Genomic DNA, 57,671 nt, shown 5'->3' on the forward strand with positions numbered 1-57,671 from the left:
TGACCAATTCCGTCGTGGATTTCTTTGGCGATTCTGTTTTGTTCGTTTTCTTGATTTTCAACGATTTTACTTGAAATAATCTTCTGTTGATTGATTTTTTCAGTTGTGTTTTCAAGATTCAAACGTTCGACTTCGCGTTGCGCTTTTTTACGTTCAGTGATGTTGAAGCAAACAATCAAAAGTTCCAGTTCGTCTTTTTTAATCATTACGGGAACCATTGACAAATCGAGCCAAATTTCTTTTTCGTCTTTATTTACAATTTTGATTTCGCCCTGCCAGCCACTTCTTTGTTTTTCGAAAATAAGACGATCAAAATTAACTTGTTCTTTTTCATCTTCAGTTAAAACTTCAGAGAATTTTTTGTTGGATGAAAACTTGGTGTAATTTAAAAGTTTGGCAAATTTTTCTCCAATATGAATGATCGAACCGTCTGGTGAAATTCGGCAATACAGTAACGTATTTTCCATCGCGTAATTGAGCGATTTTAATTCTTTTACAGAGTTTTCTTTGATTTCGGAGATGATTTCGGTGTTGTATGCCAGTTTTAAAGCTTTCTTTTCAGAAGATAAAAGCTTGGCAATTAACCTTTCGATTTTCTTGTTGGTTGGTTTGAAAATGAAAAAGAATTCCAAAAGCAGAACCAGTAATGTAAAACCGAAAATCCAATATTCGATTCGGCGTTGTTCGGTTACTTTTTCGTGCGCTTCAAGATCATATTGTGTAACAATCTGATTCATTTTCGAAAGGAAGATGCCTTCGTTTTCTAAAATAGTTTGAACCAGTTTTTGATTTTCTGAGATTGATTTTTTTTGTTGTAAATTCAGCAGAAAAGAATTCGTTGTTTCTGCAATTTTACTGAAAATCGGGTTGATTTCCAGATACAATTTATTTAGCGTTTCGCTTTTTTCTTTTGGAAAAGCCAAACTATCGTTTCCGTTTTCTAATGCGTTTTGGTTTTTCTTCCAAAGTTCTAAAACTTCTTTTAAGTGCGAAGTTTTGTTGGCTGTAGCCGAATCAGAAACGTAATGTAAAATCAGAACTTCTTTGACGATTTTCTGACTCAACATTCTCTGTTTTCCAGAAAAATTGATAATCTTAGAATCACTTAACTGCTGATTCAGATTGTATTGAACCAGAAACTGACTAACAATTATGGTTAAGGCAATAGTAAGAAGCGCAAAAAAATACAGTCGTCGTAAATTTTTGAAAGTGATTTTTTCTGCAGCTTCCTGATTGCTTTTCTTCATATCTTTTTACAATCCTAAAGAAGCTTTTATTAGATTTAAGTTCTCTTCAGAATATTTGATTTTTAAAGCTTCCTGATGTCCTTTGTCTGACATTTTATCCCAAGTTTTCTTGATGATGTTTTTCAGTTTTTCTTCATCATGTTTTTCAACGAAAGGTTCTAAGTAATATTCTAAAAACACCAAACAAATTACATCTTCAAGTAATTGCGTTTCAGCATCTTTTTTAAGCAGTTTTTTTTCGATTAAGAAAGAAACACGATCTATGAAAGTTTGGTCGTATCCCGCTTTTTCTAATATTCCAGCGGTAGTTTTTGCGTGGAATTTTTTAAGTTCTTCTCTCCATTTTAAATAACCCACACGATCCATTGGATAGGATTCGCGAGCGACTTTCCATCTGCAAATGTGCTGAGCTTTGGAAGCAATCTGAACTTGTTCTGAAGCATTTGGCTCAAACTGCATCAGTCTTTTATACATCCTGTTTGAATACAATAATTCTTTTGGATATTCTTTGTTTTGGTCTAATTCGATATTTGGATCTTGAGCGTTTTCGGCATCTATCCATTCGCTTGCTTTTTGAAAAGGTGTACTCATTTTTTGGTTGGATAATAGATTTCAAAGATACGGAATTAAAGTTTTTTTCTGCCACGAATTCAATAATGATTGTTTGTTTTTGCGACAGATTAAAGTTTTTTCCGCCACGAATTCACGAATTAAAACGAATTAGATTGGTGAAATTAATGACACAAATTTGAACACAATCATTCGTGAATTCGCGACGAAAAAAATATTTATCTAATCAATCAATAAACCCTACAAAAACTTCATCTTCAACAATCTTAACGGGATACGTGGCAATGCTGTAATCTTCGCCGTTTAAATTCGAACCATCAACAAGTGAAAAGGTTTTTTTATGCATCGGGCAAGCAATTTTCGGAATATCATCGGCAGAACCTGTCATTCCTCTTGAAAGAACCATTTCCATTTTATGCGGACATGCATTTTGGCAAGCGTACCATGCGTCACGGCGTGCGAAATTAAAAATCGCAATTTGTTTGTTTTTGTATTTGATACAGCCTCCTCGGTTGGTTGGAAAATCTTCTACTTTACCAGCTTTGAACCAAATTGTTGCGTCGCTTGCGTGAACTGTTTCGTATTGATTTAAGATTTCTTCCATTTTGATTAAGTTTTTTGTTCCTGTTTCTTAGCCCTCTTTTTACAATCAAGAGAGTTTTGATGGCGCAGTAAAAAAGAGGGTAAGAAGGACAGCAAACGTTTAATGATTTTTTTCTTTTTTTGGAGCTTAATTTTTTAAACACATAGAAACATAGGTTTTTTGTTTTTGTTTGAGAAAAAGAAAACCAAAAGAAACTAGTTTCTAACACATAGCTATGTGTATTAATGCAAGTGAAACGCCTTTTTTAAGTTCAGTTAATTCTATGATTCTATGTGTTTAAATTATTTTTATGACCAAGCTTTTGGCATTTTTTGATCTCTTAACGGAACAAACGCGATATTGTCATCTTTCTCATCAGAGTTCACGAAATGGTTGAAACGTTTCAATAATCTTGGTTTTTCTAGAACTTGTTTCCATTCGCATTCGAAAGTGTTTACCAAAGTCTGCATTTCAGCTTCAAGCGTTTCGCAGATTCCTAAACTGTCTTCAATAATGACTTGTTTTAGATACTCTAAACCTCCGTCTAATTTTTCAAGCCAAGTTGAAGTTCTAATAAGCGGGCCAGCAGTGCGGATGTAATACATTAAGAAACGATCCATGTATTTGATTACCGTTTCTTTGTCGATTTTTTCAGCCAATAAAACTGCATGTTTTGGATTCGCGCCTCCATTTCCTGCAATGTATAAATTCCATCCACCTTCAACAGCGATTAATCCGAAATCTTTTCCACGTGCTTCCGCGCATTCGCGAATACAAGCTGAAACACCACCTTTTAATTTATGAGGAGAACGAATTCCTTTGTATCTGTTTTCTAGTTCAATCGCAAATCCGGCGCTGTCGTCCATTCCATAGCGGCACCAAGCATTTCCAACACAGCTTTTTACAGCACGAAGCGATTTTCCGTAAGCGTGACCACTTTCAAAACCATTTTCTATTAAGATTTTCCAGATTTTTGGTAAGTCACTTAAATGTGCTCCGAATAAATCAACTCTTTGTGCTCCAGTAATTTTAGTATACAAATCGAATTGTTTTGCGACTTCGCCAATTACGATTAGTTTTTCAGCTGTAATTTCTCCTCCGGCAACTCTCGGAACAACAGAATAGGTTCCATTTCGCTGAATGTTTGCCAAAAATCTATCGTTTGTATCTTGAGTTGTGATGTGTTTGTTGGCCGTATCATTGTAAATACTTGAGAAAATAGAAGCGACAACTGGTTTACAAACTTCGCATCCGTCACCTTTTCCGTGATGATCCAGAACGTCATAGAAATTCTCGTATTTGTTGATTTTTACCAAATCGAATAATTCTTGACGCGTATAGCCGAAATGCTCGCAAATAACTTCTTTTACTTCTTTTCCTAAAGATTTTTGAGTTGCTTTTACCAAATCAGAGACCATTGGTTTACAGCCTCCACAACCAGAAGTTGCTTTAGTTGCTTTTATTACATCTGAAAAAGTAGCACAAGATTCATCTAAAATTTTACAACAAATTGAACCTTTAGTCACATTTTCGCAAGAACAAATAACCGCTGTATCTGGCAAATCCATAACACTTCCTAAAGAAGAACCTTCAGAACCATCGCGAGAACCTAAAATCAAATCTTCCGGATTTTTAGGCAATGCCATTTCGTTAATGTAAATCTGGAAAAGTGAACCGTAATCGCTTGAATCTCCAACTAAAATTCCGCCTAAAAGCTTTTTAGAATCTTTTGTAACGTTGATTCTTTTGTAAACGCCACTTAATTTATTTTCGTAAATAATAGCGGTAACGTCACTATTTTCAATAAAAGGATCACCAAAACTTGCCACTTCTACACCAATCAATTTCAATTGTGTTGACATATCGATGGTTTCTCTCATGGTTTTGTCACCATTTAAGATTTGCTCAGCGGCTACATCAGCCATTTCGTAACCTGGAGCAACAAGTCCGTAGATGTTTTGGTTGTAAAGTGCTGCTTCGCCAATCGCAAAAATAGAAGGATCTGATGTTCGCATTTGATTGTTTACCACAATTCCACCTCTAACGCCAACTTCAAGCCCTGAAACTCTTGCCAGTTCGTCACGAGGTTTAATTCCGGCAGAAATAACCAACATGTCTACTTTTAACAATTCGTCGTTTGCAAACATCATTCCTGTTATACTTTCCTTTCCGTCAATATATTGCGTTGCTTTGTTAAGATGAATTCCGATATTTAATTCCTCTATTTTAGATTGAAGCATATCGCTCGCGCCTTGATCCAATTGTCTCGGCATCAAACGAGGAGCAAATTCCACCACATGAGGATTCAAACCTAAATCACGAACCGCTTTTGCAGCTTCTAATCCTAATAATCCACCACCTAAAACAGCCGCTTCAGTAGCACCTTTTTGTTTTATTTTTCTAGCGTACGCCATAATAGCGTCTAGATCTTCGATGGTCCTGTAAACGAAAACACCTTCTTTTTCTACCCCTTCAATTGGTGGAACAAAAGGTGATGAACCTGTAGCCAAAACTAAGTAGTCGTACGTATGTGTTTTGCCTAAGTGTGTCTGTATGGTTTTTACATCACGATTAATATCTGTAATTAACTCAGATGTGTTTAGAATAATATTGTTTTGTTCATACCATTCAGTTGTTGACAGTGATAAGTCATCTGCCGTTTTTCCTCCAAAGTACTCGCTTAAGTGAACGCGATCGTAAGCGCGTCTTGGTTCTTCACCAAATACTGTGATTTGATACTTTTCTTGTCCTGATTTTGCAACAAACTTTTCGCAAAATTTATAACCAACCATGCCGTTTCCAACTACTATTACTCTAATCATGATTTCTTTAATTAAGTATTACTATGCAAATATAAGTATTTATACTTATAAAAATACGTAAGTTATTATTTTTTAAGTTGTAAATATGTTTTTGTAACTACGTATTTTGTGTTAATCTTCTACGTAGTGCGGGATTTGATTGATTTTTTAGTTACTTAGTTTTTTTAAATTTGAAAGGATTCTAAATAAACGTTTCAAAAAAAATCGTAAATTCATAAGAATTTTATAGCTATTTTACAAAAAGAGCATTTTAAACTTAAATCTCATGAAAAAAGTACTTTCAATATTGCTGTTATCATTCTTAGTCTTGGGATGCAAAACGGCAGCAAACAAAGATTCTGTTGCAACTTCGACAACAAGTTCTACAGAAGAAGATTTAAAATATTATTTTAAAGGAACCGGAAATGAACCTTTTTTGGGAATCAAAATAGGGAATGAAGAAATTGTTTTTACATCATTAATTCCAGGGAAAGAAAAAATCTCTTTTCCATCTGTTGAAGCTATTAGGACAATGGATGCTAATGTGAAAATGTATAAGGTAAGTAACGAAACCACTTCGGCAACTATTACAATACAGCAGTTAGATTGTCAGGATTCTATGTCTGGTGCGATTTCACCGTATAGTGTAAAAGTAGAAATCAAAAATAATTCGGAATTAGAAGCGAAAAAATTAAGCGGTTGTGGAAAATATCTAACAGATTATCGATTGCACGATATTTGGGTTTTGGAAGAACTTAATGGTTATAAGGTTTTTGCAACCGATTTTCAAAAGGAATTCCCAAGAATGGAGATTAATTCAACAGAAAATCAGTTTATGGGATATGGCGGTTGTAATTCAATAACGGGACAAATCTTTTTTGAAAAAGATCTCCTTCGTTTTACAAAAGTAGTTTCCAACTTAATGGCTTGTCCGCAAGGAAATAAAGAGAGCGAATTTTTGAAAGCTTTACAAAGCACAACAACGTATTCTATTGAAAATAACCAATTGACTTTGTCGAATCCTTCTGGGAAATTGATTGTTTTTAAGAAAGTTGATTAAAGGTTTTGTTTCACGTTTAAAGTTTCAAGTTGCTGTTGTCATTTCGACTGAAAGGAGAAATCGCACAAGAAAATCTACAAAGAAAATCGCTAATCTTTGTCGACAAACTAGTGTGATTTCTCCTTTCAGTCGAAATGACAAACTAAAACGTTGTTTGTTGAGTATAATTAATAGAAACATAGCCCATGGTTTCAACCGTGGGAACTTGTTGATGTGATTTATTCAAACAATTCTTTTGGATCGTCGTTTTCTGAATCTTCTTCAATAAAATCCAATTCCAAAGCTCGTACACTTTGAACTGCATTTCCAGCAATACCGCGAATCGAACCGTACATTCCTAAAGTATTATGAACTACTTTTTCGATTTGTTTTTCTCTTTGTTTCCAAATTCTCTGCATGGCTCTTTTTTCAGAATCCAGATCGCTTTGCATTTGGGTGAAACCTTCTACAATTCCCTCAATCTGCAAACGGAATTCGTTGCTCGTTAAGAAATCATACAACATCGACATTTTGTCGCCTTTGTTTTCTTGCGCTTGAACCGCTTGATTAATTTGAATTAAAGACTGACGCAAAACCGCACTTAAACCTTTAAATTCTTCGTATGTACAAATCCAAATTCCGTCTCGCATTCCCATTCGGTCCATTCCCGAAGGCATTACTTCGGTAACCAAAACTCCAATATTGGCTCTTTTGGTTCGAATATCGTTTTTGAATTTCTCAATCCAAGATGGCTGAAACGCTTTGGTTCTTTTACTTTCGTAATAAATAGAACCGCAATTTTGATGTTCTCTTGTATTAACCACTTGAAGACAGTCGGCACCGTTGGCTCCTTTTTTAACTTCGTCAATACTGTCAAGCGGGAAATTGTTGGCCAGCCATTCTTCAATTGCTAATTCCATTACTTCGCCTTGCAATTGCATCGAACCTTGTTCTTGTTTGCGTTTCATTTCTTCAGTCAGCTTTTTTTGTTCTTCCAGCTGTTTCTGAAGTTCTTTGAATTTCAGTTCGTTTTTATCGTCTTCCTGTTTTCTGATTTTTTCACGTTCCAAAGCCAATTGAGCGTTTAACTGCTTTTCGGCTTCGGCCTGAATGGCTTCTTTCATTTCCAGTTTTTCGCGCTGTAATTTTGCGATTTCACCTTCCATTTTATTCAATTCCCTAATTTTTTCAGACTTTTCAGAGAGTTCCTTTTCCATGAGTAGTAAACGATCTCTGTTTTCTTCTTCCAATTTGGCTTTTAATTTTTCTGAAATTTCTTTTTCAGCTGTCTTTTTCTCGCGCTCCAAACGTTCAGCAAAAAGTTCGTTTTCCTGTTTTTTCTTCGCTTCAAATTCGGATTTGGCTTTTTCCAATTGTTCGTTTTTAAGCTCCAATTCACGGTTTTGAATATTTGCTTTTTGTTGAAATTCTTTACGGATGCTATCTTCCAATTGATGCTTTAAAACATCATTGACATCGATAGGAGTTCCGCAGTTTGGACACTGAATTGAAGATTGTTCAGCCATTTTGTATTGATTTTTATGGAATGGAATTATAATTTGCTAAGGTATTTAAAAGTTCTCTTTTTCTGATGTGGATTTCTGTACTAAATTGTAACGAATTTTTGTTATAGATAGCCACGAATTCCGAATTTATTTTGAAAACTTTGCGCATAGATTTTAAAAAAATAAATTCGTGAATTCGTGGCTATTTTTCCGCTAACAAAAAGGCAACAGCAGATTGCGTGATTTCAGAATGATCGTCTTTTGAAGTTATTATGGATACATTTGTATATAAATTAACTTTTTTCAATTCGATAAAAGCAATTTCTGAATCCTGATTGTTTTTCGCAATGTTTGACGGAACAATCGAAATTCCCAATCCATTTTTGACCAATTGCACTATTGAATTGATATTATTGGCTTCGTGAATAATCTTCGGCGTAAAGCCATAAAAAGCGCAAAGTTCCAGTAAAACTTCATGATAATGCGGCGCGTAATCCTTATTGAAAAAAACAAACGTTTCATCTTTTAATTTTAAAATATCATTTTCCGATTTTATCTGAAAAGCGTTTTTATTATAAACCAATGAAAATCCGTCTTTAAACCATAAATGTGATTTTATTTTTGGCGAATGAATGGGCGATCTAATAATTCCCATTTCGATTTTTCCTTGTTCTAAAGCGTCGATTTGTTTGGTGGTGGAAATTTCGAAAAGTTTGAAATTGACGTAAGGAAATTGCGCTTTCAGATGTTTTATTAAATCGGAAATAATAGAAGAATAAATCGAACTGATATAAGCAATTCTGAATTCGCCCGAAACGTTCTCTGCAATCTTTTTTGTTTTGGATGAAATGCGATCTAGATTCTGAAAAAGTGCCGTAACTTCTTCTTTAAAATACTTTCCTGCTTCGGTAAGTTCTACTTTTTTATTGTTTCTGATGAAAAGTTTGGCGTTAAGTTCTTCTTCTAATTCCGCTATTTGTCGGCTTAACGGCGGCTGCGAAATAAAGAGTTTTTTGAAGCTTTGGTAAAATTCAGTTCTTCAGCTACAGCTAAGAAATATTTTAGATGACGTAATTCCATGATACTTTTAAAGTATTATTAATTGATAAAAATAGTATTTTTAAAGTATTTATGAAAGGAGTAGTTTTGAAAAAATAAAATATTTCTCTCGCAGATTTAAACAGATTTAGCAGATTATTAATTTTTAGATAAATCATCTTAATCATAATAATACCCGATCATATAATAGCAAAAAGATTCGCCCAATCTGCTTGATCTGCGGGAGATTAAAAAAGAAAAAAATAAGTTTCTCGCAGATTTAACAAATTTAAGCTGATCAAATCAGATTTTTTTTTATTTGAATCGTAAAGAATAAAAAAGAGAATCATTTTAAATCTGCGTGAAAATTTTAAAAAAAATAAAAGGCCATGAAAAAATCAACCATCGAAGAAATCAAAGAACGATTTGACAATGATGTCGAACGATTTTCAAATTTAGAAACAGGACAGGTGGCTACAATCGACGCTACTATTTCTTTAGAATTAATAACGGAAGCTTCAAAACGAATTGTTCCGAATGCCAAAAACGTTTTGGATGTGGGCTGTGGAGCAGGAAATTACACTTTGATGATGTTGTCTAAAGTGCCGAATTTAAACTGCACTTTGGTCGATTTGAGTTTGCCAATGTTGGATCGTGCTTTTGAACGGGTTTCGGCAGTAACAAATGGAAAAGTAGAAATAAAACAAGGTGATATTCGTGAGGTAGCTTTAGAAGAAGAAAGTTTTGATATTATTTTGGCGGGTGCTGTTTTACATCATTTACGTGATGATAACGATTGGGAAACGACTTTCACTAAATTATTTAAATTATTGAAACCAGGCGGCTGTTTGATGATTTCAGATTTAATCACACAAGATACTGATTTGTTGAATGAATATACATGGCAGCGTTATGGCGAATATTTGGAAGGAATAGGAGGGGCAGAGTATCGCCAAAAGGTTTTGGATTACATTGAAAAAGAAGATTCTCCGAGATCGATGAATTACCAGTTAGATTTGATGAAAAAAGTAGGTTTTTCAAAAGTCGAAATTTTACACAAAAACATGTGTTTCGGAGCTTTTGGAGGAATTAAGTAGTTTTTATAGCCACGAATTCACGAATTTATTTTTTTACAATCTTTGCGTAAAGATTTTAAATTAATTCGTGAATTCGTGGCGGAAAAATCTACGCTTCAATCGGCATCGGATATTTGTTTCTTAGATCGAAAACTAATTCTGAAGGGCCATTTTTCTGTAGGTAATCTAATTTTTCTACAGCCTCTTCCATGGTTGGAATTTGACCTTTTGGAATCCACCACATGGCTGTATGTGCTTTTCCGAATTTATGAAACCATTCTTTTCGGCGTCTTAAAAATTCGCTGTGAAACGTTTTGTACATATAATGTTCTAAAGTTTCGATGCTTTCCCAAACCGATACATTGATGATAATCTGCTCATCGTTGTACGGATTCAGACTTGTGGCATTGTAACTGTTGGTATCGTCTTTTAATCTCCAGACAAAACCTTCGCTTTCTTCTGCTAAAGTGTTTACAGCATCTAAATTATCTACAAATTCTTTCATTATTGGGTCGTTAATATCGACTCCTTTCATTTTGGCAACATTAATTTCATCAAGATGATAATGACTCATATTTTATTTTTGTGAATGAGAGGCAATTTAGCTTTTTTCTGAATATTATGTAGGATTTTTTTTCTGCAACGAATTCACGAATTATTTTTTTAAAATCTATGCGTAAAGTATTTAAAATTAATTCGTGAATTCGTGGCGGAAAAACTTTACAGAATCTGAGCGGTTTTATATACTTGAATTGGTGTTGAAACCAATGTTTCGGTTTGTTTGATGAAATCTTGCAGGTAAGACTGGCTGTTATGTAAATCTAAACCGGGTTGGTCTTTCCATTCTTCCCAAAGAATAAAAACATTTTCTGAAGTGTGTAAATCGTAACGAATGCATGCGGCTTCTTTTCTAGTTTCGGTTACTAGATGTGTCAGCATGTTTTGAACTTCAATTAAATGCTCTGGTTTGCTTTTTAAAATTGCGGTAATTGAGATCATAATTATAAGTTTTTGAAAGTTTCTTCTAAATGTTTTGTGTAATTCTCTTTAAAGATAACGATATTTTCTGGTGTTGCGCCTTTTTCAACATCATGGAAATGAAATCCGTTTATGCGTTCCATTCCTGTGAATTTGTTCATTTTATGAAAACCAAACATTACGCCATCATCAACAGAAGTTTCGTCGAAGAATTCTTCTGGAAGGGTAAAAGCCGTAGCAGGCGCGTTCCAGCTTGTGGTAAGCATGTACTTACGTCCGTGTAGAAGTCCGCCAGTTCCGTAGTTGATATCAGGATTTACACGGCTTCTTCCGTCGCTTTTGTAGATTCCGTTGTTGTGTCCTTGGGTAAAAACATCGTCTATGTATTTCTTGAAAAGGTTTGGTAATTGAAACCACCAAACTGGTGTATGATAGATAATTAAATCTGCCCAAACGAATTTTTCTACTTCTTTTTGAAGGTCAATTTCGTCTTCTACATGAGTGGTTTTGATTTCGTAATTGTTGTTTTTAGATAGAAATTCTACTGTCCAGTCCTGAACGGTTTTGTTGAATTTTCCTCCTGAATGTGCGAATTTTTGTCCGCCGTTAATTATAAATATCTTTTTCATTTTAATTGTTCTTATGAAAACGGATGTGTGAGGGATAGAGGCGGTATCCTTTTGCGAAATGAAATGGAGCAAAAGATATAGCCGAAAGCCCGGTTCGCCGCGGCGAACACACCCAAATTATTTTTATGTTTTAAGTTTTTGAGATTGTTTTAACACATAGAAACATAGGTTTTTCTTTCTGGAAGGGAATTGAAAGAAACTAGTTTCTAACACATATTCTATGTGTGATTATTTAAGTGAAACGCCTTTGTAGACAAAGGAAATCTATGTTTCTATGTGTTTAAATATTTATTTTAGTTTAGAAATTGCCTGATTGATGAATTCCAATTCTGAAGCTGATAAATCAAAATCCATTGTTTTGGCGTTTGAAATGGCTTGTTCTGCGTTTCTTGCTCCTGCTAAAACTATTGCAATTCCTTTTTGTAAAGAGGTCCAGCGTAAAACTAATTGTGATAAACTTGCTTCTTTGGCATGTGCTAAAGACGTTAATTCTTCGACTAAAGTTTTTACTTTTTGAAGATCGAATTGACCGAAATAACCGTTTCTATGGTCGTTTTCTTTTAGTTTGCTGTCTGTGAAATATTTTCCGGTTAATAAACCTCTTTCCATTGGACTGTAAGCTATGATTCCGATGTTTTTTGCTACGGTGAAAGGAATTAGTTCGTCTTCAATTTTGCGGTTCAGCATGCTGTATGCCACTTGATTTGAAGCGATTTGAATTGTTTTTTGCGCTTCTTGAATTTGTGCAACGTTGTAATTACTTACTCCGAAAGCTCTAATTTTTCCTTGCTGAATTAAACTTTCTGCTGCTTCCATTGTTTCAGAAATCGGAGTAGTAGAATCTGGCCAGTGAATTTGAAGTAAATCAATGTAATCGGTTTGAAGACGTTTTAGGCTTTCCTCAACTTCTTTAATTACATTTGCTTTTGATGAATATTTGTAAATCGGAACTTTTTTACCGTTGTCATCAGCATCAAAAAAGAAATCGCCTTTTCCGTTGTTGCTTCCGTCCCAAACCAAACCAAATTTGGTAAGCAATTGAATTTTAGAGCGATCTTGACTTTTAATGGCTTCTCCAATCATTTCTTCGCTTAAACCAAATCCGTAAAAAGGAGCAGTGTCAATTGTAGTTACGCCGTGGTCAATTGAAGCATGGATGGAGTCGATTGAATCCTTCTTTTCTGTTCCACCCCACATAGTTCCACCAATCGCAAAAGCACCGTAAGTAATGGTTGATAATTCCAATTCTGAGCTGCCTAATTTTCTATATTCCATGATAGTGATTTTTTCTGTTTAAAATTGATGAGGCAAAATTATACTGTTTTTAAGATTCTTATTTGGTATATATTTGTCTTTTTTAGGTATATTTGCATCTTCAAATAAATAGGATTATGAAAAAAGAAAACTTATATGAGCCGTTTACAGTTTCTTTTGAAACGCTTAGTGAATATCCAGATGTGGGAGATCGTCATAATTTTTTTGAATTAGTTTATATTCTGGAAGGAACAGGAAGACAGTGTATTAACAAAAATATTTTTGAATATGATCCGGGGCATTTGTTTTTATTGACGCCTGAGGATTGTCATAATTTTACGATTGAAACCGAAACGAAATTCTTCTTTTTAAGGTTCAATGATATTTATTTGAAAAATTCGAGTTTGCAGAATGAAAATATTCAGCGCTTGGAATATATTCTTCAAAATGCCAATCATCAGCCGGGTTGTATCTTGAAAAATGATCCTGATAAATGTTTGGTAAAAGTGATGATTGAAGCGATTTGTCGTGAACATCAGGATAAAGATGTGTATAATCAGGAATTGATTCAGCAGTTGGTCAATACGCTGATTATTATTGTGGCGAGAAATATTGCGAAATATCTTCCGGAACAAGTAACGATAAATACGGAAGCTAAAGCAATGGATATTCTGCAGTATATTCAGAATAATATTTATTATCCAGAAAAGATTAAGGCGGAATCTATAAGTGATTATTTCGGAATTTCGAATACGTATTTAGGTCGCTATTTCAAAAAACATGCAAGCGAAACGATGCAACAATACATCAGCAATTATAAAACAAAACTGATTGAACATCGTTTGCAATTCAGTGATAAGCGTATTAATGAAATTGCTTATGAGTTTGGTTTTACGGATGAAAGCCACTTTAATAAATTCTTTAAAAAACAAAAAGGAAATAGTCCGTCTGAATTTAGAAAGACAATTCGATTGAGCGCTTAGTTTTTTTTTAGCCACGAATTCACGAATTTATTTGTACACAATAAGAGTAGTAAATGATTAATTTCACGAATAGTTAGCTATATTATTTAAGCGGATTTTAAATAGATTAAAAAGAGAAAAAATAAATCTGCTAAATCTACGAGCGAAAAAAATAAAAAATCGGTAAAAAATTCGCGTTTTCGCAAAGCGAATCTGTTTTATCCGCCTGCTTTTTTTAGATAATCTTTTTAATTACCCGAAGTTTGTGAGTGTGTTTGTTTAATTCGGGATTGTAAATTCCGGTGTGGTCCAAACGGTCAATGCGGACTTTTCCACTTGCGTGAATGATGTAATTATTGTCCATAATGATGCCTACGTGGGTAATATTTCCTTCATCATTATCAAAGAAAGCCAAATCGCCTGGTTCACATTCTTCAATAAAACTTAACGGATCTCCTTCAAGTGCCTGCTGTGATGCATCGCGATGAATTTTATAACCGTTTAACTTATAAACCATTTGGGTGAAACCAGAACAATCAATACCAAAAGGTGTTTTTCCACCCCATAAGTAAGGAGCATTCAAATACATAAAAGCCGTTTTGATTAAGCCACTCTTCGGTTTTATACCGCTGGTTTTGGTGCCTTCGAAATCAAAGTTTGAAATATTAATTTCGTTATTGTTTAAAAACGATAAGGAAGCTCCAAGCGGAATTGGAAGTAATAAATTATTAGGAGCTGTGATATAATCGATTAAGTCGGCATTTAAAATAATTGCTTCTTTGCTTAAAAGATTAAACTGCTCTTTGGTAATTTCCTGAATTTGTTTAGAATCAATCCAGCCTTCGTAATCATCAAATTGAATTCTGATTTTAGCCCATTGATTATGGCGTTCTAATATTTCAACATGTTCGCCAAATAAAAGCTGTGTGACAATTTCACTTCTATCGCTGGCTTCGGCTCGAACGGGTACTATGGCTAAATTGCAAATTCCAAACATCTAAGGAAATTTATTAGTTGAAAATCAGGAGTTATAGGTATAACTCCTGATTTTTTAAGATATTGTTTTAAGCTCTTTCGATAACAATTGCTGATGCACCACCACCGCCATTGCAAATGGCAGCAGCTCCGGTTTTTGCATTGTTTTGTTCTAAAACATTCAGTAAAGTTACGATAATACGTGCTCCAGAAGCTCCAAGAGGATGTCCTAAAGAAACTGCGCCACCATTTACGTTTACTTTATCGTTATCAAGGTTTAGTATTTTTGAATTGGCTAATCCAACAACAGAGAAAGCTTCATTGAATTCGAAGAAATCAACATCTGAAATTGAAATTCCTGCTTTGTCTAACGCTTTTGGTAACGCTTTTGCTGGACTTGTTGTAAACCATTTTGGTTCCTGTGCAGCATCTGCATAGCCTTTTATGTAAGCTAGAGGTTTTAGCCCTAAAGCGCTTGCTTTTTCTTCAGACATTAAAACTAAAGCAGCAGCTCCGTCATTGATTGTTGAAGCGTTTGCAGCAGTTACGGTTCCGTCTTTTGTAAAAACAGGACTTAAAGACGGAATTTTATCTAATTTTACATTAGTGTATTCTTCGTCTTTAGAAAAAATGATTGGTTCACCACGTCTTTGCGGCACTTCAACAGGAACCACTTCGTTGTCGAATTTTCCAGCGTCCCAAGCTTTTGCACTTCTTTCATACGATTGAATGGCGAAAGCGTCTTGTTCTTCACGGCTGATTTTGTATTCAGATGCACATAAGTCAGCGCAAACTCCCATTGCGTTGTTGTCGTAAGCATCTGTCAAACCATCTTTCTGCATTCCGTCAAGCATAGTTGCTGGACCAAATTTGTTTCCGGCACGCATTTGTACGTAGTGAGGAATCAAGCTCATGCTTTCCATTCCGCCCGCTATTACAATTTCAGCGTCGCCGCATGCGATTGCTTGTGCAGCGAACATTACAGCTTTCATTCCAGAGGCACAGACTTTGTTTACTGTTGTGGCAGCAACTTCTTCTGATAATCCGGCGAATAATGCAGCTTGGCGTGCTGGTGCTTGTCCAACTCCGGCCTGAATTACATTCCCCATGAAAACTTCATCCACTAATTTTGGGTCTAGGTTAATTTTTGAAAGGGCTCCTTTTATAGCAGCAGCGCCTAATTTTGGTGCAGGTACAGTAGATAACCCGCCCATGAAACTTCCGATAGGTGTTCTAACGGCAGAAACGATAACAACTCTTTTGTTCATTTTCTGTTTAATAATAGTTAGTAAGCAAATTTACTGTTTATTTGAATAAATTCAAATTTTGTGTTGAATAGGGTAGATTTTAAATTTAAGGTGAAATTTTTGTTAATTCTATTCGTTTGATTGTGAAGCGTTTTAAAAAAAAGATGCAAAAAAGTTTAAAAAAAGCGCAAAAATAGTTGTGAGAAATAGAATGTTGTTATACATTTGCAACCGCAAAACGGGAAGCAATTCCTTGAGCAAGGAGAGGTGCCAGAGCGGTAATGGAGCAGATTGCTAATCTGTCGACGGGTAACCGTCGCCAGGGTTCGAGTCCCTGTCTCTCCGCTTAAATTTTGCCTCGGGGTGTAGCGTAGCCCGGTTATCGCGCCTGCTTTGGGAGCAGGAGGCCGCAGGTTCGAATCCTGCCACCCCGACTACACTAAAATAATGGTCGCATAGCTCAGCTGGATAGAGCACCTGCCTTCTAAGCAGGCGGTCGAAGGTTCGAATCCTTCTGCGATCACAAAAAGCCACTCAAATCGAGTGGCTTTTTTGTTTTTACGCGATCTAGCTCTTTTTTATTATTTAATTGAGTTTAGAATTGTATTTTTATAGTAACTTTTCTAATACCACAAATCAATGGAATCTCTTATATTAAAATATAAATGTTTAGGAATTACTGATGTATTGCATTACGAGAAATTCAATTTGATTTCTATAAGCCACCATTCGACAAAAATTGAAGGGTCTACTTTAACAGAATTGGAAACCCAAATTCTGTTAGATAATGGTTTAACTCCCAAAGGAAAACCTATTAATGATACTTTGATGGTGACAGATCATTTTAAAGCACTTCATTTTATTATTGATAAAGCTAAAAACCAAGTTTCTATTACTACAGATTTGGTTAAAGAAATTAATTCTTACGTCATGAAAAGTACAGGAGGTATTTACAATACTATTTTAAGAGAAGTAGATGCCAGTAAAGGAATGTTTAGAAAAGGAAATGTTACCGCAGGAGTTTCTTATTTTCCCAATTATGATAAGGTTGAGAGATTAACTAATGAATTGACTAAATTTATCAATGCTAAAATGAGTGATAATTTGACAATTGATGAAAAATTGTATTTATCATTTGATGCACATTTTAATCTAGTAAGTATTCATCCATTTTATGATGGTAATGGAAGAACGTCAAGATTACTTATGAATTATATTCAAGCTTTTTACGATCTGCCACTCGCCATTGTGAACAGTGAAGATAAACAAGAATATATCCAAGCGTTAATTGATACTCGAAAAGAAGATAATATTCAGATTTTTAGAGATTTTATGAGAAATCAATATGAGCGATACCTTTTAAACGAAATCAAAAAGTTTGAAGATGGTTTTTCATCAAATTCAAATAAAGGATTTAGTTTTCTTTTTTGAGGGACTTTTCTAATTTAGTTTTTAAACAACTTCATCTTTTTGCTGCTGCCCAGAAAATAGAATTTCGAAGCAGAGTAGTGTAAACTTCATTTTCAAACAATTCGGGAGCGTGTCCCATAAAAATATAGACATTTTTGGAGGCAAAATGATCATTTGTCCACACTACAGGATGATCGCCCATTTTTATCTTTGAATCCGGTTCATAAGTCGATTCATCTACTGAAGCCAAAACCTGAACATTCTCTCGCGGACTTTTGTCATAGGTATACCATTCTTCTTTTTGAACCAGAAAATCTGCGGGAATACCTTTCATAACAGGGTGAAGTTTATCTTCTACATGAACTTTCCCACTTGCAAAATCCGGAATGTAATTGACAAATCGAATACCGCCCATAAAATCAGAAAACCATTTCCACATTGGATACCCATCAAATTCTCCCAATAAAGTGGCATGATGCAATCCAACCCAGCCGCCTTTTCCGCTGTTTATATAATTTTGAAAAGCCTGCATCGATTCTTCGCTCCAAGTATAAGGAGGATAATCGAGTTGTATAAAAACCTGATATTGCTTTAAAAGTTTTTCATTTATAGTTTTAGTATTTTCAATGTAATCAATTGTAAAACTGCTGTCGGTAGCGAGTTTGTTCAGCCACGGTTTTGCCGCTTTCGTAAAAGCTAAATGGTGTCCGCCATTTTCGTATAAAACTAAAGCTTTAAAACGTGATTTTTTTGTTTTTTGAGCCAGACAATCTACCTGCAAAAAGCAATTTAAAAACAGTAAAGAAACTAGCAGTATTAAATTTTTCATGTAATTGTTTTTTAAATATTTCAAATTACGGTTCGACAGTTGCTGTAATGGCTTGTAAAAACCAAGCCGAATGCGGAATCCATTGTTCTGTCCAGCGCCATTCATCATTTCCTTCTACATCCATCTTAAAATCAATTCCAGAGCCGTCTGGATTTCCTTCTTTTCCAGTAACTCCATTTGAAATACCACCTTTTTCGGAGCCATGTCCGTAATTAGAATGCATGTAAGGAACGTTTTTTTCTCCAAATTCATACATAAAACACACCGAATACGGATTACAGCCTAAAATCCAAGAAAGCTGCTGCGAAGCAAATAGGTCTAATGATTTTTTGGTGCTGTCGTTCTTTTTGAAAGATAAAACTTTTGCACCTTCAACGGCTGCCGTCGAAAGAGAAGCTAATCGGGCATTTTCGCCCTGCCACCACCAGCCGGTTTCATTTTCATGCGGAATAAAAAATCCATCTTTAATTTTGCCTTGAAATAAAAAGCTTTGTCTCGCATATCCAAACGGATTGCTGACATTGTTTGTAACGGCTAAATTATAATCTAAAGCTTTTTTGATAACCATTGTAGCGGCGTTTCTTTCTTTGGTGTCCGTTTCTTTTTTCAAGTAACGGGTTAAAGTCACTACAGGTAAACCGGCATCTGCAGCATGCCAAAACGGACGATTGCCATCATTGCTTTTAAACCAGCCTTTATCAGTCATTCTGTTTTCGAGTTTGTGCGCCCATTTTCGAGATTCTTCTTTGTAGAAATTATCATTCGTGGCGATCCATAATTCGGTTGCTCCCATTAAGGCACAATATTCATCGATGATGTTTTCTTTTCCGTCATCGTCATATTTGGTGTTGTATTTTAAAAGATGGGCATAAGCACGTTTGGCTCCGTCGAGATATTGCTGAGAGGTAAATTCGCCGTTTTTCTTCCATTGTGAAATTCGGGCGAGAGCCGCAATTGCCATTCCTGCGCCTTCGCGAAAAGCACTCTGATATTCATCTGTAGTTACGCTGTTGGCATGTAGTCCCACAATTCTTCTAGCTGCAGGATTTTTATCAAAATAGCTGAAAACTATCATATAAAAATAATCTTCATCAGATAAACATCTCATCATGTAATCAGCGCCCCAAAGCGCTTCGTTATCTAATGAATCTTTTATGTTCCATTGTACGAGTTTTTTTGAAATGGTTTCAGAAGTATTAATAAGCGACCAAGTTACCAAAGGGGTCTGCTGCGGCGATACAAAATTGGCATATGCGAGATGCGAAAAGTATTTGCTTACATCACCAGATGCATCGCACCATCCGCCACGTACATCGACTTTTTTTGTGCTTCCGTACAAAAGAATGTTTTTATCAGCTTCAAGTTCTTCTGGTGTGTTGGCTCTTTGTTTGTTGTAATAATGTACAATCGAAGAAATAGTTCGTTTTGCCAATATATTTTCTTCAATAGAAAAAGTGGCTGAACTATAAGTTTGATTGGCAATTTTTATCTTGATTTTGTAATTTCCGGGTGTTTGGAAAGATGAAAAATCGGCTTTGAAAAATAATTTTCCAGGCTTCCATTCGTCTATACTTTCGGGAGAACCAACGGCAGCGTTAAAAACAGCTTTTTGAGATGAAATATCAATAATATCAAAAGTTGTATTTGGCAGTTTGCTATCATATTCTATTAAAGCAATTTTGGGACTTTTGGGATCGAAACCAATTTGATTGACATAAATAGAAGGCTGACTATACGCAAATACAGAAATTAAAAAAACTACTGCCAGAAATTTTAATGGTGTACCGGTTTTTACCATAGTTTGTTTTTTAGAAATAAGAGAATGAAATAATGGTTTTTAAAAAGCAAATTACAAAAAAGTAAAAGTTTAGATCGTTTTATAAATCAAACTAAAAATGAAAGTGATTATAGAAAAGACTTGTTTTTGCTGAGGTTTGATGAAAATAAACGATCAAAATGATGTGTATTTGATGGGATTTTAGGACCTAAAAATGTACTAGAAAAGTGCTCGGAAATTTTTTAAAAATTGAGTAAAATAGTGTAACTTAGTGTAAATACTAAAATTTTAATACCAATTTAATCCATAAAAATGCGCTCTAGATACCTTATACTCTTTATTGTTTTTTTTTCAATTAAAGTAAATTCCCAAATTATAGAAGAAAAGAAAAACTTCCGCGCGGCAGATTCATTATTAAAAGAAAACAGCTTTTCGGTTCATCGAGACAATTACTTTTTAACAGGAGTTCCAATAAATACTGATATTACCCGAAATACTGCCGATGTAAAATACCAAGTTAGTTTTAAACTTCGACTGACTTCAAAACCTTTGTTTGGCAGTTTTTTCCCTTATTTGTTATACACACAAAAAGCGTTTTGGGATATTTATGCCAGTTCAAAACCTTTTTCGGAAATTAATTTTAATCCCGGTGCTGCTATTGTTCGTCCGTTTTATTTAAAAGGAGGAAGGCTTACGTATGCTGCGATTTCATTTGAACACGAATCAAACGGAAGAGATTCTATTTATTCCAGAACTTGGAATATGCTGGCGTTTTCATTAAAATCTCAGGTTTCGCCAAGATGGACTGTGGGTATAAGAGGATGGGTGCCGCTGGTTGATAAAGATGATAATCCCGGATTGACGCAATACGTTGGTTATGGAGAAGCCAGCGCGAGTTATTTGATACAACCCGGACGCTGGAGCGCCGATGTACTTTTTAGAAAAGGAAGCGGACTTATTAATTACGGATCGCTGCAGACACAGCTAAACTGGCGACCGTATCGAAATGAGAATTATTATGTCACGCTTCAATGGTTTGTGGGCTACACTGAAAGTTTAATTGACTATAAAGAACATAAAAGCATGATCCGGTTAGGATTTACAATCAAGCCTGAAAATATGGGGATTTTTTAAAAGCTGTTAATAAGCGGTAATAAATTTTCTCTCGTTCCATTTTTTAAATGGATGACATCGAATTTTTTGGTCGATGAAAATGAGCCAATATCACTATCGCTATTAATTAAAACTGCACCAACAAGAATAATGTATCGGCAGTTGTATTGGGTTGCCGATACTAATTCTTCGATTCTTTTATCAATGGATTCATAAATAATTTCAGTGGTTTCATAAAGGGGAATTTCTGCATTCAGGATTTTATCTTTCTGATGGTAAAGAATCTGTTCGATGGTGTTCATCTGGTAATCCATTTCGGTAATATGACCAGGCAGAATGTCGTTATTCTGAAGTTTACTTAAAGCGCCATGAGCTGCACCGCAACAGCTTGAAGCGTGCATTTGCCCAAAACGGTTGATTTCTCCAATTTTGCCTTCTTTCGAAATACCAATGTGTGGACCATAATAAATGAAAACTGCGCCATCATCTGGAACATGACTTGCAAATGCCTGCATTCCGGTTAATCCAGTAAATGGAAATCCATCTAAACCGCCCATTTTAAAAGGGCCGAGAAATTCATTTGCTCTTACCGGATATTGTATGCTGTTTACATCGTCGCTGCAAATACTGTCTGCATACATAATTTGTCCGGGTTCGAGATCTAGGTTTTCTTCAACGTAATCGATTATTTTATTAATGAAGTCAATAGTAGTTAAAGCATTAGGATAGTATTTTCTAATGATTTCTAGTTTTTCTCTTTTTTTCATTTTAAGAAATTTGAATTTTCCGTTTCAGGCAGATGGTAGATTTTACGGAATAGTAAAGTTATGAAATTCTGATATTTTATTTTAAAGAATAAGTGTTTATCTCAAAACAGGGATTTGTTTATCATTTTTAATGGTTATAGTTTTACTTCTAATGGTTTGCGTATGTGAGTTTTAACTTTTTTTTATTAAATTTGATAGTACAATTTCTAGCCAATACGATTATGGAAAAATTAAAACGCCCGGTTTATTCCAAAGCTGGTTCAGATGATTTTTTTAAGAAGATGCGCACAGAAGTCAACGAAACTGTTTTGCAAAACGAATCACTCTATCGTTTAAACGTTGTAAAATCCATAGGTCTATTGGTTTTGTATTTTGCGTTTTATGGCTGTATTTTATTTTTCGGCAATACTAATTCTCTTTTGTATTTGTTTTATGTTTTGTGTGGTTTTACCATGATTGTGCTTTTTATAAATGCCTTTCATGATGCGGCTCACGGAGCATTGTTTAAGAAAGCAAAGCATAACGAATGGTTTTTGTATGTGCTGGAGCTTTTTGGAAGCAATCACTGGCTTTGGATGCGCCGTCATATTAATCTGCATCACGCGTACCCAAATGTACAAGACTGGGATATCGATATTAAACAAAGCAATATCATTCGTATTTTTCCTAACAGTCCGTTATTTAGTTATCATAAATACCAGCATATTTATATGTGGTTTATTTATCCGCTTTACAGCTTGAACTGGATTTATATTCGGGATTTTAAGGATTTCTTCGGAACTAAAAATAATTATGTGAAGAAGGTTGTCGATACAATTCCGAAGAGGCAAATTTTTCTATTATTCACAGCTAAAATTATCAATCTTTTTTATATCCTTTTTATCCCAATGTTTTTTCTCAATCAGCCTTGGTATATTGTTTTAGGAGGCTGGTTTGCGATGCACCTATGCGGAAGTGTTCTTGGAGTTGTAGCTTTGGTATCTACTCACGTTGATGAAGATGCTCAATTTCCGGGAACGGATGAAGAAGGAAATCTTTCAGCGACTTGGGCCGTGCATCAAATGATTGTGACCAAAGATTTTAGCACCAATAGTAAATTGGCGAATTTTTTATATGGAGGTTTTACGCATCATGTGGCACATCATCTTTTTCCGGGAGTAGGACATACGTATTATCCGTACATAACACCGATTATAATGCGTTATGCTGAAGAATATGATCTTCCGTATACTTCTTATCCTTTTTATCATGCCGTACGTTCCCATTTTAGAATGCTGAAAGGTAAAGGGGTTAAAGAAAATATTTTGATGACGGGTGAAATTTGAGGTTCAAATCCCTCCATGGTCATAAGATATTTTTTATTTCCCTCTTTCAAATAGTAATGACGAAAATGTCCTAACTCCAGTTCTAATGCATTCTTCATCGACTTCAAAATTTGGAGCATGATTCATAGCGATGATTCCTTTCTGGAAATTAGAACCTCCAAGGAGAAAATAAACGCCAGGGATTTTTTGCTGAAAATAAGCGAAATCATCATTAAAATAAGGAACTTGTCCGTAATCTGGAACAACAAATCCTTTTCCGAAGATTTTATCTAAAATATTTATAGAAGTCTTTGTTAAGTTTGGATGGTTTAAAACAGTTGGATTTTCTTTTATAAATGAAACAGAAAGCAATTTTGAACCATAATTATTGTCTGCAATTACTTTTTCAACAGTTGGAATAATATTTTTCAATCGTGTCGCATCGGTTTCATAGATTTCTGCATTTACACGAAAAGTATCATTTTTAGAATAACTTCTGAAATTTTCTTCACTAATTAAATAGTCTTTAAATATGGTGTTTGGATTCGTTAATCCAATTTTAGGATCTAAAATAGATTGAATTTCCCAAGGTTTACTATCATTAATAGTTCTAACCAAAGACTTGCGGATTTTGGCAGAAAGATCTTTTACTTCTTCGTTCGATAATGCAGTTTTAAATTGTATTCCTATTTCTTTTTGGTAAGCAAACATTTCGTTTGGTTTTACCATTATTTGTCCAGTAGGTAAAGCCGTTACATGAAGCGCAAAAATCTCATCGATTTTAAATTTTGAAAAAATCTCATTTTCGACCATTTTTTTAGCTCCAATAAAGGTCTCTTCTTCTGGTTGAAAAATAAAGTAAACCGTACCATGAAGTGACTTTTTATTTTTTACTAAAACTTCTGCAATTCCTAACGCAATTGTCATGTGCACATCGTGTCCACAACCGTGCTGAACGCCTTTTGTTTTGAATTTAAAACTAGATTTATCAGGAAAATCATTTGGGAGAGCGTCCATATCGGCTCTCCAAGCTATTCTTTTTCCTTTTTTGGCACCTTCCAAAATACCTACAACGCCATAACCATAAATATCGGTTTCAACCTTAAGACCTAAATCAATTAATTGCTTTTTTATGATTTCCTGCGTTCTTTTTTCTTTTCCGGCAAGTTCTGGGTTCTCATGAAAATCTCTTCTAATTTGAACCAATTTTTCGAAAATTTTATCTGTTTCAAGCTGAATTGATTTTTGAGTTTCGATTTTACTTTTGTTGTTCTGTGCGACTATACTCGACATGAAAAGTGAATTAAGAAAAAGTAACGCTAATATGGTTTGTTTGTTCATTTTATATTTTGTTAAAAAACAGATAGGTAAATTATTTTAGAACCGGAATTTTTATAAAGCTGTCGTTGTACCACTGAATTTTTAAAGGTTCTTTGGCATCGCGTATAGTTTCGTCGCTAACGTCTTTTCCAGTTCCGTAATTTAATTGTGAAAAAGGATTTTTATTAACGGTCAAACCAATCAAAAGTCGGCTTCCTTTACTTAATTTTTTGCTCACAAAATGGGTATTTGAAAAAGAAACTGTTTCTATTGTATTCGGTTCTAAAAGCTGTCTTTTTTCAATATCTTTTGCATAACTGGCACGGCCAATGTAGTAAGAAAGATGGAAATATTCTCCGTTTGGTGTGACTTCATAAACTGTGATGCCTACATCCAAATCTTTTTTGTTGATGCTTAGTTTAATTTCTCCCAGAAAAGAACCGTTTACTATTAAAGATTCAGTCAAAGGTTCGCTGATAAAAAAGTAACCATCATTTTTGTTGACTTCTTTCTGAATAATTGGACTCGGATAGTAATTGTTATTGCTGATTTCTCTATTGGCAAAATCAACTTCTTGTGTTAGAAATTCTTTCTTTTTTGGTTTTTTAAAATCTGCTAAACGAAAATCTTGTGATGGAGCAGAAGTCAAATAAAAAGTCAGATATTCATTGTGCATTTTTTCGAATGAAGAAGCGCTTTTCCATTCATTGGCACCCATGACTTCATAATTGATTTTATCTTTCAGAATTTCTGGTTTGGCTCCATTTTTCAAAATATAATCAAACCATTGATAGGTAATTTTTTTAATATCAATTAAAGAAACAGGATCGACTTTGTAATCGTTTAAAACGGCTTCACCACCAATCTGGGTTCCAAAATGTCCATAAGGACCAATTACCAGATAAAAAGGCGTTTTCGGACTGTATTTTTGAAGTTCTTTTAAATAGTACAAACCCGAGTTTTGCGAATCATTGTAATAACCGTCAAAAGCTAAAACAGGAATATTGATCTTAGCAAAATCGGTTTTATAAGGCGCCATTTTCTGCCAGTAGGAATCAAATGAAGGATGCTTTATCCATTTTTGAAACCATCTGTTTGGCTCGCCGTCTATGCTGTCTAATGTTTTGTACGCCGTTCCAGATTCCCACCATCTAAATTTTAAACCTCTAAAACGAGGTCGGTTATTATTGGTTACAGTATCAAGGTATTTGTTGTTTCCCACATAAAATGCCCATTCATAGTTTGGATTTATAAAAACATTGTTTTCCATAGGAAGTCCCATTCCGGGTCTGTTTGCTACAGCAGGAACGATTGTTTTAAGTGCGGGATGCATTTTTTTGCAGGCTGCCCATTGGGTAAATCCGTTATAACTGCCTCCGTACATGGCGACTTTTCCGTTGCACCATTTTTGTTTACTAATCCAATCTATAGCATCATAAACATCATTGGCTTCGTCTTCGTACGGATTAATTTCATTAGGACTAAAGCGTTTTCCTCTTGAATATACGATAATTCCAGTATAACCTTTATCTACAGATTCTTTAATGGATTTAAGATCTCTGCCTTTATCGCGAACATAAATGGTGTACTGCAAAATTACAGGTTGTGGTTGGGCATCGTTCTTTTTTCGGGCGATCATAGCAGATAATATGGCTCCGTCACGGGTTTTAATCGACACGCTGTCTTGAATGTCATACGTGTTTTCTTGATCTGCTGCTTTTGCAGTTTTGGTTTGCTGTGCAGAAACAGAAATCACCGCAAAAAATAAATTCAGAAATAATAATAGCGCTTTATGAATCATAATTACTAGTTTTTTGGGTTAAAGGAAGTTAATTATTATTTCTATATTTACATAAAAGACGTCAATTATAACTTTATGTTACATTTTATTAAAACTTTATCTTTATCATTTTTTCTTTTGGGAACGATTTCGGTCTGCGCACAGCATGAAGCTTATGAAGTTCCAACAGAACAACAAATTGCTGATACTACTTTTGTAAACTTAAAAGATTATAGCACTGATTTTGTGTATGATATGAAATATGCTACTGAAGATAATTTCTTGAAAGCCAAAGTATATGACTGTGCCGAATGTTTGCTGCGTTTAAAAACAGTGAAAGCATTGGTTGCTGCCAATAAAGATTTTATTAAAAAAGGATATAAAATAAAGCTCTATGATTGTTATCGTCCGTTGTCGATTCAGAAGAAAATGTGGGCAATCGTATCGAATCCCAATTATGTGGCAGATCCAAAAAAAGGCTCCATCCACAATAGAGGAGGAGCCGTTGATATTTCGTTAGTTGATGCTGACGGAAAAGAACTTGATATGGGAACTTCTTTTGACTTTTTTGGTCCCGAAGCCGGTCACAACTATACTAAGTTTTCTAAAAATATTTTATCAAACCGAAAGTTTTTGAAAAAAATAATGATTCAAAACGGATTCAATTCATTTGATTCTGAATGGTGGCATTATAATTTAAAAACAGGTTTGAAAGATGCTGTTTCCAACCAAAAATGGAATTGTAATTAATTACTCGACACATTTAATGTTTTCCATGAAATAAGTGTTTGGCTGATACGTTTTGCCATTCAGCTCCGAAACTAATTCACGCTTAACAATATAATCTTCTACATTCGTTAAGTATTTTACTCTCATAATTAAAATTGGAGATTTTTTCAGTTCTTCAAAATTGTCTTTCATAAACATAAAAATCCCTGTGTTAACGCGGTTGTCAAAACCTTTATCGTCACGGATAAGCGTTCCGCAGCTTTCTTGGTCAATGTGCATTAAAGTCACAATTTTACCATTTTCTAACTGAAGAAAGATTTTGGAATTTTTGTCAAAACAATTCGCTTTGATGAAATCTTTACTTTTTTGAATCAATTGTAAATTTAATGTTGGAAGTCCGTCTGTTTGTGCCAGAGAAAAGAAAACATAACTGAAAGTTCCTCCAAAGTTTTTCTCGCTTATTAAATATTCGTTGGTTACTTTATAAGAGCCAATAGAGTCATTTACGTTTACGCTGTACTCACATGGTTTTTGGGCAAATGCGGTAAAGGTTAATAAAAAAAGAGTGAATGTAATTAGTTGTTTCATTGCTAAGTAATTTTTGTGCAAATTAAAACTATTTTGTTATCATTTTTATCAGTTGTAAAAAAACAATATGTATTTCCTCCATTTTTTATTTTCCACTTTTTGCGGATGTTTTCTACCGTTTCCGGAAAGTTGCGTGTGGTAACGTTTGCCTGCTGGTTTAAAAGTTCTTTTTTCATTTCATTTTTATGGTACGAAATGACTTTTTCGATAGCAAAACTTCTTCCGGGAAAATCGATTAAATTTTCCGAAGTATATAAATGCGAATGTTTATGCAGTTTGTTTATTTGAAAAAACGCGCTGACTTCATCAAATCCGCCAGATTTCATAATGGCCGAATTGGGTTCATAAAGATATTGCTGCGGCAGATTATAAGATGAAAACTGATTTTGAGCATCTAGAATAAATTCAAATGTTTCTACTTTATCTTTTAGAATATTGGCTGTTTTTAAAGTGATTTCGCCTTTATAATTTTTATGAATTTCGAAAAGAAGTTCTTTTACTTCATTTTCTAAAGCAATAATATGAATGTTTTTTACAAATTTCAATTCTGATAAACCGGCTGAAATATCCAATAATGGAGCTGTTTTAATTAAAATAGAATCGGCTTTTTCAAAATAAAAATCTAAATTTTCGGGAACATTCGGTAAACAGTCCTTCAGCATAAAAACTTTGCCTTTTGCATCATTTCTTCTGGAAGGATCAATGTAAATCCAATCCCATTTTTTGTTTAAATTATTTAAAACATTCGAAGAATCATCGGCATAAAAAGTACAGTTGGTAACCTTTAACTGCTCATAATTATGTTTTACAATTTCAGATAAATCCGGATTGATTTCGCAATGTGCAATGGTTTCAAATTTCTTCGAAAAATAATAATCATCCACTCCAAAACCTCCTGTAAGATCGATTATTGATTTACCGTTTATTAAGGAAGCTTTGTAAGCAGCTGTTTTTTCTGATGAGGTTTGTTCAACCGAAATTTTACTCGGATAAATAATGTTTTCAGCACTAAACCAAGTAGGCAGTTTTTCTTTTGCTTTAGCTTTGGCTTCAATCTGATTTAAAATCAAAATCCAATCCGTTTCCGGAAATGGATTTTTCTGAAGCGCTAATTTTTTAATATCTGCACCGCTGTTTCGGGTTATAAATTCCTGAATGTCGGGATGCAAAATAGAGGTATTCAATGCTAAATTCTTTCGGTTAATACGGACACAATTTTATTGTCAGGAAAAAATTCTTTTAAAATTACTTTAATCATGGTAAAAGCAGGAACGGCAATGATCATTCCGACAATTCCAAACGTGATACCGCTGATTAAGATAATTAAGAATATTTCTAACGGGTGCGAATTTACACTTTTTGATGAAATTATAGGCTGGCTGATATTATTGTCGATTGCTTGAACTATCAAAAAGCCTATTACGACATAAATAGTTTTGGGCAGAATTTCTGATTGAAAATCCATTCCAATCATGCTAATCATGGTTAAGATTGCCGCCAAAGTAGTTCCAATGATTGGTCCTAAATACGGAATAATGTTTAGGATGGCGCATAAAAAAGCAATTACAAAAGCATTTTTATTTCCAAATATCAGCAATACAATCAGATAAAGAACAAATACAACGATTAACTGCAGTAATAAACCAATAAAATATCGGGTTAGTAAATGATTGATTTTTGTAATCGAATTCAGAATTTTATCTTCATTAGAATCAGGAAGAATTCTTCTGGCTTGATCTTTAAAAATAGTCTGGTCTTTTATAAAGAAGAAAGTAATAAAAAATACCGATACCAATCCCATTCCCATGTCGGCCATAAAATTGATAATTGAATTAATAAATCCAGTAAAATAACTAAAATCTAATACCGAAGTCAATTTAGAATCTTTTATAACTTTATTTAAATCAATATGCTGAATATTAAAGTATTCTTCAAGATGCTTTTCGGTTTCCATAAATTTAGTCTGCAGATGAGCCGTATCTAATAAGGCTAAATTGTTTGCCTGGGAAATAATTAAAGGAACAAACAGTAAAATAAAGCCCACAATTAGAAAGATAAAAAAGACAATGGTAGTGGTGGCAGCCATTGAATTACTGAATTTTAATTTATTTTTTAAAAACAGTACTAAAGGATTTGCAATTAGGCAGAGTAGTAACGAAACACACAAGTAAACGATTACAGTTTGTATTGAGTATAAGAAGTATAAAACGATACCAATTATTAAGATGGTTGCTAAAGCTCGTAAGATCCCGTTAGAGATAGTTTTTGACGTTATCATATTTAAATTTTAAGATTATAAATATAGGAAAAAGCTTTTATATTTCTAATGTTTTGGGCGTTCTAAATAATGAGCAAAAAAAAAAGGCGAGATGATTTCATCTCGCCTTTAATTAGATTTTTTTTATTAAGGTTGTGCAAAAGAAGCTCTCGCTCCACCGCTTGTAAATATGGCAGCAATTCTGTTTTTCTGTCCAGTTGAGAACATGTACATTGCAGCATCATCAACATAATCCATGTAGTTCATTGTCATTTCTACAGGAGTACCAGAACAAGTACTGTAGTGAGGATATGCAGGAACACCATAGTTAGCAGTATTGTGAGTTGGTGTATCTGATACTAAGTCGCTTCCGCAAGTTGCATCTCCCCAAATGTGACGTAAATTCATCCAGTGGCCTACTTCGTGAGTAGCAGTTCTTCCTAAGTTAAATGGCGCGTTAGCAGAACCAGATAAACCGAAATATTTTGGATCAATTACAACTCCATCTGTAGAAGAAGCTCCTCCAGGGAATTGTGCATATCCTAAAATCCCTCCTCCAATTGTACAAGACCACATATTAAGTTTTGTAGTTGGTGAAGTAGGAGCAATTCCTCCCTGAGCTGTTTTTTTCATGGCATCGTTAGTTCCCCATGAAGTTTTAGTAGTAGATTTTCTAATTACCTGATCTAAAACAAATGAAATTCCAATGTTTGCTTTTACACCTGCGAATAATGCTGGTACATTATTGTAATCAGAGTTTAAAGCGTTGAAATCTTTGTTTAAAACATCAATTTGAGATTGAATTTGAGTGTTGGAAATATTCTCTGCAGTTGTTCTGTACAAAACGTTTACCACAACAGGAATTTCAATTTTACCATTTACAAGACGGCCTTGGAATTTTTTGTCACCATGCTGGATTGTAAATTCTTCGATTTCATTCATTGTGATGGCAAGAGCCGGATTAGCTTTCAATTGAGCTTCTAATACGTCCTGGGTGGCACAGGCACGACGGCTTGCAACTGCTGCTTCAGGAGCTGAAGATTCAGTTTGGTCATTTTGACAAGAAAACAGCACTAATGCTGTAATTGCAGAAATAATAACTTTTTTCATAATAATCGGGGTTTTTTGTTATAAAATATTAGTTTTGGTTAACCAGATCGCAATTTTATAACAAATTCATTTTGTAGCCAAATTTTTATAATGATTTATTTGTGAGAATTTTACAAAGCCTTGTAAATTCTGGTTCTTACAAAAATGTTAAATTTATTTTTATGATGTAATTTCTTATTATTGAATGTTTTAACACCTAAAAAAGTTCTTAAACCATCTTAAAAATACTTTACCAGAAGTTTGTTTAACTTAATTTTAAGATTTATTCCCAATCTGTATACACTAATTGGATAAAGAAATCAGTAAAGACCGTCTTTTTACGTAGGAAGATATTTTATAAAGAAGTAATCTCGTATAAAGCAATACTTGCTGCCTGAACTACATTCATGCTGCTGTTTTTTCCAAACATATTGATGTGGACAATTTGATGTGAAATTTCTAAAAGATCTTCTGAAATGCCACTGATTTCGTTGCCTATTAAAAGTGCAGTTTTTTTATTTTGAGGTATAACAACTTCTTTCAACGGTTTGCTGTTACTTGCGATTTCTAAGGCAATAATTTCGAAATCATTTTTCTGCAGATATTCAATTAATGCTGCGTTTTCTTCAATAATCTGATGCGGTACATGAAGATGTGTGCTTCGGGAAGTTTTGTTGATTTTTCTTGGCGTAAGCGGAATATCTTTTCCTAAAAAGATGATATTTTCTACGCCAAAAGCTTCTGAAATTCTAAAAAGTGAACCAATATTCTGCTGAAAATAAATATGATCGCAGACTAAAGTTATCGGAAAAGTTTTTCGTTCAAACTGGTTTTCTTCGTGGGTAAGCTGCACTTTTTAAATGTTAATTGGTAAAAATATAATTAATGATATTCGCACCCATCTTTAAGGCTTTTTCGCGAACATTTGCGGGATCGTTGTGTACTTCGGCATCTTCCCAGCCGTCTCCTAAATCACATTCGTAAGTATATAGTAAAACCAGTTTATTTTCTACAAAAACTCCAAATGCCTGCGGACGTGTTCCGTCGTGTTCGTGTATTTTCGGAAGTCCGTTTGGGAAAGAAAACGGCTTTTGAAAAATAGCGTGGTTGGCTGGAATTTCAACTAAATCATTATTAGGAAATATTTTTTTAATTTCTTTTCGAATGTATTGATCCATTCCATAATTATCGTCGATGTGAAGAAATCCGCCTCCGTTTAAATAATTTCTCAGATTCGTAATATCAGAATCGCTGAAAACCACATTTCCGTGTCCAGTCATGTGTACAAATGGGTAGGACAATAAATCAGGATTGCTTAGTTCTACTGTTGAAGGTTTTGTTTTTATACGTGTATTGATATTCGAATTGCAAAAACGAATCAAATTTGGCAGCGAAGTCGGATTGGCGTACCAGTCACCGCCGCCGCTGTATTTTAATAAAGCGATTTCCTGAGAAAAGGATGGAAGAGAAACTAATAAAAATAAAAGCAGTAGTTTTTTCATAGTTTATGCAACAATAATTTAGTTTGAGGTTTCATTAAAAAATACCACACTATGACAAGCCACAACAGCAGCAGTTTCCGTTCGTAAACGTGTATTTCCTAAAGTTACAGGCTGATAATGGTTTTCTATTGCCAGTTTTATTTCTTTTTCGGAGAAATCTCCTTCAGGGCCAATTAACAATGTCACATTTTCATTTGGCTTTAAAGTTTCCTTCAAAGATTTTTTGTCTGTTTCTTCGCAATGAGCAATAAATTGAAGTCCTTGATTTTTTTGTTTGATGAATTCTTTAAATGAAACCGCTTCATTTAATTTAGGCAGAAACGTTTCATTTGATTGTTTCATGGCAGACAAAATAATTTTTTCAAAACGGTCTAAATTCACCACTTTTCTTTCAGAGCGGTCGCAGATTATAGGCGTGATTTCTTGTATTCCAATTTCAGTAGCTTTTTCTAAAAACCATTCAAAACGATCGTTCATTTTGGTTGGTGCTACTGCCAGATGCAAACGAAATTTTGGTTCGGGCGATTTGGTAATCGAAATAACATCTACAATGCATTTATTGTCTGAAGCCAACGTGATTTCGGTTTCAAACAATATACCTTTCCCATTCGTAACATGCAGTATATCCGAATCTTTTTTACGCAAAACTTTTATAATATGTCGGCTTTCTTCTTTATCAAAAGAAAAACTTTGGGTTGTTTCGTCTATATCAGGATTAAAAAATAACTGCATACTTAAAATTTAATTCTCGCTTTTGAAACCACAGCAGACGTTTCAAAACGGTTAGATAAAAATTTCTGATAGCCTACAATTCCAATCATAGCAGCATTATCTGTAGTATATTCAAATTTCGGAATAAAAGTTTTCCAGCCGTATCTGCCTTCGCTTTCTTTCAGCGTGTTTCTAATTCCTGAGTTGGCCGAAACACCACCGCCAATCGCAATTTGTTTGATTCCGGTTTCTTTGACAGCCAATTTTATTTTGTCCATCAAAATTTCGATAATCGTATGCTGAATAGAAGCGCAGATATCATTGAGGTTTTCTTCTATGAAATTAGGATTTTCCTGTTTGTTTTTCTGAATGAAATATAAAATAGCCGTTTTTAATCCAGAGAAACTAAAATCCAATCCCGGAACTTTAGGTTTTGTAAAAGCAAATGCTTTTGGATTTCCTTCTTTAGCATATTTATCAATTAAAGGTCCGCCTGGATAAGGCAGTCCTAAAATTTTGGCACTTTTGTCAAAAGCTTCTCCTACGGCATCATCAGTCGTTTCGCCAATGATTTCCATATCAAAAAAACCGTTGACTTTTACGATTTGTGTATGTCCGCCGCTGATAGTTAATGCTAAAAATGGAAACTCAGGTTTGTCATATCCTTCTTCATCAATAAAATGAGCCAGAATATGAGCATGCATGTGATTTACAGCAATTAACGGAATATTTAAGGCTAATGATAATGATTTGCTGAAAGAAGTTCCCACTAGTAAAGACCCCATTAAACCCGGACCTTGTGTAAAGGCAATGGCGTTTAGCTGTTCTTTTTGTACATTTGCCTTCTTAAGGGCAGCATCGATTACGGGAACTATATTTTGCTGATGGGCTCTCGAAGCTAATTCTGGAACCACACCGCCATATTGATTGTGAATTAACTGATTGGCCACAACATTTGAGAGTACTTTATCGTTATGTAAAACTGCAGCAGCAGTATCATCGCACGAACTTTCGATGGCTAAAATAAAAACCTCTGAATTTTGCATATAAAGGCACGATTTTGGATTATATTTGACAAATAAATTTATTAATTTTATTTGTGTAAAGCAGATGCCAAAATTAAAGAATTTTTATCAATAACAGCGGTCCTTTGTCTGTTCAAATTAAATTAACAAAAACAATAATAAAACAAGGTTATCAAAAAAGTAAAAAAAATAGTATCCAGAACTCTGATTGGCTTAATTTTACTTTTGCTGGTACTTGCTATCACCTTGTCCCTTCCGGTTGTACAAACCAAAATTGCCAATTATATTACTGATACATTAAATAACGATTTTAAAACCGATATTACAGTTGAGCGAACTGCTATTAATATTTTTGGCGGTGTAAAACTTAAAAAAGTCCTTATACGCGATCATCATAAAAATACTTTGATTTATTCGGATATTATTTCCACTGATATTTTGAGTATTAAAAGGATGCTCGACGGTGATTTGATTTTTGGCGATCTTCGTTTGACGGGATTGATTTTTAATCTGAAAACCTATAAAAACGAGGATGAAAACAATATTAATAAGTTTATTAAATTGTTTGAAACCGGAAAAAAGAGTCAGTCAAAAAGACATTTTTTGATGACAGCGCGAAATGCTTACATCTCAAACGGAAGTTTTTCTGTGGTAGATGAAAACAAAAAAACACCTCAATTTTTAGATTTCAAAAAGCTAAACGCTTACATCAGTGATTTTAAAATATACGGGCCAGAAGTAAATACAACGATTCACCGTTTTTCATTTTTAGATCACAGAGGATTGTATGTTTCCAACTTTGCCGGTAAATTCAGTTATAATAAAAAACAAATTAAGGTTGAAAATTTAGCTATTAAAACCAAAAGGTCTTGGATTTACGGAAAGGCAATCTTAAATTATAAAGTTGGCGATTTCCTTGAGTTTACAGATAAAGTAAAGTTTGATGTGGCTCTGGATTCTTCTTCTATTGCTTCAAATGACATTCGTTATTTTTACGATGGTTTGGGTAAAAACCAGCATTTTAAAGTAAAAACCAAAATCAAAGGACCTTTAAATAATCTGAATTTAAATCATCTTAGACTTAGCGATACCAATGGTTCTAAAATTTACGGAACGATTAATTTCAAAAATCTTTTAGGCGATAAAACACAGAAATTTTCAATGGACGGAAAGTTTGATAAACTGCTTTCCAGTTATGATAATTTAGTTGTGCTGCTTCCTGGAATTCTGGGAAAAAGTCTTCCAAAGGAACTTAAAAAAATCGGGAAGTTTAATATTATAGGTAAAGCGAAAGTTACAACTGTAGATCTCGACACGAATTTTAAAATGGCAACCGATTTAGGAAACGGAAAAGTCGATCTTCATATGAATAATATGGATTTTATCGACAAAGCTTCGTATTCTGGAAATATCGTGTTGGATAATTTTAATATTGGTGCTGTTTTAGATCGGAAAGACCTTGGAAGAACAACTCTTAATCTGGATGTTGATGGAGTTGGTTTTACAAAAAAATATCTAAATACTATTGTAAAAGGAGATATCAGCAAATTGTACTATAATAATTATACCTATAATAATATTGTAGTAAATGGTAATTTCAAACTTCCTTATTATAAAGGTAAAGTAAATATTAGCGACCCAAACCTGAGTTTGACATTTGACGGATTGGTAGATTTAAGTAAACGTGAAAGCCGTTACGATTTTCATATCAATGTCGAAAATTCAGATTTGCGTAAGCTGAAGTTTATTAACGATTCTATTTCTTATTTTAAAGGAGATGCGGTTGTGCAGGTAACTGGAAATTCAATCGAGAATCTTCAGGGAGATATTTATATTAAAGATGCTGAATATCAAAATCCAAAAGCAACGTATGCTTTTGATGAAATTACTGTAAGTTCGAATTTCGATGCTGATAAACTGAGAACCATAACCATAAACTCTAATGATGTTGTAAATGGTAAAATTATAGGGAAATTTCAGTTTGGGCAGTTGGATAAACTGGTTATGAATTCCGTTGGAAGTTTGTATACCAATTACAAACCGTATAAAGTTAAAAAAGGACAATTTTTACGTTTCAATTTCCACGTATATAATAAGGTAGTCGAAATGCTGTATCCTGATATGAAAATTGATTCGAGTACCGTTGTGCGCGGAAAAATAGATTCGGACCAACAGGAATTTAAATTCAGATTTAAATCTCAGCAAATTACCGCTGATAAAAATACATTTGATAATATCCGAATCAATATCGATAATAAAAACCCGCTTTATAATGCTTATGTAGAGCTGGACAGTATTAAAACACCTTATTATAAGATCCGTGATTTTAATTTAATCAATGTAACTTCAAAAGATACTTTGTTTGTTCGTTCGGAATTTAAAGGTGGAGATAAAGGACAGGATTATTTCAATCTCGATTTGTTTCATACTATCGATAAAAATAAAAACAACATTGTAGGAATTAAGAAATCCGAAATGAAGTTTAAAGATTATTTGTGGTATTTAAATGAAAATGCAGAAAAAGATAATCAAATTGTTTTTGATCAGTATTTTAAAAACTTTACCATTAATAATATAGTCTTGTCGCATGAGAATCAAAAAATCGATTTGAATGGTATTATTAAAGGTAAAGATTATAAAGATGTTGTCCTCAATTTTGAAGATGTCGATATCAATAAGATTACCCCGTTTAATTCCAAATTTGTCTTTAATGGTAATTTGAACGGAAAGATTAATTACAAGCAGAATAAAAATGTGTATCAGCCCACGGCAACTATTGTAATTGATCATCTAAATTTAAATAAAGTCGATCTCGGAACTTTGAATTTTGATATTTCTGGTGATGAAAGCTTTCGAAAGTTTACTGTAAATTCCTCTATTGTAAATGGTTTTGCAGAATCGTTTAGGGCAAATGGTACTTTTGCAATCGAAAACAAAGAAACCATACTGGATATGAGCTTAAAACTCGAAGGTTTCAATCTGGCTACGTTAGGAACGGTTGGAGGAGATGTCTTGTCGAATATTAGAGGATCTGTTTCAGGAAACGCTTCAGTTGTTGGAAATTTAAATAAGCCGGAAATAAACGGACGTTTGTATGTGGAAAAAGCCGGAATGACAATTCCATATCTAAATACTGATTATGAGTTAAGCGATCGAACCGTAATCGATTTGACCGACGAAAAATTCTTGTTTAGAAATAATCAGTTAACCGATACTAAGTATAAAACAAAAGGATTGCTAAATGGAACGATAGAACATCATAATTTCGGAGATTGGAAACTCGATCTTACCATAACATCCAAACGTTTATTAGCTCTTGATACAAAAGATAGTGAAGATGCGGCGTATTTTGGAACCGCTTTTATAAACGGAACTGCGAGTATAAAAGGACCAACGGAAAGTTTATTTATTAAGGTAGATGCCAAATCGGAAAAAGGAACCGAAGTAAAAATTCCTATTAACAATGCGCAAAGTGTTGGAGAAAGCAGCTGGATTCATTTTGTAACGCCAAAAGAAAAATACAATCTCGCCAATGGTATTGTAGAAAGAACCCGAAACTATAACGGTTTGGAACTTGAATTTGATTTTGATATTACGCCAGATGCCGAAGTAGAAGTAATTCTTGATCGAAATTCCGGCCACGGTATGAAAGGAAAAGGGTACGGATCGTTATTATTTAAAATTAATACACTCGGTAAATTTAATATGTGGGGAGATTTCCAGGCATACGAAGGAACTTATAATTTTAAATACGGCGGTTTAATCGATAAAAAATTCGCAGTTAAAAAAGGAGGTTCTATTATTTGGGAAGGAAACCCTATGCGTGCACAGCTGAATTTAGAAGCCGTTTATAAAACTACGGCGAATCCTGCAGTTTTATTAGATAACACTTCATCTTTCAATAAAAAAGTACCAGTAGAAGTTGTGATTGGATTAAGAGGAGATTTGGCAAGCCCGGAACCTAATTTTGATATTCAGTTTCCATCCGTAAGTAATGTATTGAAATCAGAGATTCAGTACAAACTGGATGATAAAGATATTCGTCAAACCCAAGCCTTGTATCTATTGTCTACCGGTTCGTTTATGAGTACCGATGGTTTTAGTCAGGGAGATTTTTCAGGAACGCTTACTGAAACGGCTTCAAGTTTATTAGGCGGTATTATTAAATCAGATAATGATAAAGTAAATATCGACTTGAATTATGTGTCTGCTGATAGAAGAATGGGGCAGGAGGCTGACGGACAATTTGTAGCTAATATTTCATCTCAAGTTAATGAAAGAATTACCATTAACGGAAAACTTGGAGTTCCGGTTGGAGGAGTAAACGAATCGGCGATTGTGGGAGATATTGAAATTTTGTATCGTGTAAACGAAGACGGTTCGATGAATCTTCGATTGTTCAATAAAGAAAACGATATCAATTACGTAGGACAAGGAATTGGCTACACACAAGGTGTTGGTATTTCATATGAAGTCGATTTTGATACTTTCAGCGAATTGGTAAACAAAATATTCAAGAGTCATAAATTGGAAAGAGCGATTAAAAACTCTGATGATTTTCAAGATTCGAATTTAAATCCTGACTTTATTAACTTCAATAAACGAAAAGAAGAAGAGAAGGATAAAAAGAAATCTGAAAAGAAACAAGAGGAAAAAAAGACGCCGCCAAAAAGCAATAATGAAGCAGTGATTCCAGATAATGATTTTTAAATGACTGTTAAAAGAAACCTATATCTAACCCCATTATTTTTATAATGGGGTTTTTTATGCTACTTTTAAACTTTTTATAACTTTTTGGTTTCTAAACCATAAGATGCTATTTTTATAACACTTCATTTGGGTATTGTTAATTTTAAACATTTAATTAAAAAAAGTGGCTTTTATTATTTTAAATGAAATTTTTACCGCTAAAAAACTTATTAACGAAAACGTTTGAATTTAACAGATTTTATTAATTTATAATAAACAGAACCGGAAAAGTGCTGAATGTTTGCTAATTTTACACTTTAATACTTAAATAATGTCAAAAACAATAAAAAAAGTAGGTGTTCTAACCTCAGGGGGAGATTCACCTGGAATGAATGCTGCCATACGATCTGTTGTTCGAACATGTGCTTTTCATAATATAGAATGCATAGGGATTTATAGAGGGTATCAAGGAATGATCGAAGGAGATTTCAAAGAAATGGGCCCTCGAAGCGTTAATAACATTGTAAACAAAGGAGGAACGATTTTAAAATCGGCTCGTTCAGTTGATTTCAGAACACCTGAAGGTAGAAAGAAAGCGCACGAAAACCTTTTAAAAGCTGGAGTGGATGCTTTGGTTGTAATTGGTGGTGACGGAAGTTTTACTGGAGGTTTAATTTTTAACTCTGAATATGATTTTCCTGTAATGGGAATTCCTGGTACAATCGATAATGATATTTATGGTACAAGTTTTACTTTAGGTTACGACACTGCTTTAAATACTGTTGTTGACTGTATTGATAAAATTAGAGACACTGCAAGTTCTCATAACCGTTTATTCTTTGTAGAGGTAATGGGTAGAGATGCAGGTCATATCGCTCTTAATGCCGGAATTGGTGCAGGAGCAGAAGAAATCCTTATTCCTGAAGAAGATTTAGGATTAGACAGATTGTTAGACTCTCTTCAAAAAAGTAAAGCTTCAGGAAAATCATCAAGTATTGTAGTGATTGCTGAAGGAGATAAAATTGGTAAAAATGTATTCGAATTAAAAGATTATGTTGAAGCTAATTTACCTGAGTACGATGTAAGAGTTTCAGTATTAGGACATATGCAGAGAGGTGGTTCTCCATCTTGCTTCGACCGTGTACTGGCAAGCCGTTTAGGAGTAAAAGCAGTTGAGTCTTTATTAGAAGGAAAATCAAACTATATGGTTGGTTTAAAAGAAGATAAAGTAGTTTTAACTCCATTAGAACAAGCTATTAAAGGAAAATCAGAAATTGATAGAGAATTATTAAGAGTGTCAGACATCATGTCTACATAATCTATATAAAGTTTAAAAAGAAGAGAAGTTTATTGTGAGGAAATTAGACTTTGAAAATAGTGTAATAAAAACAAAAGCAAAAATTTAGTAAAATGTCAAAAGTAAAATTAGGAATAAACGGATTTGGACGTATCGGAAGAATCGTTTTTAGAGAGTCTTTTAATAGAGATAATGTAGAAGTAGTAGCGATCAACGATTTATTAGATGTAGATCACTTAGCTTACTTATTAAAATATGATTCAGTTCACGGTCGTTTCAACGGAACTGTAGAAGTTAAAGAAGGAAAATTGTATGTAAACGGAAGAAATATCCGTATTACTGCAGAAAGAAATCCTGCTGACTTAAAATGGAACGAAGTTGATGTAGATGTAGTAGCTGAATGTACTGGTATCTTCACAACTATCGAAACTGCAAGCGAGCACTTAAAAGGAGGAGCAAAAAAAGTTATCATCTCTGCTCCATCTGCTGATGCTCCAATGTTTGTAATGGGAGTTAACCACGAAACTGCAAAAGCTTCTGATTTAGTTGTTTCTAACGCTTCTTGTACTACAAACTGTTTAGCTCCTTTAGCTAAAGTTATCCACGATAATTTCGAAATCGTTGAAGGTTTAATGACAACAGTACACGCAACAACTTCAACTCAAATGACAGCTGACGGACCTTCTAGAAAAGACTGGAGAGGTGGACGTGCTGCTGCAATCAACATCATTCCTTCTTCAACAGGTGCTGCTAAAGCGGTTGGAAAAGTTATTCCATCTTTAAATGGAAAATTAACTGGAATGTCTTTCCGTGTTCCTACTGCTGACGTTTCTGTAGTTGACTTAACTGTAAAAGTGGCTAAAGAAACTTCATACGAAGAAATTATGGCAGTATTGAAAAAATCATCTGAAACAGACTTAAAAGGTATCTTAGGATTTACTGAAGATGCAGTTGTTTCTCAAGATTTCATTTCTGACAAAAGAACTTCTATCATCGATGCTACTGCAGGAATTGGTTTGAATTCAACTTTCTTCAAATTAGTATCTTGGTACGATAATGAGTACGGATACTCAAGCAAATTGATCGATTTATCTGTTCATATCGCAGGTTTAAAATAATATTATATATTTTTGCAGAATCCCGTTCGATGCGTCGAACGGGATTTTCTTATTTTGTTGCGTCTTTAATTAATGTAAAAAATACACTTATTGAGGAAAAACTAAACCAAAAAACAAAAAATAAAATGAAATTAATAGTTGATAGTGGGTCTACTAAAGCCGATTGGATTGCAATAGATGATAATGGAAAAGTATTATTCACGACACAAACATTAGGATTAAATCCTGAAATACTTGACGGTCCTGAAATCATTACAAGATTAAATGATCGTTTTGATATTTTACAAAATAAAAAAAATGCTACTCACTTATTCTTTTACGGAGCTGGATGTGGAACAGACAGAATGAAAGAATATTTGAAACAAGTTTTTCAAGAATATTTCTCTAACGCAATTGTAGACGTTCAAGAAGATACTTATGCAGCGGTTTATGCTACGACTCCAAAAGGAGAAGAAGCTATTGTTTCGATTCTTGGAACAGGTTCTAACTGTAGTTATTTTGATGGAAAAGTATTGCATCAAAAAGTTCAATCATTAGGATATATCGTAATGGACGACTGCAGCGGAAATGTTTTCGGAAAAGAATTGATTAGAAAATATTACTTTAATAAAATGCCTAAGGAATTAGCTGTTGAACTTGAAAAAGAATACGACGTTGATCCAGATTTTATTAAAAATAAGCTTTACAAAGAGCCAAATCCAAACGCGTATTTAGCAACTTACGCTAAGTTTTTAATCAAACATAAAGACACAGATTTCTGCAGAAAAATTATTTTCAAAGGAATGAAGTCTTTCGTTAAAAACTACATCAAACAGTTTGATAACTGTAAAGAAGTTCCTGTTCACTTTGTAGGTTCTATTGCATTCTATTTAAAAGATGAATTACAAGAAACTTTTGATAAATACGAGCTTAAATTAGGAAATGTTTTAAGAAGACCAATCGACGGTTTAATTGCGTACCATGTTGCTAACCAATAGTTCCGGATTTATGGAAATTGCAATTATAGCTCATGACGGTAAAAAAGCAGATTTAATAGAGTTTTTAATTAAAAATGCTGATATTCTTCATAATGAGAAAATCAAACTAATTGGTACCGGAACAACCGGAGGAAAAGCCGAAGCTGCCGGATTTAAAACGCAAAGAATGCTTTCGGGTCCATTAGGAGGTGATGCGCAGATTGCAGGAAGAGTAGCAGAAGGAATTACTAATATGGTTTTCTTTTTTAAAGATCCTTTATCAAGTCATCCGCATGAAGCAGATATTAATATGCTGATTCGTGTGTGTGATGTACATAATGTGCCGCTGGCCACGAATGAAGCAACGGCACAATTATTATTAGATGCTATTGCACAGCAATTATAGAAATCTCAACATTTACATTCTTAGGCAGACATGCCACTTGAACCGTTTCACGTGCTGGAGCGGTTTTTTCGTTAAAATATGAACCATAAATCGTATTGATCGCTCCAAAATTGTTCATATCCATAATGAAGATTGTAGCTTTAACCACATTTTCAAAAGTCATATCTGCAGCCTCAAGAATAGCAGCGATGTTTTCCATTACCTGCTTCGTTTCATCGTTGATGTTGTCAGTTACAAGTTCGCCTGAAGTCGGATTTATAGCAATCTGGCCAGAAGCATAAAGTGTATTTCCAGATAATACAGCCTGATTATAAGGTCCAATTGGAGCTGGAGCCTTCTCTGTAAAGATTATTTTTTTCATGATAGTTGTTGATTTATAAATATCTTATCGGTTTGAGACACTTCTTTTATTCCATTTAATGTCGCTCAACATTCCAGATTTAATTCCAATAAAGAAGTTCCAGTTAGAATTTGTTCCAAGCGGCTGATAGTTAAAAGCCATTCTCCAGCTTAATAAATCTCTTTCAAAACGGAACTGAGTAAAAGTAACTCCTTTTTGTACGAAATCATATCCTGTAGATACACCACCTTTCCATTTAGGCGTAATATCAGTGTTGATAGAAATCATGATGGAGTTTCCGGTAATCTTATTTTCTCTGGCCGCGTTCGAATACGTCAACGAATACGCCATAGTCATATCCCATGGTATTTTTGCACTGAAAAATTCGCTGATAACATCATCGTCTCTTTCTGGTTCATTTGCAAATTGGCTGTTTCGGCTGTCATTTAGGTCAGTATTTGTTCCGAATAAGTCGTCATTACGACCACCATTTCGCTGACTCTGCGCATTTTTTTCCTTTCCGGTTCCCTTATTCGAAAACGAATAATTCATCGTAACGTTTGCACTCGTCATTCTAAATAAACTTCCGCCATTGTCGATGTTGAACTTGTTGATTACGTTTCCAGCATTATCAATCGCATACGGGTTTAAAACTGCCCCGAAGTTCATGTTTAGTTTATTGTCAAAAAACTGTGTTCCACCACTTACTACGATTGGCTGCCAAGCTAGAGTTTCTTTACCGTTTGCATTAAAATTATAGCTTGTATTGAAGTTTAAGTTGTTTAACAGCATAATCTTCTTTGGTTCCGTTTTTGTGCTGTCACTGTCTCTTACTTTTGCTTCAAAAGTGTTGCTCAGTGTAAAACCAACAATACTTGAATTATCTTTTCCTGGTGCACCGTAAATTCCATTTGCAAAACGGCTGTATTCATCTGTAGAAATTCTTCCTGCAGCATCTACCGTATAATGATCGTAATACCTTTCGAAACTTGGTGTATACGAATACGTAATACTTGGTCTCATGACGTGACGAATAGACTGGATTTTTTTATCTGCTCCAAAATTGAACGTACCATAAATAGTAGTTCCTAAGTTCGTGCTGAAGTTGTATGTTCTGTATGAATCAAAACCATTAACCGTTTTGTCAACCACTTGACCTTTGGCATCGTCGTAATTTTTATCAATCGTTTTGGTTACCCAAGTTTCTTGATAGTTTGTAGAAGCTCCAGCACTAAAATATTTAAAGATTTTAAAATTGGTACTGATTGGAATAGTATGCTGCATTCCAATTTGAGCATCTCTAAACATCTGAGGCTTGAAAAAAAGCGAATCAGTAGTTTTAAAATTATTTTTTCCCGTTACGTTATATTGTAAGTTGATGTTTTTGAAAAAACCTTTTTTAACGCCGTTTTTGCCAACAAATGGGTAAACACGGTCAATACTTCCCTGAAAGTTAGGTAACGTCATCGTGATTTCTTCTGTCTGCGTATTCTGCTGGTGTGTTGCAGAAAGTGAAATACGAGATCCTGGAATGGTATTAAATGTTTTGTTGTACGAAATAGAAGAACTCAAAGTATTGTTCAGATTGGAGCCAATATTGGCCTGATTAATCGAACGCTTAAAGTACTTACTACTACCCATGTTCACAGAAGCAGAGAAGCTTGAATTTGGGTTCGATTTTGTATCCTTAGAATGCGACCACTGAATGTTATAAATGTTTTGTTTTGAATAATCAGGATAACCTCGTTCACTGCTGATTAAGTTCTCAAAACGAATATTCACATTTCCACGATACTTATACCGTTCGGCATAAGACGATTCAAAACGCATGGCATAACTACCATTCGTGTAATAATCTCCTAAAACCGTTAAATCGTAATTATCGCTCAAGGCAAAATAATATCCTCCATTTTGTAACGAGAAACCTCTTGTATTGGAGTCATTATAACTTGGGATAATAATACCCGAAACGCTTCTTTCCTGGCTTAATGGAAAATAACCATACGGTAAAGCCAGTGGAGTAGGTACATCAGCAATAATCATCTGGGTTAAACCAGTAACGATTTTTTTTCCAGGTATAAATTTGATTTTGCTCGTTAGAAAATAGTATTCGGGATTGTCAATATCTTGTGCAGTTGTAATTCTGGCGCCTTTTAAGAAGTAAACAGAATCATTTTCCTTTTTTGTAACAGCAGCTTTAATGTTTAATTCTCCCTGTTTGGTTCTTGAATTGTAGATTAAAGCTTTCTTGGTTTTAAAGTTAAAACGAATCGAATCTGGCTGGACTTCACTTGTACCTTGCTTGAAATTAGGATATTGGACTAGAACTCCTGAAGAATCTTTTATTCTTCCAGCATATACTTCGTCTTTTTCGTAATTTAGAACAATGATACCCGATTTTAACTCAACATCTTTATAATATAATTCACCCTCATTATAAAGAGTGATTAATTTTTTCTTCTGGTCGATTTTTGCATAATCTTTGGCCTTGTATCTTACTTTCCCATCCAAAAAAGTCTTGGTAGCCCTTACGGTGTCAAGCTTTATAGTATCATTTGGAATTATTTCAGGTTTATCTGTTTGTTTTCCAGAAGGTAAAGGCTTTTTTTTAGATTTTATCTCTTGCGAATATAAATTACCACATCCTATAGATAGGAAAAATGATATTAAAACGATATTAAATAAGTTTGTATGCAAAGGTTTAAATACTATTTTTGTAAAATTATGGCTTGTTTTTTGACATGTCAAACTTACATATAATTTTTTGGCAAAAATAATCAATTGTAAAAATTATAACAGCTGCGTTTTATTAAAATTAACTTTTACATTTATGAATAAACTAAACAAAATTAAAGTAATCTTTGCTTTTTTTCTAACTATATCGTCATTTTTTGCTTACAGTCAATCAAATGTTTTTAAGGTTACGCTCGATGCGGGACACGGTGATCACGATTTTGGAGCAGTTTACAGTGGCCGGATTGAGAAAAACATTGCTTTAGCTATTGTTTTAAAAGTCGGGAAAATATTAGAGCAGAGTCCTAATGTTAATGTTATCTATACTCGTAAAACCGATGTTTTTGTCGATTTAGTAGAAAGAGCTAATATTGCTAATAGAGCCAACTCAAATATTTTCGTTTCAATTCATTGTAATGCCAATAAAAATACTGCAGCAGACGGAACAGAAACATATGTAATGGGTTTGAGTAAAGTTGCATCGAATCTTGAAGCGGCGAAAAAAGAAAACTCGGTAATTACATTAGAGAAGGATTATAAACGTAAATATGAAGGTTTTGATCCGAATTCACCGGAATCAATGATTGGAATGACATTAATGCAGGAAGAATATCTAGACAACAGTATCTCTTTAGCAAGTAAAATTGAGGATAACTTTGAAAGATTAGGCAAAAAAATCCGCCATGGTGGTGTAAAACAAGCACCTTTCATGGTTCTGCACAAAGCGTATATGCCAAGAGTTCTGGTAGAAACCGGTTTCGTTTCAAATCCAACAGAAGGAAATATATTAAATTCAGACGAAGGTCAGGATGATATTGCAAAAGCAATCGCAGAAGCTATTTTAAGTTACAAAAGAGAATATTTCGGTTCTGGCGCACAAGAAGTAGTGGAAGCAAAACCAGTAAAAGACACTTCTACACCAAAAAAGGTAACACCACCACCGACAAAAAATACACCTAAAGGAACTTTTTTTAAAGTTCAGTTGATTGCTAGTATTAAAAATACGCCATTAGAACCTAAAAATTTTAAAGGTTTGAAAAACGTAACAATGGTTTTTGAAAACAATATGTATAAATATTTCTACCAAGAAACTTCAAATTATGAAGCTGCTAAAAAATATTTGGAAGAGGCTAAGGATAAGGGATATGGAGCCGCTTTTTTAGTAGCAACTAAAGATGGAGAAAAGATTAGTATTCAGGACGCGATTAAATAATTAAGCACAAGTTCGAATATTTATATTAAATTTGTATAAACACTAAGAATTTTGAAAGTAACAAGAGAAATTAAAACGGCTGTATTAGTCATCGCGTCAATTTTATTATTTATTTGGGGCTACAGTTTTTTAAAAGGCAGAGACCTTTTTACGAATTATAAAGTATTATATGTTCAATATGATAATGTTGAAGAACTTTCATCTTCAGCTCCGGTAACTTTAAACGGACTTGGAATTGGAAAAGTAAGCAAGATTACAATTGATGAAAACACAGGAAAACTATCTGTTGAACTTCAGATTAAAACTGATTTTCCAATTTCTAAAACAAGTACAGCAGCATTATATTCTCCAAGCTTGATTGGAGGAAAGCAAATCAAAATTATTCCAAATCTTGCTGATAAAGAACTTGCAGAAGACGGACAAGTATTACAGTCTGCTGTAGAGCTGGGACTTACTGAATCTTTAGGAGGAAAGATCGAACCGCTGCAGGTTAAACTGGATAAAATGCTTTTAAATATTGATGTGCTGGTTACGGGCCTAAACAATACTTTAGACAAAAACACACAAGAAAATTTAAAGAAAACTATTGCTGAATTGAGTCAGACAATGGAACAGTTTCACAGAGCATCGGGAAGTCTTAATAACATCTTAGATACGAATAAAGGGCAGATTAATGGAGTTGTGAGTAACTTCAATAAAATGTCAAATAACTTCAATAAAATATCTGATTCTTTAAATAAAGCTGATTTAGGAAAAACAGTACGTAACCTAAACCAAACTTTAGCTAAAGTGGATGGATTAATGGCTAATTTGAATTCAGGAAAAGGAACAGCTGGTAAATTATTAAATGACGATGCATTATATAATAACTTGGCTAAAACTTCTAAAGAACTTGAATTGCTATTACAAGACGTACGTCTTTACCCGACACGTTATGTAAACGTTTCGCTTTTCGGAAAGAAAAACAAACCTTACGTAGCACCAAAAGAAGAAACAAATTCAACGGATAAAAAATAGACATAAATGAGTTATTTAGATAATATTTTATTTGCTATACTTCTTATAGCTGGTTTCGGTTTTTTTGCAGCGAGCGTAAAAAAAATCATCCGAAATATAAAGTTGGGAGTTGATGTAGATCGAAAAGATAATCCTAAAGCTCGTTGGAAAAATATGGCTTTGATTGCCCTTGGACAGTCAAAAATGGTAAAACGTCCTGTGGCGGGGATACTTCACATATTTGTGTATGTAGGTTTTATCATTATTAATATCGAATTACTCGAAATCATTATTGACGGGTTATTTGGAACACACCGAATTTTTGCACCTTATTTAGGTATTATTTACGATGTTTTAATTGCTTCATTTGAAATTTTAGCTATTCTGGTTATCGTTGCTGTAGTGACTTTCTGGATTAGAAGAAATGTAATTCGATTAAAACGTTTTATAAATTCAGACTTAAACGGATTCCCTAAAAGCGATGCGAACTACATTTTGTATTTCGAAACCGTTTTAATGATTCTGTTTTTATTAATGAATGCTTCAGATCTGCATTTGCAGAATGTTCCAGGAGGATATTCTCATTTTCATCAAGCAGGAACTTTTCCTGTAAGCCAATTTATTGCACCAATCTTTAATGGAATGTCAAATGATTTGGTCGGGCTTTTATACGAAGCTTTCTGGTGGTTGCACATTACGGGTATTTTAGTTTTTATGAACTATTTATACTTCTCAAAACACCTGCATATTCTATTGGCTTTTCCAAATACATATTTTGCAAACCTAAAACCAGAAGGGCAGTTTGATAATTTAGCATCAGTTACAAAAGAGGTAAAACTAATGATGGATCCAAATGCTGATCCGTTTGCAGCAGCTCCAGCTGATGAAAATGCAAATCCGGCCAAATTTGGTGCAAGCGATGTTCAGGATTTAAACTGGGTGCAGTTGTTAAACGCATACACTTGTACAGAATGCGGACGTTGTACTTCGGCTTGTCCAGCTAATCAAACTGGTAAAAAATTGTCTCCACGTAAAATTATGATGGATACTAGAGATCGTTTGACTGAAGTTGGAAAAAATATTGATGCCAATAAAGGAACATTCGTACCTGATAATAAAACGTTGTTAAACGATTATATCACACCAGAAGAATTATGGGCTTGTACATCTTGTAATGCTTGTGTAGAAGAATGTCCAGTAAATATTAGTCCGTTATCTATCATTATGGATATGCGTCGTTATTTGGTGATGGAACAAAGTGCTGCTCCAATGTCACTAAACGCCATGATGACCAATATTGAAAATAACGGTGCGCCTTGGCAGTACAGCCAACAGGATCGTTTAAATTGGAAAAACGAGAATTAAAAATATTTTAATTGGTTAATTGTTTAACCGTTTAATCAATTTTAAAAATAATATTTCGGTTTTTGTAGAATTGTCAGTTTGTTTTTGACGATTAAACAATTCCACTACAAACCGATTAAACAAAAGTGAGAGAAATGTCAGAAAGTTTAGTAGTGCCAACAATGGCAGAAATGCTGGCCGAAGGAAAACAACCAGAGGTTTTATTCTGGGTAGGTTGCGCAGGAAGTTTTGATGATAGAGCAAAAAAAATTACTAAAGCATTTGTGCGTATTTTAAATCGTACGAATGTTTCTTTTGCAGTTTTAGGTACAGAAGAGAGTTGTACTGGCGATCCTGCAAAAAGAGCTGGAAATGAATTTTTGTTCCAAATGCAGGCTATGATGAATATTGAGGTTCTAAATGCTTATGAAGCAAAAAAAATCGTAACCGCTTGTCCGCATTGTTTTAATACTTTAAAAAATGAATATCCTGAATTAGGAGGAAATTACGAAGTTATTCATCATACTGAATTCTTGAAATCATTAATTGATGAAGGAAGATTAACAGTGGAAGGCGGACAATTTAAAGGTAAAAAAATCACTTTCCACGATCCTTGCTATTTAGGAAGAGCGAATAAAGTATACGAAGCTCCAAGAGATTTAATCCAGAAATTAGACGTTGAATTGGTTGAAATGAAACGTTCTAAAGCAAACGGATTATGTTGTGGTGCTGGTGGAGCGCAGATGTTTAAAGACGCGGAACCAGGGAACAAAGAGGTGAATGTTTTACGTACAGAAGATGCTTTAGAAACGAAACCGGATATTATTGCAGCGGGTTGTCCTTTCTGTAATACCATGCTGACTGATGGAATTAAACATGCACACAAAGAAGGCGAAGTAAAGGTAATGGATGTGGCAGAGCTAATTGCGAATGCGCAGGATTTATAAAAATAAAGATTCTAAGTTTCTAAGATGCTAAGGTTTTTAGCTTGAAACTTCAGAAATCTAAAATCAACAATCTAAAATCTAAAATTAAAAATGTATATACCTTTTGAAAATTTACCGGGTGAATCAAGAGTTTGGATTTACCAGTCGAACAGAAAATTTTCTGAGGAAGAGTTTTCTGAAATTGAAACTGATTTAAAAGCTTTTGTAGAACAATGGGCGGCACACGGCACCAGTCTTGAAGCTTCCTTTTTATTGAAATACAACCGATTCATTATATTAGCTGTAAATCAAGAGGTACAAGCAGCGACAGGCTGTTCAATCGATAGTTCTGTAGAATTTATTCAAGGATTAGAGAAAAAGTACAATGTTGATTTATTGGATAAAATGAATGTTACTTTTAAATTAGGAGAACATATTGCTCATAAACCATTAATTGACTTCAAGAAAATGGTAAAAGACAAGGCAGTAACTGGAAATACAATTGTATTTAATAACTTGGTTACTAATATTGAAGAATTTAACGATGCTTGGGAAGTTCCTGCTGCCGACAGCTGGCACAGCAGATTTTTCTAAGAGAAATTTATAAAGTATTAAAAGGCATGAAATTTAATTTTATGCCTTTTTTTGTGGGTCTAACTTTGTCAAAATTTTAAACTTTGACAAAGTTGATTTAGTGAGTTAATTTCATTTGAAAACAATAACGTCTCTTTTAGTCCCGATGGGAGCGATATCCTTTTTCTGGCTTCTTTAGACAGAAAAAGATAAAGCGGACAGCGGGAAGGTTGGTTCTTTTGAAAACAGTTTTTACTGCTCCTTATAAAAATAGGAGAAAATTTTAATCAAAAAATCTAACTGTCTAATAATCTGACCGCTCTAATATTTACAAAAATCTAACAATTTAAACGGTCAATTCAACGCTATTTTTGAGTATTTTCGTAGAATTAAATTAAATACATGAAAATAGCAATTGTTTGTTATCCTACTTTTGGAGGTAGTGGTGTAGTAGCCACAGAGTTAGGTCTCGAATTAGCCAGAAGAGGACACGAAATACACTTTATAACTTACAGCCAGCCGGTTAGATTGGCGCTTTTAAATCCAAATGTTCATTATCACGAAGTAAACGTTCCGGAATATCCTTTGTTTCATTATCAACCGTATGAATTGGCATTGTCAAGTAAACTGGTTGATATGGTTAAATTGTATAAAATTGAGCTTCTGCACGTACATTATGCCATTCCTCATGCGTATGCAGGGTATATGGCAAAACAGATGCTGAAAAATGAAGGGATTAATCTTCCGATGATTACAACTCTTCACGGAACAGATATTACATTGGTTGGAAATCATCCGTTTTATAAACCTGCGGTAACTTTCAGTATCAATAAATCAGATTATGTGACTTCGGTTTCTCAGAGTTTGAAAGATGATACTTTGAAATTATTCAAAATCAAGAATAAAATCAAAGTGATTCCTAATTTTATAGAATTGGATAAAGTAAAAAAAGATCCTAGCGCGCCTTGCCACCGTTATGTAATGGCAAATGAGAACGAGCGTATTATTACCCATATCAGTAATTTTAGAAAAGTAAAACGCATTCCAGATATTATTAAGATCTTTTATAGTGTTCAAAAAGAAATTCCTGCTAAGCTGATGATGGTAGGAGATGGACCTGAAAAAGAAAAAGCAGAAATTTTGTGTCAAGAATTAGGCATCTTAGATAAAGTTATTTTCTTTGGGAATAGCCATGAGATCGATAAAATTTTATGTATGACCGATTTGTTCCTGCTTCCTTCTGAAACTGAAAGTTTTGGTCTGGCAGCTTTGGAAGCTATGGCTTGCGGAGTTCCTGTTATTTCTAGTAATTCTGGCGGTCTGCCTGAAGTTAATTTTGACGGCGTTTCGGGGTATTTAAGCAACGTTGGCGATGTAGAGTCAATGGCTGCAAATGCAATTAAAATCTTGAAAGACGAAGATACTTTGAATGAATTTAAAGCGAATGCATTAGAAGTGGCAAAAAAGTTTGATATTAAAAATATACTTCCTAAATATGAAGCTTTGTATCAAAAAGCAATTGACGATTATAAAGATTAAAACATTAATTTAAAATTTAAATGTATGAAAAAAATAATTTCAGTTTTGATAGTTTTTGTTTTGATTTCCTGTGGCGCTAAAAAGACAACTGGTTCTACGGCATTGTACGAAGTTTTAACCGAGCAGTCTAATGGAGGCGGTAATATTAAGTTCTTTGAAATTCTAACAGAACCAAACGAAATTAAAATGCTGCAGAATGATCCGCTTTTGGCTCATAAAATGAAAGACGCTGACATTGCAAATTCCAATTATGTAATCCTTAATATGGGTGAGAAAAACACAGGAGGATATTCTATTGGAGTAGAGAAAGTGGAAGAAACTGATAAAAATATCATTATTACGGTTAAAGAAAACAATCCATCGTCTGATGCAATGGTAATCCAGGTAATCTCATATCCGTATACAGTGGTTAAAGTACATTCTAAAAAAGAAATTATTATTAAAGAATAAAAAGAAAATAGTTAAATGCGAAATGTTATTTTTTCATTAACTCATAAAAAAAACCTGTCGTTTAAGCGACAGGTTTCTTCTTACAATTTTTTTTATCTTTTATTCTGTTTAGAATCTGAATTTAACTCCTAATCCGACGTCAAATCCAAAATTATCATCATCATAATATCCTGAACCAATTTCAGGTCTACCGTCTAATGATAATGTAATTGGCACTTCTTTAAATCTATATTCGATACCAATGTCTCCGGCAGCAAACACATAAGTTCCGCTGTCGCTATATCTTAAATTGTTGTAACGGTGATCGTAGTCCCAGGCAGCAACTCCACCACCAACACCGGCGTACCAGTTAAAACCTCCATCGATGTTCCAAACCCATTGGTAAAGCGCAACGGCTTTTATGGCATCTACATCACGGCTGTTTCTCCATCCTAAATCAAACTCAAGTCTGTTTTTTTGATTTAATCCTAATTGATAGGATACTTCGCCTCCAAATCCGTTATTGTCTCCAAGACGTAATCCTAAAGCGTTTTTTGAAATTTCTTGTGATTGTGCAGTAAATGCAAAACCAAAGATCATAATGGCAGATACTATTATCTTCTTCATAAAAATGGTTATTAATTTTTGTCAAATTTAATTTTACTTATTTATGAAGAACGTATAATATTTTTAGAAATTGTTATATAATTCACATTTTTTGGCAATTTCGCTGGTATCAAAAGTTAAAAACATCGCTTACAGGGCTTTAAAACAAGGTTTTCTATTTTTTAAGAATGATATTTGATAACATTTGGGAAGTTAAAATATCTTCCATTTCAAATAAATTTTCCTCTTCAGTAAAATTGGTTGAGTGTACGAATATAATTTCCAGCGTTTTTTATGGTATTCTAAAGCAGTTAAATTTTCAACCCAGTCACCAGAATTTAAATACAAAGTCGATCCGTATTTATTTTCCTTATTTAAGATTTTTGGTTCGTGAATATGACCGCAGATTACATAATCGTATTTTTTTTCAATAGCCAGATCGGTTGCAGTAGTTTCAAAATCCGAAATAAATTTGACCGCTTTCTTGACGCTGGCTTTTATTTTTTTTGAAAAAGAATAAGGCTCACGACCTAATTTAGCCAGGCACCAGTTGGCAAAACGATTCATAAGAATCAGATAATCGTAACCTAAGCCTCCTAATTTGGCAATCCATTTTGAATGCTGAACAGAAGCATCAAATACGTCACCGTGAAAAATCCAGGCTTTTTTATCGTCTAATTCTAAAACTAATTTATCGACCAAAGAAAAATTTCCCATACTCATGTCGCTGAATTTTCGAAGTATCTCGTCATGATTTCCAGTAATATAGTACACTTTTGTACCCTTTGAAGCCATCCCGATAATACGTTGAATAACTCTTAAATGCGCTTTTGGAAAGTAGGATTTTCTAAACTGCCACGCATCAATTATATCTCCGTTTAAGATTAAAGTTTTGGGTTTAATGCTTGAAAGATAGTTGTTTAGTTCTTTAGCGTGACTTCCGTAAGTTCCCAAATGGACATCTGAAATTATGACCAATTCGACGTTTCTTTTTTTCAATTTTTCCTAATTTGAAGTTTAGCAAATGAAAGAAAATTGAACTGGATTTATTTTATCAAAAGGTTATTAAAAACACTTTAATTTTACCAAATTGTGATTTTTAAACTGTTTAATGTTTAGTTAATAATACCAATTTTAAATTTTTTAATTTAATTCATAAAACTTACATTTGCTCAAAACTATAAACAATGGCAGGAAACAGCTACGGCACCCTATATAAAGTAACAACTTTTGGAGAATCTCATGGTGAAGCATTAGGCGGTATTATTGACGGATGCCCTCCAGGAATACAACTTGATTTTGAAGCAATTGAAGTTGATATGGCAAGAAGAAAACCAGGTCAGTCAGCAATTGTAACGCAAAGAAAAGAACCAGACAGTGTTCAATTTTTATCTGGGATTTTCGAAGGCAAAACTACTGGAACTCCAATTGGGTTTATTATTCCAAATACCAATCAAAAATCAGACGATTATTCTCATATAAAAGATAACTACAGACCAAGTCATGCTGATTATGTATACGATCAGAAATATGGTTTTCGTGATTACCGCGGCGGTGGAAGAAGTTCTGCACGTGAAACAGCGAGTAGAGTAGTAGCAGGTGCTATTGCGAAACAAATGCTTCCTGAAATTAAAATTAATGCTTACGTATCTTCTGTTGGTCCAATTCATTTAGAAACACCTTATCAGGAATTGGATTTTTCAAAAATTGAAAGCAATCCAGTTCGTTGTCCAGATGAAAAACAGGCGGCGATTATGGAAGAATATATTCGTGATATCCGTAAACAAGGTGATACTGTTGGAGGTGTCGTTACTTGTGTGATTCAAAATGTTCCTGTTGGTTTAGGAGAACCGGTTTTTGATAAACTTCATGCTGAATTAGGCAAAGCAATGCTTTCTATAAATGCTGTTAAAGGTTTTGAATACGGAAGCGGTTTCTCTGGTTCTGAAATGAAAGGAAGCGAACACAACGATTTATACAATCCTGACGGAAGTACAAAAACAAATCTTTCAGGTGGAATCCAAGGCGGAATCAGCAACGGAATGGATATTTATTTCAGAGTAGCCTTTAAACCAGTTGCTACTATTATGCAGACTCAGGATTCATTAGATAATCAAGGAAATATTACACCAATGACCGGAAAAGGACGTCATGATCCTTGCGTGGTTCCTCGTGCAGTGCCAATTGTGGAAGCAATGGCTGCCATTGTTTTGGCTGATTTTTATCTAATCAACAAAACATATTAATAAAGTTAAGGCAGTGAGGGTCTTAAATTTTAATAATTAAAAAATAAATTAATGCAAGTTACAGAAACTAAAAAAAAATCATTTCTTTCAGGATTAACAGGGCAGATTTTAATTGCAATGGTTCTTGGTGCAACGCTCGGAATTATACTGCATAATTATATTTCACCTGAAGCAGCGCAGTCATTTAGTACCAAAATTAAAATGCTTGCTACAGTTTTTATCCGATTGGTGCAGATGATTATTTCTCCATTGGTTTTTACTACACTGGTAGTAGGAATTGCAAAACTTGGAGATATAAAAACAGTAGGAAGAATTGGAGGTAAAGCACTTGGATGGTTTTTTACAGCTTCTTTTATATCCTTATTAATTGGATTATTTTACGTAAATATTTTAGAACCTGGAGTAGGTTTGAAATTAGGACACGTTGATATGGGAGCTGCTACAGAGGTAACAGCAAAAACGCAAAATTTATCATTTGAAAACTTCGTAGAACATATTGTTCCTAAAAGTATCATCGAAGCAATGGCAACTAACGAAATTCTTCAGATTGTAATTTTCTCAATCTTTTTCGGATTAGCGGCGGCTTCGTTAGGATCTACTGTAAAACCGGTTATCGGAGCTTTAGACAAAATATCACATATTGTATTAAAAATGGTAAACTATGTAATGAACTTCGCTCCAATTGGAGTTTTTGGAGCCATTGCAGGGGTATTTGCAATTAGGGATGCAGAAGAATTAATTATTACTTATTTCAAGTTTTTCGGTTCTTTTTTATTAGGAATTGGGACACTTTGGGTAGTTTTAATTGCGGTTGGTTACATTTTCTTAAAAGGAAGAATGACTAATTTGTTAAAAAGAATTATTGGACCATTGGCAATTGCTTTTGGAACTACTAGTTCTGAAGCTGTTTTTCCTAAATTAACAGAAGAGTTGGAAAGTTTTGGTGTGAAGGATAGAATTGTATCTTTTATGCTGCCGCTTGGTTATTCTTTTAACCTTGACGGAAGTATGATGTACATGACTTTTGCTAGTATTTTTATTGCACAATTCTACAATGTGCATCTGGATTTAGGAACACAAATGGCGATGCTTTTGGTATTAATGTTAACCAGCAAGGGAATTGCAGGTGTGCCACGAGCTAGTTTGGTTGTGGTTGCTGCAACCTGCGGAATGTTTGATATTCCAGTTGAAGGAATTGCATTAATTCTGCCAATTGACCATTTCTGCGATATGTTTAGAAGTGCTACAAATGTTTTAGGGAATGCTTTAGCAACTTCGGTAGTGGGACAATGGGAGAATAATAAAGAAGAAAATTTAAATTCGGTTGAATAATAAATATAGGACCTTTGCCATAAAAATGAAGCCGTAACATTTGTTACGGCTTTATTAATTTATAACGTTTAGAAAGCATTTTTTACTAACTAGCGGCTACTTTTCCTTTTCTAGGATGTATGCTTTCATCTTCAACTGGTTCTTCACCACCTGTAACAGATTTTTGCTGTGCTTTGGTTAATTTTTCTGCTTCTGCGAATTTTAAAAATTTTTCAGACATAATTGGGTTGATTTTTAGTACTTCAATCTCATATAACACTTGAAGTTTGTGTTGGTAAGTTTGTTAAAATTAAAAATATTTTTTATTTGTTTGATGGTTTTTATTGATATTTATTAACAATACAGGTTTGAAACTGTGAATTTAATTTCGGGGACTGTATTGAAATAGCAGAAGTGATTGATATTAGGTACTAAATATTTCAGCATAAAAAATGGAAATTTCAGAAGGATTTAAATTGTAACCAACATTCAAATTGGAACATTCTGCTGTCCAATGTTAAATCTTTATCTTATTAAGGTAAATACTGTTATTTTGTATTACTATAATGATGTATATTTGAAAATCGATATTCTAAATTATGCATCATTATAGGGTTAGTTTTTTTCTATTTCTATTTCTTTTTATGGTTTGTCCTGACTTGTCTGCTCAGAACAGTGCTGTATCAATAGCAAAAGTTAAAGAATTAACAAAAGAATCTTGTGATTATTTAGATCAAACCAACTATGAAAAATCCCTGAAAAAATCTGGAATTGCTCTCAAGTATGCTTTCGACCTGAAAAATGACACCTTGATTTCGAGGAATTATAACATCATCGGAATTAA

General features: G+C 34.0%; 51 protein-coding genes, 3 tRNA genes and 1 pseudogene (2 of these 55 running past the window's edge). 25 read left to right on the top strand and 30 right to left on the bottom strand.

Annotated features, from left to right (window positions below; genetic code table 11):
* From J0383_RS18225 to nirB, 4 genes are all read right to left on the bottom strand, one after another.
* On the bottom strand, positions 1 to 1,247 hold the 5' portion of the coding sequence (locus tag J0383_RS18225; protein ID WP_207295399.1) for a PAS domain-containing sensor histidine kinase. The gene continues 565 nt to the left of window position 1, outside the view; 1,247 of the gene's 1,812 nt are visible here — the first part of the coding sequence; it begins with the start codon at positions 1,245 to 1,247; its stop codon lies beyond the left edge, outside the window.
* A 6-nt stretch (positions 1,248 to 1,253) separates the two neighbouring features.
* Positions 1,254 to 1,838, bottom strand: coding sequence for a DUF4202 domain-containing protein (locus tag J0383_RS18230; RefSeq protein WP_207295400.1), 585 nt, complete (start codon positions 1,836 to 1,838; stop codon positions 1,254 to 1,256).
* 205 nt (positions 1,839 to 2,043) lie between these two features.
* Positions 2,044 to 2,421 carry a nitrite reductase small subunit NirD gene (gene nirD, locus J0383_RS18235; RefSeq protein ID WP_207295401.1) on the bottom strand — a complete coding sequence of 126 codons (378 nt, stop codon included), beginning with the start codon at positions 2,419 to 2,421 and terminating at the stop codon, positions 2,044 to 2,046.
* Between the two features lie 287 nt (positions 2,422 to 2,708).
* Positions 2,709 to 5,222, bottom strand: a complete 2,514-nt coding sequence (nirB, locus tag J0383_RS18240) for a nitrite reductase large subunit NirB (protein ID WP_207295402.1) — start codon at positions 5,220 to 5,222, stop codon at positions 2,709 to 2,711.
* A gap of 265 nt (positions 5,223 to 5,487) precedes the next feature.
* On the opposite strand from nirB, the gene J0383_RS18245 reads away from it, so the two are divergent.
* Positions 5,488 to 6,261, top strand: coding sequence for an META domain-containing protein (locus J0383_RS18245; RefSeq protein WP_207295403.1), 774 nt, complete (start codon positions 5,488 to 5,490; stop codon positions 6,259 to 6,261).
* A gap of 218 nt (positions 6,262 to 6,479) precedes the next feature.
* Here J0383_RS18245 and J0383_RS18250 read toward each other — a convergent pair whose 3' ends face one another.
* Together J0383_RS18250 and J0383_RS18255 are read right to left on the bottom strand one after the other, a co-directional pair.
* Positions 6,480 to 7,766, bottom strand: coding sequence for a DUF2130 domain-containing protein (locus J0383_RS18250; protein WP_207295404.1), 1,287 nt, complete (start codon positions 7,764 to 7,766; stop codon positions 6,480 to 6,482).
* A gap of 181 nt (positions 7,767 to 7,947) precedes the next feature.
* Positions 7,948 to 8,748 carry a LysR family transcriptional regulator gene (locus tag J0383_RS18255; protein WP_317196757.1) on the bottom strand — a complete coding sequence of 267 codons (801 nt, stop codon included), beginning with the start codon at positions 8,746 to 8,748 and terminating at the stop codon, positions 7,948 to 7,950.
* Between the two features lie 424 nt (positions 8,749 to 9,172).
* Between J0383_RS18255 and J0383_RS18260 the strand changes: the two genes are divergently transcribed.
* Entirely contained in the window at positions 9,173 to 9,880 is a 708-nt protein-coding gene (locus tag J0383_RS18260) for a class I SAM-dependent methyltransferase (protein WP_207295405.1), read from the top strand.
* Positions 9,881 to 9,968: 88 nt separating this feature from the next.
* On the opposite strand, the gene J0383_RS18265 is transcribed toward J0383_RS18260, so the two are convergent.
* From J0383_RS18265 to J0383_RS18280, 4 genes are all read right to left on the bottom strand, one after another.
* Entirely contained in the window at positions 9,969 to 10,433 is a 465-nt protein-coding gene (locus J0383_RS18265; protein ID WP_207295406.1) for a DUF3291 domain-containing protein, read from the bottom strand.
* A 146-nt stretch (positions 10,434 to 10,579) separates the two neighbouring features.
* On the bottom strand, positions 10,580 to 10,858 hold the full coding sequence (locus J0383_RS18270; RefSeq protein WP_207295407.1) for a putative quinol monooxygenase: 279 nt from the start codon (positions 10,856 to 10,858) through the stop codon (positions 10,580 to 10,582).
* 2 nt (positions 10,859 to 10,860) lie between these two features.
* Positions 10,861 to 11,466 (bottom strand): NAD(P)H-dependent oxidoreductase, encoded by a 606-nt coding sequence (locus J0383_RS18275; RefSeq protein ID WP_207295408.1) that lies wholly within the window; start codon positions 11,464 to 11,466, stop codon positions 10,861 to 10,863.
* A gap of 288 nt (positions 11,467 to 11,754) precedes the next feature.
* On the bottom strand, positions 11,755 to 12,741 hold the full coding sequence (locus tag J0383_RS18280; RefSeq protein WP_207295409.1) for an aldo/keto reductase: 987 nt from the start codon (positions 12,739 to 12,741) through the stop codon (positions 11,755 to 11,757).
* Positions 12,742 to 12,857: 116 nt separating this feature from the next.
* Between J0383_RS18280 and J0383_RS18285 the strand changes: the two genes are divergently transcribed.
* A complete protein-coding gene (locus tag J0383_RS18285) occupies positions 12,858 to 13,703 on the top strand; it encodes an AraC family transcriptional regulator (RefSeq protein ID WP_207295410.1) in 846 nt (281 codons plus the stop codon).
* A 214-nt stretch (positions 13,704 to 13,917) separates the two neighbouring features.
* Here J0383_RS18285 and J0383_RS18290 read toward each other — a convergent pair whose 3' ends face one another.
* The gene (locus tag J0383_RS18290) at positions 13,918 to 14,679 is read right to left on the bottom strand and encodes a C40 family peptidase (protein WP_207295411.1); all 762 of its coding nucleotides are present in this window, start codon (positions 14,677 to 14,679) and stop codon (positions 13,918 to 13,920) included.
* A 67-nt stretch (positions 14,680 to 14,746) separates the two neighbouring features.
* On the bottom strand, positions 14,747 to 15,925 hold the full coding sequence (locus J0383_RS18295) for an acetyl-CoA C-acyltransferase (RefSeq protein WP_207295412.1): 1,179 nt from the start codon (positions 15,923 to 15,925) through the stop codon (positions 14,747 to 14,749).
* A 240-nt stretch (positions 15,926 to 16,165) separates the two neighbouring features.
* Between J0383_RS18295 and J0383_RS18300 the strand changes: the two genes are divergently transcribed.
* The 4 genes from J0383_RS18300 (at position 16,166) to J0383_RS18315 (ending at position 17,335) form a co-directional block, all read left to right on the top strand.
* Positions 16,166 to 16,249 (top strand) — tRNA-Ser (locus tag J0383_RS18300).
* 14 nt (positions 16,250 to 16,263) lie between these two features.
* Positions 16,264 to 16,338, top strand: a tRNA-Pro gene (locus J0383_RS18305).
* Between the two features lie 15 nt (positions 16,339 to 16,353).
* A tRNA-Arg gene (locus tag J0383_RS18310) sits at positions 16,354 to 16,427 on the top strand.
* Positions 16,428 to 16,543: 116 nt separating this feature from the next.
* Positions 16,544 to 17,335, top strand: a complete 792-nt coding sequence (locus J0383_RS18315; RefSeq protein ID WP_207295413.1) for a Fic family protein — start codon at positions 16,544 to 16,546, stop codon at positions 17,333 to 17,335.
* A 31-nt stretch (positions 17,336 to 17,366) separates the two neighbouring features.
* Here the strand turns inward: J0383_RS18315 and J0383_RS18320 are convergent, their stop codons facing one another.
* Together J0383_RS18320 and J0383_RS18325 are read right to left on the bottom strand one after the other, a co-directional pair.
* Positions 17,367 to 18,143, bottom strand: a complete 777-nt coding sequence (locus J0383_RS18320) for a ThuA domain-containing protein (RefSeq protein WP_207295414.1) — start codon at positions 18,141 to 18,143, stop codon at positions 17,367 to 17,369.
* Positions 18,144 to 18,168: 25 nt separating this feature from the next.
* Positions 18,169 to 19,941, bottom strand: coding sequence for a glycoside hydrolase family 9 protein (locus J0383_RS18325; RefSeq protein WP_207295415.1), 1,773 nt, complete (start codon positions 19,939 to 19,941; stop codon positions 18,169 to 18,171).
* A gap of 291 nt (positions 19,942 to 20,232) precedes the next feature.
* Here J0383_RS18325 and J0383_RS18330 point away from each other — a divergent pair, with 291 nt between their 5' ends.
* Positions 20,233 to 21,054 (top strand): phospholipase A, encoded by an 822-nt coding sequence (locus J0383_RS18330; RefSeq protein WP_207295416.1) that lies wholly within the window; start codon positions 20,233 to 20,235, stop codon positions 21,052 to 21,054.
* Here J0383_RS18330 and J0383_RS18335 read toward each other — a convergent pair.
* Positions 21,051 to 21,800, bottom strand: coding sequence for a hypothetical protein (locus J0383_RS18335; RefSeq protein WP_207295417.1), 750 nt, complete (start codon positions 21,798 to 21,800; stop codon positions 21,051 to 21,053). The genes J0383_RS18330 and J0383_RS18335 overlap by 4 nt on opposite strands.
* 221 nt (positions 21,801 to 22,021) lie before the next feature.
* Between J0383_RS18335 and J0383_RS18340 the strand changes: the two genes are divergently transcribed.
* On the top strand, positions 22,022 to 23,125 hold the full coding sequence (locus J0383_RS18340; protein WP_207295418.1) for a fatty acid desaturase family protein: 1,104 nt from the start codon (positions 22,022 to 22,024) through the stop codon (positions 23,123 to 23,125).
* A 33-nt stretch (positions 23,126 to 23,158) separates the two neighbouring features.
* Here the strand turns inward: J0383_RS18340 and J0383_RS18345 are convergent, their stop codons facing one another.
* Positions 23,159 to 24,397, bottom strand: a complete 1,239-nt coding sequence (locus J0383_RS18345; protein ID WP_207295419.1) for a M20 metallopeptidase family protein — start codon at positions 24,395 to 24,397, stop codon at positions 23,159 to 23,161.
* A gap of 79 nt (positions 24,398 to 24,476) precedes the next feature.
* Positions 24,477 to 26,225: a CocE/NonD family hydrolase gene (locus J0383_RS18350; protein ID WP_207295420.1), complete on the bottom strand. Its 1,749-nt coding sequence runs from the start codon at positions 26,223 to 26,225 to the stop codon at positions 24,477 to 24,479.
* Between the two features lie 75 nt (positions 26,226 to 26,300).
* Here J0383_RS18350 and J0383_RS18355 point away from each other — a divergent pair, with 75 nt between their 5' ends.
* Positions 26,301 to 26,954, top strand: coding sequence for a M15 family metallopeptidase (locus J0383_RS18355; RefSeq protein ID WP_207295421.1), 654 nt, complete (start codon positions 26,301 to 26,303; stop codon positions 26,952 to 26,954).
* Here the strand turns inward: J0383_RS18355 and J0383_RS18360 are convergent, their stop codons facing one another.
* From J0383_RS18360 to tsaD, 8 genes are all read right to left on the bottom strand, one after another.
* The gene (locus tag J0383_RS18360; protein ID WP_207295422.1) at positions 26,955 to 27,521 is read right to left on the bottom strand and encodes a hypothetical protein; all 567 of its coding nucleotides are present in this window, start codon (positions 27,519 to 27,521) and stop codon (positions 26,955 to 26,957) included.
* Positions 27,522 to 27,523: 2 nt separating this feature from the next.
* Positions 27,524 to 28,705: a THUMP-like domain-containing protein gene (locus J0383_RS18365; protein WP_207295423.1), complete on the bottom strand. Its 1,182-nt coding sequence runs from the start codon at positions 28,703 to 28,705 to the stop codon at positions 27,524 to 27,526.
* A 2-nt stretch (positions 28,706 to 28,707) separates the two neighbouring features.
* Positions 28,708 to 29,799 carry an AI-2E family transporter gene (locus J0383_RS18370; protein ID WP_207295424.1) on the bottom strand — a complete coding sequence of 364 codons (1,092 nt, stop codon included), beginning with the start codon at positions 29,797 to 29,799 and terminating at the stop codon, positions 28,708 to 28,710.
* 126 nt (positions 29,800 to 29,925) lie between these two features.
* On the bottom strand, positions 29,926 to 30,888 hold the full coding sequence (locus J0383_RS18375; protein WP_207295425.1) for a zinc metalloprotease: 963 nt from the start codon (positions 30,886 to 30,888) through the stop codon (positions 29,926 to 29,928).
* A 334-nt stretch (positions 30,889 to 31,222) separates the two neighbouring features.
* Complete coding sequence (locus J0383_RS18380) at positions 31,223 to 31,720, bottom strand: TrmH family RNA methyltransferase (protein WP_207295426.1); 498 nt, start codon at positions 31,718 to 31,720, stop codon at positions 31,223 to 31,225.
* Positions 31,721 to 31,730: 10 nt separating this feature from the next.
* A complete protein-coding gene (locus J0383_RS18385; protein ID WP_207295427.1) occupies positions 31,731 to 32,369 on the bottom strand; it encodes a DUF4159 domain-containing protein in 639 nt (212 codons plus the stop codon).
* Between the two features lie 18 nt (positions 32,370 to 32,387).
* Positions 32,388 to 33,101 (bottom strand): 16S rRNA (uracil(1498)-N(3))-methyltransferase, encoded by a 714-nt coding sequence (locus J0383_RS18390; protein ID WP_207295428.1) that lies wholly within the window; start codon positions 33,099 to 33,101, stop codon positions 32,388 to 32,390.
* A 2-nt stretch (positions 33,102 to 33,103) separates the two neighbouring features.
* Entirely contained in the window at positions 33,104 to 34,126 is a 1,023-nt protein-coding gene (gene tsaD / locus J0383_RS18395; RefSeq protein ID WP_207295429.1) for a tRNA (adenosine(37)-N6)-threonylcarbamoyltransferase complex transferase subunit TsaD, read from the bottom strand.
* Positions 34,127 to 34,330: 204 nt separating this feature from the next.
* Here tsaD and J0383_RS18400 point away from each other — a divergent pair, with 204 nt between their 5' ends.
* The 5 genes from J0383_RS18400 to J0383_RS18420 all read left to right on the top strand — a co-directional run bounded on the left by J0383_RS18400 (position 34,331) and on the right by J0383_RS18420 (position 42,571).
* On the top strand, positions 34,331 to 38,815 hold the full coding sequence (locus J0383_RS18400) for a translocation/assembly module TamB domain-containing protein (RefSeq protein ID WP_239023097.1): 4,485 nt from the start codon (positions 34,331 to 34,333) through the stop codon (positions 38,813 to 38,815).
* 310 nt (positions 38,816 to 39,125) lie between these two features.
* Entirely contained in the window at positions 39,126 to 40,112 is a 987-nt protein-coding gene (gene pfkA, locus J0383_RS18405) for a 6-phosphofructokinase (RefSeq protein ID WP_207295430.1), read from the top strand.
* A 92-nt stretch (positions 40,113 to 40,204) separates the two neighbouring features.
* Positions 40,205 to 41,209 carry a type I glyceraldehyde-3-phosphate dehydrogenase gene (gene gap / locus J0383_RS18410; RefSeq protein ID WP_207295431.1) on the top strand — a complete coding sequence of 335 codons (1,005 nt, stop codon included), beginning with the start codon at positions 40,205 to 40,207 and terminating at the stop codon, positions 41,207 to 41,209.
* A gap of 125 nt (positions 41,210 to 41,334) precedes the next feature.
* The gene (locus J0383_RS18415; RefSeq protein ID WP_207295432.1) at positions 41,335 to 42,186 is read left to right on the top strand and encodes an N-acetylglucosamine kinase; all 852 of its coding nucleotides are present in this window, start codon (positions 41,335 to 41,337) and stop codon (positions 42,184 to 42,186) included.
* Between the two features lie 10 nt (positions 42,187 to 42,196).
* Entirely contained in the window at positions 42,197 to 42,571 is a 375-nt protein-coding gene (locus J0383_RS18420) for a methylglyoxal synthase (RefSeq protein ID WP_207295433.1), read from the top strand.
* Here the strand turns inward: J0383_RS18420 and J0383_RS18425 are convergent.
* Both J0383_RS18425 and J0383_RS18430 read right to left on the bottom strand, forming a co-directional pair.
* Entirely contained in the window at positions 42,552 to 42,932 is a 381-nt protein-coding gene (locus J0383_RS18425; RefSeq protein WP_207295434.1) for a Rid family detoxifying hydrolase, read from the bottom strand. The genes J0383_RS18420 and J0383_RS18425 overlap by 20 nt on opposite strands.
* A 24-nt stretch (positions 42,933 to 42,956) precedes the next feature.
* On the bottom strand, positions 42,957 to 45,692 hold the full coding sequence (locus tag J0383_RS18430; protein WP_207295435.1) for a putative LPS assembly protein LptD: 2,736 nt from the start codon (positions 45,690 to 45,692) through the stop codon (positions 42,957 to 42,959).
* Positions 45,693 to 45,741: 49 nt separating this feature from the next.
* On the opposite strand from J0383_RS18430, the gene J0383_RS18435 reads away from it, so the two are divergent.
* The 7 genes from J0383_RS18435 to J0383_RS18465 all read left to right on the top strand — a co-directional run bounded on the left by J0383_RS18435 (position 45,742) and on the right by J0383_RS18465 (position 52,685).
* Positions 45,742 to 46,857: an N-acetylmuramoyl-L-alanine amidase family protein gene (locus J0383_RS18435; RefSeq protein ID WP_207295436.1), complete on the top strand. Its 1,116-nt coding sequence runs from the start codon at positions 45,742 to 45,744 to the stop codon at positions 46,855 to 46,857.
* A gap of 51 nt (positions 46,858 to 46,908) precedes the next feature.
* On the top strand, positions 46,909 to 47,874 hold the full coding sequence (locus J0383_RS18440; RefSeq protein WP_207295437.1) for an MlaD family protein: 966 nt from the start codon (positions 46,909 to 46,911) through the stop codon (positions 47,872 to 47,874).
* A gap of 6 nt (positions 47,875 to 47,880) precedes the next feature.
* Positions 47,881 to 49,218 carry a (Fe-S)-binding protein gene (locus J0383_RS18445; protein ID WP_207295438.1) on the top strand — a complete coding sequence of 446 codons (1,338 nt, stop codon included), beginning with the start codon at positions 47,881 to 47,883 and terminating at the stop codon, positions 49,216 to 49,218.
* A 134-nt stretch (positions 49,219 to 49,352) separates the two neighbouring features.
* Complete coding sequence (locus J0383_RS18450; RefSeq protein WP_207295439.1) at positions 49,353 to 50,144, top strand: (Fe-S)-binding protein; 792 nt, start codon at positions 49,353 to 49,355, stop codon at positions 50,142 to 50,144.
* A gap of 90 nt (positions 50,145 to 50,234) precedes the next feature.
* Positions 50,235 to 50,717 carry an ABC transporter ATPase gene (locus J0383_RS18455; protein WP_207295440.1) on the top strand — a complete coding sequence of 161 codons (483 nt, stop codon included), beginning with the start codon at positions 50,235 to 50,237 and terminating at the stop codon, positions 50,715 to 50,717.
* A gap of 381 nt (positions 50,718 to 51,098) precedes the next feature.
* A complete protein-coding gene (gene bshA / locus J0383_RS18460; protein ID WP_207295441.1) occupies positions 51,099 to 52,235 on the top strand; it encodes an N-acetyl-alpha-D-glucosaminyl L-malate synthase BshA in 1,137 nt (378 codons plus the stop codon).
* Between the two features lie 24 nt (positions 52,236 to 52,259).
* Positions 52,260 to 52,685 (top strand): protease complex subunit PrcB family protein, encoded by a 426-nt coding sequence (locus tag J0383_RS18465; protein WP_207295442.1) that lies wholly within the window; start codon positions 52,260 to 52,262, stop codon positions 52,683 to 52,685.
* A 108-nt stretch (positions 52,686 to 52,793) separates the two neighbouring features.
* On the opposite strand, the gene J0383_RS18470 is transcribed toward J0383_RS18465, so the two are convergent.
* Together J0383_RS18470 and J0383_RS18475 are read right to left on the bottom strand one after the other, a co-directional pair.
* Positions 52,794 to 53,291: a hypothetical protein gene (locus J0383_RS18470; protein WP_207295443.1), complete on the bottom strand. Its 498-nt coding sequence runs from the start codon at positions 53,289 to 53,291 to the stop codon at positions 52,794 to 52,796.
* 154 nt (positions 53,292 to 53,445) lie between these two features.
* Positions 53,446 to 54,269: pseudogene (locus tag J0383_RS18475) on the bottom strand (UDP-2,3-diacylglucosamine diphosphatase).
* A gap of 188 nt (positions 54,270 to 54,457) precedes the next feature.
* On the opposite strand from J0383_RS18475, the gene aroC reads away from it, so the two are divergent.
* Positions 54,458 to 55,516, top strand: a complete 1,059-nt coding sequence (gene aroC / locus J0383_RS18480) for a chorismate synthase (protein ID WP_207295444.1) — start codon at positions 54,458 to 54,460, stop codon at positions 55,514 to 55,516.
* A gap of 51 nt (positions 55,517 to 55,567) precedes the next feature.
* A complete protein-coding gene (locus J0383_RS18485) occupies positions 55,568 to 56,848 on the top strand; it encodes a dicarboxylate/amino acid:cation symporter (protein WP_207295445.1) in 1,281 nt (426 codons plus the stop codon).
* 85 nt (positions 56,849 to 56,933) lie between these two features.
* Here J0383_RS18485 and J0383_RS23770 read toward each other — a convergent pair whose 3' ends face one another.
* Positions 56,934 to 57,068, bottom strand: coding sequence for a hypothetical protein (locus J0383_RS23770; RefSeq protein ID WP_262898894.1), 135 nt, complete (start codon positions 57,066 to 57,068; stop codon positions 56,934 to 56,936).
* A gap of 358 nt (positions 57,069 to 57,426) precedes the next feature.
* On the opposite strand from J0383_RS23770, the gene J0383_RS18490 reads away from it, so the two are divergent.
* Positions 57,427 to 57,671: the 5' portion of a response regulator gene (locus tag J0383_RS18490; RefSeq protein WP_207295446.1), read on the top strand. Its footprint extends 1,942 nt past the window's final position; only the first 245 of its 2,187 coding nucleotides appear in the window; its start codon is at positions 57,427 to 57,429; its stop codon lies beyond the right edge, outside the window.

The sequence above is a fragment of the Flavobacterium endoglycinae genome (assembly GCF_017352115.1).
Lineage (GTDB): Bacteria > Bacteroidota > Bacteroidia > Flavobacteriales > Flavobacteriaceae > Flavobacterium > Flavobacterium endoglycinae.

What these genes read in the sequence shown, in the direction of transcription:
- J0383_RS18260 (WP_207295405.1), top strand. Translation starts at nt 9,173, where the DNA reads ATGAAAAAATCAACCATCGAAGAAATCAAAGAACGATTTGACAATGAT.
- J0383_RS18335 (WP_207295417.1), bottom strand. Translation starts at nt 21,800, where the DNA reads ATGAAAAAAAGAGAAAAACTAGAAATCATTAGAAAATACTATCCTAAT.
- J0383_RS18385 (WP_207295427.1), bottom strand. Translation starts at nt 32,369, where the DNA reads ATGAAAAAACTACTGCTTTTATTTTTATTAGTTTCTCTTCCATCCTTT.
- J0383_RS18425 (WP_207295434.1), bottom strand. Translation starts at nt 42,932, where the DNA reads ATGAAAAAAATAATCTTTACAGAGAAGGCTCCAGCTCCAATTGGACCT.
- J0383_RS18360 (WP_207295422.1), bottom strand. Translation starts at nt 27,521, where the DNA reads ATGAAACAACTAATTACATTCACTCTTTTTTTATTAACCTTTACCGCA.
- J0383_RS18375 (WP_207295425.1), bottom strand. Translation starts at nt 30,888, where the DNA reads ATGAAAAAAGTTATTATTTCTGCAATTACAGCATTAGTGCTGTTTTCT.
- J0383_RS18340 (WP_207295418.1), top strand. Translation starts at nt 22,022, where the DNA reads ATGGAAAAATTAAAACGCCCGGTTTATTCCAAAGCTGGTTCAGATGAT.
- J0383_RS18450 (WP_207295439.1), top strand. Translation starts at nt 49,353, where the DNA reads ATGTCAGAAAGTTTAGTAGTGCCAACAATGGCAGAAATGCTGGCCGAA.
- J0383_RS18270 (WP_207295407.1), bottom strand. Translation starts at nt 10,858, where the DNA reads ATGATCTCAATTACCGCAATTTTAAAAAGCAAACCAGAGCATTTAATT.
- J0383_RS18390 (WP_207295428.1), bottom strand. Translation starts at nt 33,101, where the DNA reads ATGCAGTTATTTTTTAATCCTGATATAGACGAAACAACCCAAAGTTTT.
- J0383_RS18455 (WP_207295440.1), top strand. Translation starts at nt 50,235, where the DNA reads ATGTATATACCTTTTGAAAATTTACCGGGTGAATCAAGAGTTTGGATT.
- J0383_RS18445 (WP_207295438.1), top strand. Translation starts at nt 47,881, where the DNA reads ATGAGTTATTTAGATAATATTTTATTTGCTATACTTCTTATAGCTGGT.
- J0383_RS18485 (WP_207295445.1), top strand. Translation starts at nt 55,568, where the DNA reads ATGCAAGTTACAGAAACTAAAAAAAAATCATTTCTTTCAGGATTAACA.
- tsaD (WP_207295429.1), bottom strand. Translation starts at nt 34,126, where the DNA reads ATGCAAAATTCAGAGGTTTTTATTTTAGCCATCGAAAGTTCGTGCGAT.
- J0383_RS18230 (WP_207295400.1), bottom strand. Translation starts at nt 1,838, where the DNA reads ATGAGTACACCTTTTCAAAAAGCAAGCGAATGGATAGATGCCGAAAAC.
- J0383_RS18285 (WP_207295410.1), top strand. Translation starts at nt 12,858, where the DNA reads ATGAAAAAAGAAAACTTATATGAGCCGTTTACAGTTTCTTTTGAAACG.
- J0383_RS18465 (WP_207295442.1), top strand. Translation starts at nt 52,260, where the DNA reads ATGAAAAAAATAATTTCAGTTTTGATAGTTTTTGTTTTGATTTCCTGT.
- aroC (WP_207295444.1), top strand. Translation starts at nt 54,458, where the DNA reads ATGGCAGGAAACAGCTACGGCACCCTATATAAAGTAACAACTTTTGGA.
- J0383_RS18250 (WP_207295404.1), bottom strand. Translation starts at nt 7,766, where the DNA reads ATGGCTGAACAATCTTCAATTCAGTGTCCAAACTGCGGAACTCCTATC.
- J0383_RS18325 (WP_207295415.1), bottom strand. Translation starts at nt 19,941, where the DNA reads ATGGTAAAAACCGGTACACCATTAAAATTTCTGGCAGTAGTTTTTTTA.
- J0383_RS18315 (WP_207295413.1), top strand. Translation starts at nt 16,544, where the DNA reads ATGGAATCTCTTATATTAAAATATAAATGTTTAGGAATTACTGATGTA.
- J0383_RS18320 (WP_207295414.1), bottom strand. Translation starts at nt 18,143, where the DNA reads ATGAAAAATTTAATACTGCTAGTTTCTTTACTGTTTTTAAATTGCTTT.
- J0383_RS18355 (WP_207295421.1), top strand. Translation starts at nt 26,301, where the DNA reads ATGTTACATTTTATTAAAACTTTATCTTTATCATTTTTTCTTTTGGGA.
- J0383_RS18470 (WP_207295443.1), bottom strand. Translation starts at nt 53,291, where the DNA reads ATGAAGAAGATAATAGTATCTGCCATTATGATCTTTGGTTTTGCATTT.
- J0383_RS18245 (WP_207295403.1), top strand. Translation starts at nt 5,488, where the DNA reads ATGAAAAAAGTACTTTCAATATTGCTGTTATCATTCTTAGTCTTGGGA.
- J0383_RS18275 (WP_207295408.1), bottom strand. Translation starts at nt 11,466, where the DNA reads ATGAAAAAGATATTTATAATTAACGGCGGACAAAAATTCGCACATTCA.
- J0383_RS23770 (WP_262898894.1), bottom strand. Translation starts at nt 57,068, where the DNA reads ATGTCTGAAAAATTTTTAAAATTCGCAGAAGCAGAAAAATTAACCAAA.
- J0383_RS18265 (WP_207295406.1), bottom strand. Translation starts at nt 10,433, where the DNA reads ATGAGTCATTATCATCTTGATGAAATTAATGTTGCCAAAATGAAAGGA.
- J0383_RS18435 (WP_207295436.1), top strand. Translation starts at nt 45,742, where the DNA reads ATGAATAAACTAAACAAAATTAAAGTAATCTTTGCTTTTTTTCTAACT.
- J0383_RS18295 (WP_207295412.1), bottom strand. Translation starts at nt 15,925, where the DNA reads ATGAACAAAAGAGTTGTTATCGTTTCTGCCGTTAGAACACCTATCGGA.
- bshA (WP_207295441.1), top strand. Translation starts at nt 51,099, where the DNA reads ATGAAAATAGCAATTGTTTGTTATCCTACTTTTGGAGGTAGTGGTGTA.
- J0383_RS18330 (WP_207295416.1), top strand. Translation starts at nt 20,233, where the DNA reads ATGCGCTCTAGATACCTTATACTCTTTATTGTTTTTTTTTCAATTAAA.
- J0383_RS18370 (WP_207295424.1), bottom strand. Translation starts at nt 29,799, where the DNA reads ATGATAACGTCAAAAACTATCTCTAACGGGATCTTACGAGCTTTAGCA.
- nirD (WP_207295401.1), bottom strand. Translation starts at nt 2,421, where the DNA reads ATGGAAGAAATCTTAAATCAATACGAAACAGTTCACGCAAGCGACGCA.
- nirB (WP_207295402.1), bottom strand. Translation starts at nt 5,222, where the DNA reads ATGATTAGAGTAATAGTAGTTGGAAACGGCATGGTTGGTTATAAATTT.
- J0383_RS18345 (WP_207295419.1), bottom strand. Translation starts at nt 24,397, where the DNA reads ATGTCGAGTATAGTCGCACAGAACAACAAAAGTAAAATCGAAACTCAA.
- J0383_RS18350 (WP_207295420.1), bottom strand. Translation starts at nt 26,225, where the DNA reads ATGATTCATAAAGCGCTATTATTATTTCTGAATTTATTTTTTGCGGTG.
- pfkA (WP_207295430.1), top strand. Translation starts at nt 39,126, where the DNA reads ATGTCAAAAACAATAAAAAAAGTAGGTGTTCTAACCTCAGGGGGAGAT.
- J0383_RS18280 (WP_207295409.1), bottom strand. Translation starts at nt 12,741, where the DNA reads ATGGAATATAGAAAATTAGGCAGCTCAGAATTGGAATTATCAACCATT.
- J0383_RS18420 (WP_207295433.1), top strand. Translation starts at nt 42,197, where the DNA reads ATGGAAATTGCAATTATAGCTCATGACGGTAAAAAAGCAGATTTAATA.
- J0383_RS18415 (WP_207295432.1), top strand. Translation starts at nt 41,335, where the DNA reads ATGAAATTAATAGTTGATAGTGGGTCTACTAAAGCCGATTGGATTGCA.
- gap (WP_207295431.1), top strand. Translation starts at nt 40,205, where the DNA reads ATGTCAAAAGTAAAATTAGGAATAAACGGATTTGGACGTATCGGAAGA.
- J0383_RS18290 (WP_207295411.1), bottom strand. Translation starts at nt 14,679, where the DNA reads ATGTTTGGAATTTGCAATTTAGCCATAGTACCCGTTCGAGCCGAAGCC.